Annotated in this window: 59 protein-coding genes (2 of these 59 running past the window's edge); 25 read left to right on the forward strand and 34 right to left on the reverse strand. The window is 40.3% G+C overall.

Annotated elements, in window-relative coordinates; all coding sequences use genetic code 11:
- The 11 genes from BUB71_RS07940 to BUB71_RS07990 form a co-directional block, all read left to right on the forward strand.
- Positions 1-1918 carry the 3' end of a glutamate synthase-related protein gene (locus tag BUB71_RS07940; RefSeq protein WP_073154306.1) on the forward strand. The gene continues 2591 nt to the left of window position 1, outside the view, so the window shows 1918 of its 4509 coding nt (coding positions 2592-4509); its start codon lies off the left edge, out of view; its stop codon occupies positions 1916-1918.
- A gap of 162 nt (positions 1919-2080) precedes the next feature.
- Positions 2081-2449, forward strand: a complete 369-nt coding sequence (locus tag BUB71_RS07945) for a hypothetical protein (protein WP_073154307.1) — start codon at positions 2081-2083, stop codon at positions 2447-2449.
- Between the two features lie 195 nt (positions 2450-2644).
- On the forward strand, positions 2645-3643 hold the full coding sequence (locus tag BUB71_RS07950; RefSeq protein WP_073154308.1) for a beta-ketoacyl-ACP synthase III: 999 nt from the start codon (positions 2645-2647) through the stop codon (positions 3641-3643).
- The gene (locus BUB71_RS07955; RefSeq protein ID WP_073154309.1) at positions 3633-4808 is read left to right on the forward strand and encodes an ATP-grasp domain-containing protein; all 1176 of its coding nucleotides are present in this window, start codon (positions 3633-3635) and stop codon (positions 4806-4808) included. The genes BUB71_RS07950 and BUB71_RS07955 overlap by 11 nt, the downstream gene beginning before the upstream one ends.
- Positions 4805-5797 carry an NAD-dependent epimerase/dehydratase family protein gene (locus BUB71_RS07960; RefSeq protein WP_073154310.1) on the forward strand — a complete coding sequence of 331 codons (993 nt, stop codon included), beginning with the start codon at positions 4805-4807 and terminating at the stop codon, positions 5795-5797. Before BUB71_RS07955 ends, BUB71_RS07960 begins: the two co-directional genes overlap by 4 nt.
- The gene (locus BUB71_RS07965) at positions 5794-6636 is read left to right on the forward strand and encodes an MBL fold metallo-hydrolase (protein WP_084731280.1); all 843 of its coding nucleotides are present in this window, start codon (positions 5794-5796) and stop codon (positions 6634-6636) included. The genes BUB71_RS07960 and BUB71_RS07965 overlap by 4 nt, the downstream gene beginning before the upstream one ends.
- Positions 6637-6652: 16 nt before the next feature.
- Entirely contained in the window at positions 6653-8005 is a 1353-nt protein-coding gene (locus BUB71_RS07970) for a F390 synthetase-related protein (protein WP_073154311.1), read from the forward strand.
- Positions 8006-8015: 10 nt separating this feature from the next.
- On the forward strand, positions 8016-9173 hold the full coding sequence (locus BUB71_RS07975; RefSeq protein ID WP_073154312.1) for a GNAT family N-acetyltransferase: 1158 nt from the start codon (positions 8016-8018) through the stop codon (positions 9171-9173).
- A 149-nt stretch (positions 9174-9322) separates the two neighbouring features.
- Entirely contained in the window at positions 9323-9604 is a 282-nt protein-coding gene (locus tag BUB71_RS07980) for an ArsR/SmtB family transcription factor (protein WP_073154313.1), read from the forward strand.
- Positions 9605-9751: 147 nt separating this feature from the next.
- Complete coding sequence (locus BUB71_RS07985; protein ID WP_073154314.1) at positions 9752-10915, forward strand: MFS transporter; 1164 nt, start codon at positions 9752-9754, stop codon at positions 10913-10915.
- Positions 10916-11284: 369 nt separating this feature from the next.
- Positions 11285-11533: a DNA alkylation repair protein gene (locus BUB71_RS07990; protein ID WP_073154315.1), complete on the forward strand. Its 249-nt coding sequence runs from the start codon at positions 11285-11287 to the stop codon at positions 11531-11533.
- Between the two features lie 34 nt (positions 11534-11567).
- Here BUB71_RS07990 and BUB71_RS07995 read toward each other — a convergent pair whose 3' ends face one another.
- A complete protein-coding gene (locus BUB71_RS07995) occupies positions 11568-12560 on the reverse strand; it encodes a lipoate--protein ligase (RefSeq protein WP_073154316.1) in 993 nt (330 codons plus the stop codon).
- A gap of 332 nt (positions 12561-12892) precedes the next feature.
- On the opposite strand from BUB71_RS07995, the gene BUB71_RS08000 reads away from it, so the two are divergent.
- Both BUB71_RS08000 and BUB71_RS08005 read left to right on the forward strand, forming a co-directional pair.
- Complete coding sequence (locus BUB71_RS08000; protein ID WP_073154317.1) at positions 12893-13702, forward strand: hypothetical protein; 810 nt, start codon at positions 12893-12895, stop codon at positions 13700-13702.
- A gap of 380 nt (positions 13703-14082) precedes the next feature.
- Entirely contained in the window at positions 14083-14895 is an 813-nt protein-coding gene (locus tag BUB71_RS08005; RefSeq protein WP_073154318.1) for a Cof-type HAD-IIB family hydrolase, read from the forward strand.
- A 10-nt stretch (positions 14896-14905) separates the two neighbouring features.
- On the opposite strand, the gene BUB71_RS08010 is transcribed toward BUB71_RS08005, so the two are convergent.
- The 3 genes from BUB71_RS08010 to BUB71_RS08020 form a co-directional block, all read right to left on the reverse strand.
- The gene (locus BUB71_RS08010) at positions 14906-15202 is read right to left on the reverse strand and encodes a hypothetical protein (protein ID WP_073154319.1); all 297 of its coding nucleotides are present in this window, start codon (positions 15200-15202) and stop codon (positions 14906-14908) included.
- A 123-nt stretch (positions 15203-15325) separates the two neighbouring features.
- Positions 15326-15694 (reverse strand): hypothetical protein, encoded by a 369-nt coding sequence (locus BUB71_RS08015; protein WP_073154320.1) that lies wholly within the window; start codon positions 15692-15694, stop codon positions 15326-15328.
- A 71-nt stretch (positions 15695-15765) separates the two neighbouring features.
- Positions 15766-17610, reverse strand: coding sequence for a heavy metal translocating P-type ATPase (locus BUB71_RS08020; RefSeq protein WP_073154321.1), 1845 nt, complete (start codon positions 17608-17610; stop codon positions 15766-15768).
- Positions 17611-17785: 175 nt separating this feature from the next.
- Between BUB71_RS08020 and BUB71_RS08025 the strand changes: the two genes are divergently transcribed.
- Positions 17786-18379: a LysE family translocator gene (locus BUB71_RS08025; protein ID WP_073154322.1), complete on the forward strand. Its 594-nt coding sequence runs from the start codon at positions 17786-17788 to the stop codon at positions 18377-18379.
- Positions 18380-18392: 13 nt separating this feature from the next.
- Here the strand turns inward: BUB71_RS08025 and BUB71_RS08030 are convergent, their stop codons facing one another.
- The 6 genes from BUB71_RS08030 to fabV form a co-directional block, all read right to left on the reverse strand.
- Positions 18393-18875: a M15 family metallopeptidase gene (locus BUB71_RS08030; RefSeq protein ID WP_281248191.1), complete on the reverse strand. Its 483-nt coding sequence runs from the start codon at positions 18873-18875 to the stop codon at positions 18393-18395.
- A 123-nt stretch (positions 18876-18998) separates the two neighbouring features.
- On the reverse strand, positions 18999-21425 hold the full coding sequence (locus BUB71_RS08035) for a hypothetical protein (RefSeq protein WP_073154324.1): 2427 nt from the start codon (positions 21423-21425) through the stop codon (positions 18999-19001).
- Positions 21426-21574: 149 nt separating this feature from the next.
- Positions 21575-22096: a hypothetical protein gene (locus tag BUB71_RS08040; protein ID WP_073154325.1), complete on the reverse strand. Its 522-nt coding sequence runs from the start codon at positions 22094-22096 to the stop codon at positions 21575-21577.
- A 490-nt stretch (positions 22097-22586) separates the two neighbouring features.
- On the reverse strand, positions 22587-26873 hold the full coding sequence (locus BUB71_RS08045; protein WP_073154326.1) for an AAA domain-containing protein: 4287 nt from the start codon (positions 26871-26873) through the stop codon (positions 22587-22589).
- A gap of 208 nt (positions 26874-27081) precedes the next feature.
- Positions 27082-27927, reverse strand: a complete 846-nt coding sequence (locus BUB71_RS08050) for a hypothetical protein (protein WP_073154327.1) — start codon at positions 27925-27927, stop codon at positions 27082-27084.
- Positions 27928-28127: 200 nt separating this feature from the next.
- Positions 28128-29330 (reverse strand): enoyl-ACP reductase FabV, encoded by a 1203-nt coding sequence (gene fabV, locus BUB71_RS08055; protein WP_073154328.1) that lies wholly within the window; start codon positions 29328-29330, stop codon positions 28128-28130.
- Positions 29331-30181: 851 nt separating this feature from the next.
- Between fabV and BUB71_RS08065 the strand changes: the two genes are divergently transcribed.
- Positions 30182-30661 carry a divergent PAP2 family protein gene (locus tag BUB71_RS08065; protein WP_073154330.1) on the forward strand — a complete coding sequence of 160 codons (480 nt, stop codon included), beginning with the start codon at positions 30182-30184 and terminating at the stop codon, positions 30659-30661.
- A 94-nt stretch (positions 30662-30755) separates the two neighbouring features.
- Here the strand turns inward: BUB71_RS08065 and BUB71_RS20340 are convergent, their stop codons facing one another.
- The 3 genes from BUB71_RS20340 to BUB71_RS08080 all read right to left on the reverse strand — a co-directional run bounded on the left by BUB71_RS20340 (position 30756) and on the right by BUB71_RS08080 (position 32655).
- Positions 30756-30905: a zinc ribbon domain-containing protein gene (locus tag BUB71_RS20340; RefSeq protein ID WP_084731288.1), complete on the reverse strand. Its 150-nt coding sequence runs from the start codon at positions 30903-30905 to the stop codon at positions 30756-30758.
- Positions 30906-31085: 180 nt separating this feature from the next.
- Entirely contained in the window at positions 31086-31382 is a 297-nt protein-coding gene (locus BUB71_RS08075; RefSeq protein WP_245815549.1) for a YuiB family protein, read from the reverse strand.
- Positions 31383-31464: 82 nt separating this feature from the next.
- On the reverse strand, positions 31465-32655 hold the full coding sequence (locus BUB71_RS08080) for an NAD(P)/FAD-dependent oxidoreductase (protein WP_073154331.1): 1191 nt from the start codon (positions 32653-32655) through the stop codon (positions 31465-31467).
- Between the two features lie 291 nt (positions 32656-32946).
- On the opposite strand from BUB71_RS08080, the gene BUB71_RS08085 reads away from it, so the two are divergent.
- Both BUB71_RS08085 and BUB71_RS08090 read left to right on the forward strand, forming a co-directional pair.
- Positions 32947-33936: an NAD(P)/FAD-dependent oxidoreductase gene (locus BUB71_RS08085; protein WP_073154332.1), complete on the forward strand. Its 990-nt coding sequence runs from the start codon at positions 32947-32949 to the stop codon at positions 33934-33936.
- 67 nt (positions 33937-34003) lie between these two features.
- On the forward strand, positions 34004-34279 hold the full coding sequence (locus BUB71_RS08090) for a hypothetical protein (protein ID WP_245815550.1): 276 nt from the start codon (positions 34004-34006) through the stop codon (positions 34277-34279).
- 46 nt (positions 34280-34325) lie between these two features.
- Here BUB71_RS08090 and erpA read toward each other — a convergent pair whose 3' ends face one another.
- Together erpA and BUB71_RS18830 are read right to left on the reverse strand one after the other, a co-directional pair.
- Complete coding sequence (erpA, locus tag BUB71_RS08095) at positions 34326-34682, reverse strand: iron-sulfur cluster insertion protein ErpA (protein WP_073154333.1); 357 nt, start codon at positions 34680-34682, stop codon at positions 34326-34328.
- Positions 34683-34761: 79 nt separating this feature from the next.
- Complete coding sequence (locus BUB71_RS18830; RefSeq protein WP_084731290.1) at positions 34762-34923, reverse strand: aspartyl-phosphate phosphatase Spo0E family protein; 162 nt, start codon at positions 34921-34923, stop codon at positions 34762-34764.
- 156 nt (positions 34924-35079) lie between these two features.
- On the opposite strand from BUB71_RS18830, the gene mqnE reads away from it, so the two are divergent.
- Positions 35080-36183 carry an aminofutalosine synthase MqnE gene (gene mqnE / locus BUB71_RS08105; protein ID WP_139279030.1) on the forward strand — a complete coding sequence of 368 codons (1104 nt, stop codon included), beginning with the start codon at positions 35080-35082 and terminating at the stop codon, positions 36181-36183.
- 77 nt (positions 36184-36260) lie between these two features.
- Here mqnE and BUB71_RS08110 read toward each other — a convergent pair whose 3' ends face one another.
- Positions 36261-36500, reverse strand: coding sequence for a YuzB family protein (locus BUB71_RS08110; protein ID WP_073154335.1), 240 nt, complete (start codon positions 36498-36500; stop codon positions 36261-36263).
- Between the two features lie 135 nt (positions 36501-36635).
- Here BUB71_RS08110 and BUB71_RS08115 point away from each other — a divergent pair, with 135 nt between their 5' ends.
- Positions 36636-37112, forward strand: a complete 477-nt coding sequence (locus tag BUB71_RS08115) for a C40 family peptidase (protein WP_084731292.1) — start codon at positions 36636-36638, stop codon at positions 37110-37112.
- A 350-nt stretch (positions 37113-37462) separates the two neighbouring features.
- Here the strand turns inward: BUB71_RS08115 and BUB71_RS08120 are convergent, their stop codons facing one another.
- The 3 genes from BUB71_RS08120 to BUB71_RS08130 all read right to left on the reverse strand — a co-directional run bounded on the left by BUB71_RS08120 (position 37463) and on the right by BUB71_RS08130 (position 39947).
- Positions 37463-37789 (reverse strand): DUF1462 family protein, encoded by a 327-nt coding sequence (locus tag BUB71_RS08120; protein WP_073154336.1) that lies wholly within the window; start codon positions 37787-37789, stop codon positions 37463-37465.
- Positions 37786-38922, reverse strand: coding sequence for a bifunctional cystathionine gamma-lyase/homocysteine desulfhydrase (locus BUB71_RS08125; RefSeq protein ID WP_073154337.1), 1137 nt, complete (start codon positions 38920-38922; stop codon positions 37786-37788). The genes BUB71_RS08120 and BUB71_RS08125 overlap by 4 nt, the downstream gene beginning before the upstream one ends.
- A 92-nt stretch (positions 38923-39014) precedes the next feature.
- A complete protein-coding gene (locus BUB71_RS08130; RefSeq protein ID WP_073154403.1) occupies positions 39015-39947 on the reverse strand; it encodes a PLP-dependent cysteine synthase family protein in 933 nt (310 codons plus the stop codon).
- A 266-nt stretch (positions 39948-40213) separates the two neighbouring features.
- Between BUB71_RS08130 and BUB71_RS08135 the strand changes: the two genes are divergently transcribed.
- Positions 40214-40459, forward strand: coding sequence for a NifU family protein (locus tag BUB71_RS08135; protein ID WP_073154338.1), 246 nt, complete (start codon positions 40214-40216; stop codon positions 40457-40459).
- A gap of 52 nt (positions 40460-40511) precedes the next feature.
- Here BUB71_RS08135 and BUB71_RS08140 read toward each other — a convergent pair whose 3' ends face one another.
- The 5 genes from BUB71_RS08140 to BUB71_RS08160 form a co-directional block, all read right to left on the reverse strand.
- Positions 40512-40730, reverse strand: coding sequence for a hypothetical protein (locus tag BUB71_RS08140; RefSeq protein WP_073154339.1), 219 nt, complete (start codon positions 40728-40730; stop codon positions 40512-40514).
- A gap of 177 nt (positions 40731-40907) precedes the next feature.
- Positions 40908-41843 (reverse strand): cation diffusion facilitator family transporter, encoded by a 936-nt coding sequence (locus BUB71_RS08145; protein WP_139279031.1) that lies wholly within the window; start codon positions 41841-41843, stop codon positions 40908-40910.
- Between the two features lie 224 nt (positions 41844-42067).
- Positions 42068-43141 carry an aminoglycoside phosphotransferase/kinase family protein gene (locus BUB71_RS08150; RefSeq protein ID WP_073154341.1) on the reverse strand — a complete coding sequence of 358 codons (1074 nt, stop codon included), beginning with the start codon at positions 43139-43141 and terminating at the stop codon, positions 42068-42070.
- A 65-nt stretch (positions 43142-43206) separates the two neighbouring features.
- A complete protein-coding gene (locus tag BUB71_RS08155; protein ID WP_073154342.1) occupies positions 43207-43992 on the reverse strand; it encodes a TIGR01457 family HAD-type hydrolase in 786 nt (261 codons plus the stop codon).
- Between the two features lie 22 nt (positions 43993-44014).
- The gene (locus BUB71_RS08160) at positions 44015-44431 is read right to left on the reverse strand and encodes a DUF86 domain-containing protein (RefSeq protein ID WP_084731293.1); all 417 of its coding nucleotides are present in this window, start codon (positions 44429-44431) and stop codon (positions 44015-44017) included.
- A gap of 60 nt (positions 44432-44491) precedes the next feature.
- On the opposite strand from BUB71_RS08160, the gene BUB71_RS08165 reads away from it, so the two are divergent.
- The 3 genes from BUB71_RS08165 to BUB71_RS08175 all read left to right on the forward strand — a co-directional run bounded on the left by BUB71_RS08165 (position 44492) and on the right by BUB71_RS08175 (position 46593).
- Positions 44492-45400: a DUF4349 domain-containing protein gene (locus BUB71_RS08165; protein ID WP_073154343.1), complete on the forward strand. Its 909-nt coding sequence runs from the start codon at positions 44492-44494 to the stop codon at positions 45398-45400.
- Positions 45401-45603: 203 nt separating this feature from the next.
- Positions 45604-46281: a MerR family transcriptional regulator gene (locus BUB71_RS08170; RefSeq protein WP_073154344.1), complete on the forward strand. Its 678-nt coding sequence runs from the start codon at positions 45604-45606 to the stop codon at positions 46279-46281.
- A 48-nt stretch (positions 46282-46329) separates the two neighbouring features.
- On the forward strand, positions 46330-46593 hold the full coding sequence (locus BUB71_RS08175; RefSeq protein ID WP_073154345.1) for a DUF3055 domain-containing protein: 264 nt from the start codon (positions 46330-46332) through the stop codon (positions 46591-46593).
- 320 nt (positions 46594-46913) lie between these two features.
- Here the strand turns inward: BUB71_RS08175 and BUB71_RS08180 are convergent, their stop codons facing one another.
- Both BUB71_RS08180 and lipA read right to left on the reverse strand, forming a co-directional pair.
- Positions 46914-47210: a YutD family protein gene (locus BUB71_RS08180; protein WP_245815551.1), complete on the reverse strand. Its 297-nt coding sequence runs from the start codon at positions 47208-47210 to the stop codon at positions 46914-46916.
- Positions 47211-47228: 18 nt separating this feature from the next.
- On the reverse strand, positions 47229-48116 hold the full coding sequence (gene lipA / locus BUB71_RS08185; RefSeq protein WP_073154346.1) for a lipoyl synthase: 888 nt from the start codon (positions 48114-48116) through the stop codon (positions 47229-47231).
- A 158-nt stretch (positions 48117-48274) separates the two neighbouring features.
- Here lipA and BUB71_RS08190 point away from each other — a divergent pair, with 158 nt between their 5' ends.
- Positions 48275-49246 carry a M23 family metallopeptidase gene (locus BUB71_RS08190; RefSeq protein ID WP_073154347.1) on the forward strand — a complete coding sequence of 324 codons (972 nt, stop codon included), beginning with the start codon at positions 48275-48277 and terminating at the stop codon, positions 49244-49246.
- A 217-nt stretch (positions 49247-49463) separates the two neighbouring features.
- Here the strand turns inward: BUB71_RS08190 and yunB are convergent, their stop codons facing one another.
- Positions 49464-50183 carry a sporulation protein YunB gene (gene yunB, locus BUB71_RS08195; protein ID WP_175552318.1) on the reverse strand — a complete coding sequence of 240 codons (720 nt, stop codon included), beginning with the start codon at positions 50181-50183 and terminating at the stop codon, positions 49464-49466.
- Between the two features lie 148 nt (positions 50184-50331).
- On the opposite strand from yunB, the gene BUB71_RS08200 reads away from it, so the two are divergent.
- Entirely contained in the window at positions 50332-50823 is a 492-nt protein-coding gene (locus BUB71_RS08200; RefSeq protein WP_073154349.1) for a dihydrofolate reductase, read from the forward strand.
- Here BUB71_RS08200 and BUB71_RS08205 read toward each other — a convergent pair.
- The 7 genes from BUB71_RS08205 to BUB71_RS08235 all read right to left on the reverse strand — a co-directional run.
- Positions 50806-51318 carry an isoprenylcysteine carboxyl methyltransferase family protein gene (locus BUB71_RS08205; protein ID WP_073154350.1) on the reverse strand — a complete coding sequence of 171 codons (513 nt, stop codon included), beginning with the start codon at positions 51316-51318 and terminating at the stop codon, positions 50806-50808. The two genes, BUB71_RS08200 and BUB71_RS08205, sit on opposite strands and share 18 nt — an antisense overlap.
- Positions 51319-51364: 46 nt before the next feature.
- Positions 51365-52432 carry a type III polyketide synthase gene (locus BUB71_RS08210; RefSeq protein WP_245815552.1) on the reverse strand — a complete coding sequence of 356 codons (1068 nt, stop codon included), beginning with the start codon at positions 52430-52432 and terminating at the stop codon, positions 51365-51367.
- A gap of 193 nt (positions 52433-52625) precedes the next feature.
- Positions 52626-53213: a GNAT family N-acetyltransferase gene (locus tag BUB71_RS08215; RefSeq protein ID WP_084731297.1), complete on the reverse strand. Its 588-nt coding sequence runs from the start codon at positions 53211-53213 to the stop codon at positions 52626-52628.
- A 17-nt stretch (positions 53214-53230) separates the two neighbouring features.
- On the reverse strand, positions 53231-53518 hold the full coding sequence (locus BUB71_RS08220; RefSeq protein WP_073154352.1) for a hypothetical protein: 288 nt from the start codon (positions 53516-53518) through the stop codon (positions 53231-53233).
- Between the two features lie 99 nt (positions 53519-53617).
- A complete protein-coding gene (locus tag BUB71_RS08225; RefSeq protein ID WP_073154353.1) occupies positions 53618-56260 on the reverse strand; it encodes an ATP-binding protein in 2643 nt (880 codons plus the stop codon).
- 96 nt (positions 56261-56356) lie between these two features.
- Positions 56357-57523: a peptidoglycan DD-metalloendopeptidase family protein gene (locus tag BUB71_RS08230; protein ID WP_073154354.1), complete on the reverse strand. Its 1167-nt coding sequence runs from the start codon at positions 57521-57523 to the stop codon at positions 56357-56359.
- Positions 57507-57671, reverse strand: partial view of a hypothetical protein gene (locus BUB71_RS08235; protein WP_073154355.1) — the 3' end only. 420 nt of this gene lie beyond the right edge of the window; the window shows 165 of its 585 coding nt (coding positions 421-585); its start codon lies off the right edge, out of view; it ends in the stop codon at positions 57507-57509. Before BUB71_RS08235 ends, BUB71_RS08230 begins: the two co-directional genes overlap by 17 nt.

Below are 57671 nucleotides of genomic sequence, written 5' to 3' on the forward strand. Positions count from 1 at the left end.
CTTCCGCGCATATGCGGAGGCTGCTGATCAGCTTAATATGGTGAGTCTGAACGGTGAAGGTGGAGAAATCAAGGATATGCTTGGCAAATATCCACGTACACGCGGTCATCAGATTGCTTCAGGACGATTTGGGGTAAACGTTGAACTGGCCAACTCCGCCAATATTCTTGAAATTAAGATTGGGCAAGGAGCAAAGCCTGGTGAAGGTGGACATCTACCAGGTAAGAAAGTCTCCGAGAAAGTAGCAGCAGCACGGAATGCAACGCCTGGAAGTGACTTGATCTCACCTTCTAATAACCATGACATCTATTCAATTGAAGATTTGGCGCAAATCATCACGGAGTTAAAGACTGCTAATCCGCGGGCGAAGATTATAGTGAAAGTACCCATTGTGCCAAACATCGGCACGATTGCAGTTGGAATCGCGAAAGCAGGGGCACATATTATTACGCTGAGTGGCTTTGACGGCGGTACAGGAGCAGCACGTATTCATGCCTTACAACATGTGGGTTTACCTGCTGAAGTAGGAGTCAAAGCAGCACACCACGCTCTGTTAGAAGCAGGGATTCGTGACCAAGTGGAAATCTGGGCAGATGGTGGTCAGAAAAGCGCACTTGATGCCGTGAAAATGATGTTACTCGGTGCCAATCGAATTGGTTTTGCGACATTGGCGATGATTGCGATTGGTTGTACATCATGTAAAGGCTGTCATCTTGACACTTGTCATGTAGGGATTGCAACACAGATCGAAACGAAGGAACAGGCAGATGCTCATGGACTTCGCCGCTTCGTTCCAAGGCAACCAGAACCAGCCGTCGAATATCTCAAACGATTATTCTCAACCTTTGGAGAAGAGATCAAACGATTGACAGCAAAACTTGGGTTTAACCGTACACAAGATTTGGTTGGTCGTAGTGATCTATTAGAACAAGTGCGCGAATTAGACCGCGTTGATCTCCAAGATTTGCTGGCTCTCTCTCCCTATCCTTGGCATAATGAAGCACGTCAAGTTGTGGAACCAACATCGTCTCAAGAGTTGTTAGTGGCAGTAGGTGCTGAAGAGATCCGGCTTGATCAACAATTTGAAAACCCAACTCCCGAAATCCTTACAGGAATCAATAACACACATCGCGTTATGATTAGTAATATTTCTGGTGCTCGTGTAAAAGATCGTCTTGATGGAAGTTATCGGTCATTACCAGAGATGCAGTTTTCCTTAGTAAATGGCTCGATACCAGGGAACGGTTTTGCTAGCTTCCACTCTGATGGTATTCGTGTAACTGTCCAAGGTGGAGCCCAAGATGGTGTAGGTAAGACTGCATTTGGCGGACAAGTTTCTATCTTGAAATCAATCAGCGGCAATAAAAAGCAATTAAATGGCTCTGTGGGAAAAAGCTTCTGTTATGGGGCACAAAAGGGTCTGTTTATGGTTCAAGGTGACGCAGATTCCCGTGCAGGTATCCGTCTTTCAGGCGCAGATGTCATCATTGGCGGCGAAGTCAAGCAACCAATCAATGATCGGCTTGGGATGATTGCCAGTCGTGCCAATATTAAAGGGTTTGCTTTTGAATATATGACAGATGGTCGTGCCGTGGTACTCGGTGATCCAGGCCCTTGGATTTGCTCTGGTATGACAGGAGGAGTTGTCTATCTCCGCTACCAGCCTGAAATGGGCTTAACACATGAAGCACTGCGTAATCGAATTGCAAAAGCAGCAAAAGTTTCCTTAGAACCACTTAATGAGAAAGGTCACAACGATTTACTTGAGCTGCTGGGTATCTATCAAGAAGAATTGATTGGTGGAGGGCAATACGCTGCTGCACAACGTGTAAAAAACCTCCTGCGAAATGTGTCTCAGCATTTTGTGCAAGTCGTACCTGTCAAACAACAAGCTGATCCAGACATCTCTACAGAATAATTACAAGTTCATTTTGATTCTAATGGCTGCTATAATGGCAGCCTTTTTTATTTTGGTTTTAAAAGACGATAACATGTTTAATGATCTGAACCATAGGCTATTGTATAAAAAGAACCAACTCGAACAGACTAAAGCAAAATACTTCGATAAGGAGTTGGACTTATGTTAACGGTTCGTCGCTTTGTACAGTTATGCTGTATTTTTCTTTTAATACTACCCATCGCCTGTCAACGCTTTGAGTCACCAAAAGAACAAACTGGTTTGGATAAAGATAGTCACTCCTATACCAATGTAGGATATCCTGCCAGTAAGATGATTCAAGCAGTCCAGTCAATCCGTGGTGTAAAGCGTGTGACTACTCATTACGATGGGAAACGAATCACGATGCACGTTTATGTAACTGTGCCCAAAGCTTATTTTAATAGCATGAGACGAGCTGTTAAAGATCGTGTTAATCAAGTTGCGCCACTAAATCCCGTTCATGTAATCATTCAACCATACAAACAACAATCTTCAACAAAAACCAAATGAGCAAATGCAATAAGTACCGGGTGATGGTGCTCGGACAGCCGATATAATTGAAAATGAAAATACTATAAGTTCTGGCTAAACAATATTTCTCTTACGTATGTTGATTTGCAAAAAGCTTGCTTCATTCTATTGACTGCACCAATAAATATCTTCATAATTTAAATACTAACAGAGATAGAAATTGGTGGTATCAACATGAAACGTAAGGTACGAATTTTAGGGACAGGTGCTTATCTGCCAGAACGAGAAGTTTCAGCCCTCGAGATTGATACACGATTGGGAACAAAACCTGGCTGGGTAGAAAAAAAGTCAGGGGTTTTAACACGTCGATTTGTAGGGACTGAAACAGCCGCCTGGATGGGTGCAAAAGCGGCCGAAATGGCATTGGAGCATGCTAAAGTAACCCTAGATGAGATCGATTGTATTGTTTCGGCCAGCGGTACAGTGGAACAAGCTATCCCTTGTACAGCTTCACTTATTTATCATCATCTAGACCCTTCACATATGAAAATTCCGGCTTTCGATTTTAATGCAACTTGTCTGAGCTTTGTTGCCGCTTTTGATCATTTGTCATACCTTATTTCGGCAGGTCGTTATCAAAATATTTTATTGGTATCAAGCGAAATCGCTTCCATCGGGTTAAATTGGAAACAAAAAGAAAGCTCATCCCTTTTTGGTGATGGTGCTGCGGCAGTTGTGATCGGTCCCAGTTCAAAGCAGGACGCTTCACATATTATGTCTTCACGTATGGAAACATACCCCCAAGGTGTTCATACAACTGAAATTCGAGGTGGCGGAACAAAACATCATCCCCGCACTTATAAAGGCGAGGTTAATTGGGAAGATTTTTTATTTGATATGGATGGGGAAGCTGTATTTCGCCTAACTGCTAAATTTTTACCTGATTTCGTAAAACGATTATTTACTGACACTAGTAAAACGCTTCAAGAAGTAGATTTGGTTATCCCTCATCAAGCAAGCGTGATGGCAATGAAATTAATTCAACGTAGACTGAAGCTTACAGAAGGGCAAATGATGATGATCGCTCCTCAATATGGAAATATGATTGCCGCTTCAATCCCATTTGCCCTACATCTAGCGATTCAATCAGGACAGTTGCAACGTGATCAAACCAGTCTACTACTAGGCACCTCAGCAGGTCTTTCCTTTGGAGGCATCCTTTTTGTCTACTAAACGAATTATGCTAACAGGAGGAAGAGCCCCTGCTACTCTCGATTTAGCGCGTTTGCTTGCTACTGTAGGTCATATCGTCATGGTGGCAGAAAGTCAAGCTCCTCATCTTTGTCAATATTCTCGCGCTGTTGCAAAATCTTTTCAGCTCCCTGCTCCACGGTTTGCAACTGAAGCATATATTTCCAAACTAGTACAAATTTTAATCGACGAAGAAATTGACATCTTTATTCCAACTTGTGAAGAGATTTTTTATATTGCACAATTCTTAAATCAATTTCCTACTACATGCAAAGTTTGGTGCGAACCGATCAGCCGATTACAAACACTCCATAATAAACATCAATTCTTTCAGCTAGTCCAATCATTAGGACTAAAGACTCCCTATACCGTGCAGATTCGTTCACGAAAAGAGTTAGAACAAACCATCGAGCATTGGACCCATGGTGATCAAATTGTTCTCAAACCTACCTACTCACGCTTTGGAACGAAAACATATATTCAATCCAGTCAAACATTGATTGACAAAGCGATTCAGCCTTCTCTAAAAAATCCCTGGTTGGTTCAGCAATGGATTGACGGTCAACAATTTTGCACTTATAGTGTTTCATCAAATGGAAAAATATTAGCCCATGCTGATTACTTTACTGAATTTACAGCTGGTGCAGGCGCCACGATTGCTTTTACGCCAGTTATGAATCGCGAAATAGAGGAACAAATTCAATATCTTCTATCATCGCTCAAACTAACAGGGCATTTTGGATTCGATTGGATCGTCTCAAAAGAGGGAAAATGGTATTTGATTGAGTGCAATCCACGTTTAACAAGTGGCATTCATCTCTTTACTGCTCAAGAGAGGATTGATCGTATTTTCTGTGGAGAACAGACGATGCAAATATGCTATCCACAATTATCTACCCAACGATCACTCAAACTCGCCATGTGGAGTTATGGACTAGCGCAAGCGTGTCGCTCTCCCAAGCATTTTCAACATTGGCTCAAAGCAATGTGGCGCAGCAAAGATACACTATTTCGCTTATCCGACCCTGCTCCTTTATGGGGACAAATACGATGTCTTTTTTCCTTATACCGTAAGAGCAGTCAACAAAAGCTCCCCATATTGGATACTTCAACTTATGATATAGAATGGAATGGTGACAACAGATGAAAGCATTAGTAACCGGTGCTACTGGTTTTTTGGGGCAAAAGTTGGTAAACCGCCTCAAACAAAACGGTTACATAATTACCGCGACCGGTCGAAATCATGAGATTGGTAAACAACTAGCTGATCAACAAGTTCAATTTATTGCAGCAAATCTAGATGACCAAACGAAAATGGAATCGCTCTGTCAAAATCAAGAAATGATCTTTCATTGTGGGGCTCGTTCTGCACCATGGGGAGATTATGAAGGGTTTTACCAAAGCAATGTTCTAGGTACGCGCTATCTTCTTCAAGGTGCTTTAAAGCACCATGTAAAACGGTTTATACATGTATCGACTCCTAGCATCTATTTCCAATTTGAAGATCGCTTTCAGATTAAGGAAAATGATCCTCTGCCTACAAAAAAGGTAAATGCCTATGCAGAAACCAAATGGCTTGCCGAACAAGAAGTTGATCAAGTCTGGAAAGAGCATCAGCTCCCAACGATAACCATTCGACCACGAGCTATTTTTGGACCTGGCGATCAGACAATCATCCCTCGCTTGCTTCGTATACATGAGCGAGGCTCCATTCCTCTGATTGAGGGCGGGCAAGTAGAACTAGATATTACTTATGTGGAAAATGTGGTCGATGCGTTACTCCTTTGTGCCAGCGCACCCGAAAGTTGCTTTGGGAAAAAGTACAATATTACAAATGGTGAACCGAAGTTGTTGATCGATTTACTTCAACTTCTCTTTCAACGTCTTGGTGAGCCTTTACGCACAAGGGAAATCCCCTTTTCAACCGCTTACCGTTTTGCTAGACTTTTTGAATGGGCTTATCGCCTTTTTCGACATAATAGTGAACCGCCGATTACCCGCTATACAATTGGAGTGATTGGCAAGAGTCAAACGCTAGACATAGCGGCAGCAAAAGAAGAACTGGGTTATCATCCGAACATTTCAATCGAAGAAGGGATTGATCTATTTATCAGATGGTGGAAAAATAAATTATGATCCAAGTGCGATGGCATCTATTACATGGTGGTTCTTGTGTTCAGTATGAGAAAATGGTTTTCCCTAAGGAGAGAGGATTACGAAAAAAAATCTTCCCTTCTTTATTCTCACTTATTGAACATCCGACATATGGTCCGATATTATTTGATACAGGGTATTCTGCTCACTTCCTACAAGCAACAAAACAATTTCCCAATCGACTCTATTCATTAGTTACACCTGTTTCGTTTTCTGCTGAACAGTCAGCTCTGGTTCAAGTCGAACGACTCGGTTTTCAGGCAAAAGAGATTGGGACGATCATCCTTTCACATTTACATGCAGATCATATAGCAGGATTAAAAGACTTTTCAAATGCGTCTATCTGGGTTCACCGCAGTGCTTGGTCAAGTATCCAGTTGAAAAGTAAATTGGCAGCATTACGAATGGGCTTTTTACCTGATTTGCTTCCTGATACGATTGAAGATCGCTTGCAATTGATCGATGCAACATTCCAGATCCAACTTCCTGCTGAATATGCTCCGTTTAAACAAGGTTATGATTTATTGGGAGATGGCAGCCTAATCGCGGTTGATCTACCAGGTCACGCGCATGGGCAAATTGGACTTTTGATTCAAACATTTGATCATGGTATGGTTTTCTTAATTGCAGATTGTTGTTGGGATCGAGCATCGTATGAAAAAATTCTTTATCCTCATCGTTTGACAAGAATTTTACATGCCAATCATACTGCTTATATCAATAGTTTACATATGGTGAATCAATTTGCAGTTCAACATCCTCAAGCAGAGATTGTCCCTTCTCATTGTCAGTCAACCTGGATGAAAATTAGCGCGAATTGAAAGAGGTCAACTTAGTATGGTCAGGCTTTCTATATTTTTAAAGCAGTATCTTATAACAAAATATCGCCGGCAGTTTCCATCTCGAGAAGCATTAGAACAATGGCAAAAAAAACAGGTACATACTTTTTTACAACAAATCGTTCCTCAATCACCATTTTACGCACAGCTATATGATCAACATTCATTAGCCACTTGGGAAGAGCTACCTATTATCGATAAAGAAGTGATGATGGAACACTTCAATCAGTTGAATACAAAAGGAATCATACGTGAAGAAGCATTTCAATTCGCTTTAGAAGCAGAAAAATCACGTAACTTCACCACAAAACTAAAGCAGGTCACAATAGGACTCTCTTCTGGAACGTCAGGAAATCGCGGATTGTTCTTGGTTAGTGATCAAGAGCAAATCCGCTGGGCTGCAGCTATGATCGCGAAAGTATTGACAGAACCTATATGGAAAAAACAGCAAGTCGCTCTTTTCTTACGGGCAAACAGTAATCTCTATACTAGCCTTCAAAGAGGGCCTATTCAATTTCAATTTTTTGATATGATTCAACCACTGACAGAACATCTCGTTCCACTTTCAGACTATCAACCGACAATTCTGATTGCCCCACCTTCTTATTTGCGATTTTTAGCAGAAGAAATGATACAAGGTCGTCTTTCTATTCAGCCAAAGAAAGTGATCTCAGTGGCTGAAGTTCTAGAACCACTAGATCAAAAAGTGATAGAAGAAGCATTTCAACAGACCATTCATCAAATCTACCAAGCAACAGAAGGCTTTTTGGGTGTCACTTGTGAACATGGTACAATTCATCTTAATGAAGATTTAATTGCAATTCAGAAAGAATATCTAGATGAAGCAAAACAACGCTTCTCGCCGATTATTACTGATTTTTCACGTACTACACAACCGATCCTCCGTTATCGTCTAAATGATATCTTAACTGAGCGGTCAGACTCATGTCCTTGCGGATCGCCCATGCTTGCTGTACAAAAAATCGAAGGTCGCTGTGATGATATATTACCCTTTCCTACCAACAATCGAAATTATCGTATGATCTTTCCCGACTTTATACGTCGAGCGCTGATCACGGCTAGCACTGATATTTTAGAATATCTAGTCATTCAACATAGCCCAACACAACTTGAAATCTCCATACGAACTGATTCGGGCAAAGCAGATGAAACGAGCCGTGCTGTGGTACAAGCGATTCGCCAATTATGCCATGAACAACAATGTCAAATACCTGACATCCTCTTTACACCTTATCGTCGAACACCTTCTATCAACAAATTACGTCGAGTAGAGCGGCGATTTCCTTTACCTGACCCTAATCAAAATACTAGATCATTCGACTTTCACTAGGGAGGACAACGTGTCTTACATACCAAGATTATATACAAAAGATAATTGGGAGCAGTTACATCCATCCTCATCAACTGAAAAGCAGGTAGCTTATCGCTACCTGTCTCCTTTTGTGCTTGGTGATGTTTCTAGCTTTATTTCAAATATCAACACAGAGATACAAGTGATTGAACTTGAAAATCACCTGTTGCCAGTCACGATCAACCAACGTGAATATCAAAATGCTTATTCTTGTTCACCGATCACCCAATATATAACTTGTGCCAAAGAAGAGCTATGGGAATTACGTGATCCATATTTGGAAAAAACTCTTTCTACTCTCCTTTCAACGCTTCGCTATCTATTGAAACTCGGTCAATTAAATCGAGTCGTAATTGTGAATAATTGGTTGCTCTCAACCAATCTCTATCCGCCAATCAGCCAAGAGCAAATCAACTGGATCACATCATATTTAATAAAACAGTTCCCCAAACACGCGATTTTATTTCGATCTATCACAGCTTATCATCCGATAGGTCTCCACGCATCCTTGCTTCAAGCTGGATATCAAGCAGTGCCAAGCCGCCAAGTTTATTATTATGCTCCAAGTCAGTGGAATCACTTAAAAAGTCGTCAACGAAATCTATTGCGACGCGAACTGCGATTTTATACACAGAGTGCTTATCAATGGCGGAAAGACCAAAAGAAATGGACAGAAAAGGAATTACATAGGATCATTGATCTCTATCAACAGCTCTATATAGAAAAATATTCACCCAATCATCCACGATTAACGACCCAGTGGTTACAACATGCAATCCAATCAGGTTGGCTACACGTTGGCGTCTTAGAAAAAGCTGGACAGATTGATGCTGCTTATGGCTACTTTATGCAAAATAAGATGATGACTACACCTCTACTTGGTTACCAAACGAGTATTCCACAAAAAGAGGGACTCTATCGGATTCTCTCTCGTCTTTTAGTCAAGGAAGCAAGTGCAAACAGTTTGCTTCAGCATCAAAGTTCTGGTGCTGCTGCATTTAAACGGGATCGCGGCGCATTTGCAAAGATCGAATACACGATGGCCTATACCAAGCATTTGCCATTTCAGCAACGCAAATCATGGGCTTTTCTGCAATCACTCCTTGAAAAAATTGCCTTACCCATCATTACCAAACGAAAACTCTAATAAACAAGGATATAGTTGATTGACTCATTTTATCTATACAGCGAAGAATAACAGGTTGTAGACAAAAAGCATGTGATTTCCTTTACATATCCAAATGAATATGCTATCATCATTTCTGTATTTATCGAAATGTCAAAGGAGAGTCTGAAATGATGATGGATCATTTTTCTTCAGACCAAGCTGTTAATATTTATAAATCTCTTGGAGAACCGACTCGGTATCTGATTGTCCAATTGCTTCTTCAACACAATCAACTCTCCTGCACTGAAATCAAAGATAAAATTAATCAAGTAGCAAATTCAACACTTTCCCATCATTTAAAGTTGTTGAAAGACTGCCAGGTTTTACAATGTACTCGCCGCGGTAAACTGCGACTATACTCCTGCAATAAAGAAGTATTAACTCTTTATGCGCCTTATCTATTAAAATAGATTTTTTTACGAGCTAAATTTCGATAATTTTAGAAATATAGTTATAAATGGACTCTTCTTTGTCTAATCATTGGACTAAGAGATAAATTTTCTATTTCCATTACTATTTATTTTCTACTAATAAAATATTCTTTGAGGTGTTCATTCATGAATCGATTTACCATCTATTTACTAGCGATTGGAACTTTTTTAACTGGAACAGTAGCTCTTGTTATAGGCGGTATTGTCAACATCATTGCAAAGGATTTGCATATTTCCTTAGCCCTTACAGGACAACTTGTTACGGCATATTCCTTGGCATGTGCAATCGGCGCTCCTTTAGCAGTCAGCTATACTTCCAAATACGATCGAAAAAAAACATTGATCATAGCGTTGAGTTTCTTTATATTGGCTAATTTGATCACGATCTGGAGCCCTAACTTTTATATTCTGCTCTTGGGTCGACTTTTGTTTGGGATAAGTGGGGGCCTTTATACAATCGTGGCGCTTAGTGTGGCTGCAAAATTAACTCCGCCTGAAAAAATGGGACAAGCAATTGGCACGGTGATTATGGGATCGAGTACTTCCTTAGTCTTTGGTGTACCAGCAGGTGTTCTGATCACACAATTTTTCCATTGGAAAGCAATCTTTCTGATATTAGCTATTTTAAGTAGTTTTGTGATGTATGGGATTGTTCGAAAATTACCTTCGATTGAAGGGGAAGCCTCAGTCCCATTTAAACAGCAATTTAAATTGCTAAAAGAAACAAAAATCATCACAGGACTTTTGATTTCATTATTTTGGATTGCAAGCTATGCATTGATTTATACGTACCTGACACCATTTCTGCAAACAACCATTCATTTAAGCGTCTCTGAAATTAGCTGGACCATGATGCTACTAGGAGTCTTTGCAGTCTTGGGGTCAAAGCTAGGCGGATTTGGTACAGATCGATTTGGCACATCACAGATGATCGTTTCCTCATTAATCATTAACATGCTTGCCCTTTTCAGCTTAGAATTTATCACGGCTACACTGGTTAAAACATTGGCAATTGCGATCTTTTGGATGTGTTTTGCTTGGATGACTGCACCTGCCATTCAATCATATCTGATCAAACAATCTGGTCAAAACTCTAGCCTGATTCTCAGCTTAAATAATAGCGTGATGCAACTGGGAACAGCGAGTGGCGCTGCTTTAGGTGGATTAATCTTAGGGGCCTCACATACGGTTACTTTTAATCCGCTCTTTGCTGGCATCCTATTGATCGTTTCATTACTTGCTTCATGGATTTCCATCTCACTACAACCTAAAACAGTCTCTTCAGTCTGAGCACCTCATTAGAATTGTGCAAGCTTGTAGACAAAGCCGCCTGATCTGCCGCTCGTGATCGTGGTTCTCGGCGACGCCCCGAACCAGGCTAGCAAGGATGTGAGGCTGTCGCGGTCTGTCAGCCTTCCCGACCGAGCAAAACTCGTCTCCTCTGGCATACGCCTACTGAGGCTTGAACAGTTTGTCCGAAAGGAAAATGCCTCTTCAACTGCCATTTGCTAAGTTGCGCCCGAAATGGAGCTTTGCCGATCATCTCTCACTCGCCTATTAGGTTTTTCATCAGTTTGAGCATCTCATTAGAGGTGCGCTTTTTTCGTTCCTGATAATTGAGTCAAAAAATGAAATACTACTTTCAAAGGAGCTGATCTGATGAATTCTGTATACTGTTGCCCAGCCTGTAAGACAAATCGTAGTCGCTTTAATCTGATAGAGCAAGTTGTGCATCCGATTCGCAAAGACCCCTCAACAGGTAAGATGATCGAACATGTTCCTCTTTCAGACCCACTCCAATTTCAATATCAAGGGGAACCATATCGAGTTCAATGCGGCATTTGTGGATTAATCGATGACGAACGCACTTTCGTAGCATTTGGAAAACAGGATTCCTTCCAAGATTAAAAGCTAACCAACAATCTTATAAATGATTACAATTTTAGTACACTAGCTTTACAAATTCATCGACACTTAGATTAGGAAAATAGTGTTCAAATGGGATTGTCGATAGTGCTTGTTGTAACGACTCTCGTTGATAGCGAACGCCGATCAGATGCCGTTCTAATTCGCTAATTTCACCCGGACTAAAAAAGTCTCCATAAATTTTACATGATTGAATCATACCTTTTTCGCCAACATTTAATCGAACATCGACCAATCCAAAAGAGAAACGATAACTTTGTTGTAAATTGAATTCTGGAGACTCCCCATAGTTCCAATCCCAGTTTTGGTAACGCTCTTTTGATATTTGATTAATCACTTTCCAATCCTCGGCTGTTAAGTGATATTCTGGAATGGCTTGATCAGTTCCAAAGATCGAATGAAGCAATCGCTGCTGAAATTGATGAATATCAAGTGAAATGGTTAAGTAATCCTTAATATTTGCGACGCGACTTCTAACCGATTTGATTCCTTTAGACTCAATCTTTTCTTGTTTCACTTGCAGCGCTTTCGCTACGTCTTCTAGTTGCACATGAAACATTAATGTACCATGGCTAAACATCCGCCCACGTGATGAAAACTGTGCATTACCTGATATTTTTTTACCATCTACCAGAATATCATTTCGCCCGCTTAACTCGGCTGGTACACCTAGTTGATGTAATGCTTCGATCACAGGTTCGGTAAATTTCCGGAAGTTGGCAAAGCTCTTACCATCATCAGGCGTAATAAAGCTAAAATTCAAATTGCCCAAATCATGATAAACAGCCCCACCACCGGAAAGTCTCCGCACTACATGAATCTGATTTTCATTCACATAGTCCACATGAATTTCCTCAACTGTATTTTGGTGTTTCCCAATAATAATCGAAGGTTGATTTATATAAAACAATAAAAATGTATCATCTGTCTGTAAGTGACGTAAGGCATATTCTTCTATCGCTAAATTGATACGAGGATCGTTAATATTTTGATTATCTATAAATTTCATTTTGTCCTCCTATAAAATTTAATCTTATATAAGGTATTTTAACCTACAGATTGTCAATTTGCTCCATAAAAAAATAAGGAAACAGGTTATTTTGCTTGAACTACTTAGAAAAGCAACGTTGTTCAGTCGAGTCCCTTACTATATAATAAGTCTATCGAGTGCGGAAACACTGAAAAAACTATATGTAAAGGAAGATTGGTCTTCAAAAGCCGCCTTTATGACTTAGTTTGTGGGTTCTAATTTGCTAGCTTGATGCTTGTCGATATGATGAATTGTGTTATGCCCACTACATGTATTGTAAAAAGATGTATGTAAACAAAGGAGGTATTTGTTTGCCGAGATTTGCACCAATCTGCTTTATCCTAACAGGGACACTCTTGGTAAGTCCTGTTTCCGCATTTGCTAATAATGATCAGTCAGAGCAACCTACAGATCAACAAGTTCTTGAACAGCTTGAACAGAAAAATATTTTACTCTATTCCATTCAAAATGATACACAACCTGAGAAAAAAGAAGATCCAAACGATGAATCTACTAAAACACCAAAGGAAAAAACGGAAGAGCCCACTACAAAGCCTGAACAAGAAAAGAAACCAAACGTAGTGAAGAAAGAAAAAAAAGAGACTGACAAAACGCCTCTTCCAAAACCTGTTCAGCAAAAGAAAAAGAAAGTTGTTGCTCAAAACCAAAATTACTTAGATATTAGCTTTCGTTTACGGAAGCACCTTCTGTTTGTAAACGCCTCACTGATCGATATTACAGAGGGAAAAGGGCTCTGGCGGATCGAGCTAAATGGCAAGCGGATCACCAATACAACCACCAAAGAGGTTGAAGCAATCTTCTCTTCTGATGGCTTGAAAGAACATCAAAATCGACTAGAAGTTTTTTTCCAAGGAGAAGCTGATGAGCAAGAATTGACAGCTTCAAAAATGATCACCTTTGATCATCCTGCAGAGAAGAAGGCAACTGCTCAACAATCGACCAGTGATCAAAAGCAGTCAAAATTAGCAATTCCCAAATCTTCTCAGAAACATCCATGTACAACAGAACAAGCTAAAGAGCCAGAACATCTGGTTTCAATCTCGATTCAAAATTGGTTAGAAAAAACCAAAAGCTCGTCACAAAAAAACTGTGACAATTAATCTAAGACCCTATCATTTACGATAGGGTTTCAGCTTGTAGACAAAGTCTCTTGATCGGCTCGTGATCGTGGTTCCCGGCACGCTCCGACCGGGCTTGCGAAGATGTGTGACTGCCCGCTTCCTGACAGCCTTCGCGGCCGGGCAAAACTTGCCTCCTCCGGCATACGCCTGCGGAGACTCGAACAGTTTGCCCGTATAGAAAATGCCGCTTCAGCTGCCATTCCGCTAAGTGGTGCCCTAAATGGAGCTTTGCCGTTCACCTCTCCACTCGCTCATTAGGTTTTTCTTCAGTCTGAGACCCTATCATTTACGATAGGGTTTTTTCTTATTTGTTATGTTGTGTTAGAATGGATTTAATGTTTATTAAAAGAGGGGTCGCGATGATTAAACTATTTGTTACAGACCTAGATCATACACTACTCGATGATGATAAAGATATTCATCCAAGGGATCGAGCAGCAATTGACCGACTGATTGACTCAGGAACCGAATTTGCGATCGCAACAGGACGATCAGAAGCAGAATTTCAATATATTGTGGATCAACTAGATCATCCTTGCCATCGAATTAGTCAAAATGGTGTCTACGTACGAACAGCACAAGGAGATGAATTAGCTTCAGCCATTTTACCACCATTGGTAACCAAGCAAATAATCGAGGAAGCAACTGGATACAACTTTCAGCTCTATATTAACGTGGCTGAGCAAACATATACACCATACCTTTCAGAAGAGGCGAAGGAATACTCTTCTAAGATGCAATTACCTGTTATTGAGGATCGCTTCATTGTTGAACAACTTGATGAATCAGTACTTCCATGCAAATTTTGTTTTATTGGTGAAAAAGAACCTCTCCTCCGTTTTATGCAACAACTGGATCATAAAGATTATCGCCAACATGTTGATCTTTTCTTATCAAGCCCTTATTGTGTGGATGTCGTACCAAAAGGTATCTCAAAAGGCTTTGGTGTTCAACGGTTAATTGACCATTTGGGAATCTCTCTTTCAGAGGTTGCCTGTGTTGGCGATGCATATAATGATGTGCCTATGTTTCAGATCGTCTCAAACAGCTATGCAATGCGTCATGCAGACCCAGGCGTTCAAAAAGAGGCAGTACATGTTGTTGACTCAGTAGCAGAAGCAGTTAAGCAAGTATTACATGAAAACCAAGCTAAAAAACCAACCATTATGTAAATGGTTGGTTTTAACTGATAAGATGATTGATATAAACACCGATTCCAATTAACGGAATTATCAGGCCCCAATACTCCATTCGGATAAACAAGAGACTATGATAAGATGAATCAAGATTTTCATTCAATTTTCGTCCGATCAAAAAATTAAGACCGCCCGCGATAAAGTAAAAGATTAAAATAATGGATTGAGCTAATATGGATGATTCTTGCAATGATAGCAATTGCATAGCAATCAATCCACCCACCAAATAGCAAAGTGCGGTGACGAAAATTACTAAAATCCCCCACCCTCTCCAAATAATCATAAATCCCACCTGCTTATGTAATATTTGATATAATTTCTTTATGATATTAATACAAATAGCCAATTAATGCAAGAAATAACTTAAAGAAGCTCTCCATATACACGGAGAGCTTCTTAGCACTGTTTATGATAAAATCGATTCATCGAGAAATGAAATTTCAAAGCCTGGAGTTAATAAAAGCCGGATCGTTAATTGAGCAGTTTGATACTTACGCTCTAATCCCTCTACTCTTCGCTTTGCTTTTTCTAACTGCTCGATCACTTTTGTTTTTTCTTTGTGTAATGAACTTGTATGATGAAAAAGTTGCCGTTTACGAGTATCTTCATTTTTCCCATCGATTAAATCTGTACTGACTACAAGCTCACTTTCTTTAAGAGAAATCCGGTACTTAATATCAGCTAGGCGAGCACGATATTGAAAATATGCCTCTTCAGCTTTTTCCAGATCGAGTAGGATTGACTGTAATTGACGTGCCAGTTGATAACGGTCCAACTGATCAACTCCTTATGGATCTGAAAATACGATATCAGAATATATATTCCCTTTTAATATTACTTATAAACCTATCTAAGCAGCCTTAAACCATTGAGAATAACCAATAATGTACTACCTTCATGACCAATAACTCCTAAAGGAAGTGTCATTGACTGCATAAAATTAGCAGCAATCAAACATAAAATAACAGCTAAAGCAAACAAAAGATTTTGTTTGACAACCCGGTGTAAACGATGACTCATCGTAATAGCATGTGAAATCTGAGCAAGATTATCATTCATCAAAACAATATCTGCTGTCTCCAAAGTTATATCAGATCCATGTTTCCCCATTGCAATCCCAACTTGTGCCTTTGCTAAGGCAGGTGCGTCATTGATACCGTCCCCAATCATCGCAACTTCACCATGTAATGCTTTTAGCTTCTCAATGCAAGCTACCTTTTGATCAGGAAGCAACTCACTAAATACAAGATCAATACCAGCTTCGGCAGCAATCGCTTCAGCTGTAATATGTTGATCACCTGTTAACATAGCTGTTAAAATTCCACGTTTACGAAGCTCTGAAATCACCATTTTTGCTTCTGGTCGAATTTGATCTTGCAGCGCAAATAATCCATAGATATGCCCTTCTTTACCGATCAGGACTACTGTTTGCCCTTGTTGCTCATATTTTGTAATCGTTTCCTGTATTTCATCAGTTAGGGAAGAAAACATAAGCGGTTTTCCAATTTGCCAATGCTCGCCTGATATTTCGGCTTCAACTCCCCATCCAGCTCTAGCTTTCATTGTCGTGAGTGGCAACAGCGTAACATCTCGGTCAAGTCCGTATTGGACAATTGCTTGTGCGATGGGATGTTCAGAACCTCGTTCAATCGAACTTGCATACTGTATCAGCTGATGTGAGTCATTAGCAAAAGTAACCAGATCAGTTACTACAATTTTACCTTGCGTCAAGGTGCCAGTCTTATCAAAGGCGACGACACGTACGTTTGCCATTTTTTCAACTTGTGTTCCATTTTTGTATAGCAGACCCTTTCTTGCCCCACTTGAAATGGCTGAAAGCAATGCCGGCATAATAGAAGCTACTAATGCGCAAGGTGATGCAACAACTAAAAAAATCATTGCCCGATAAAGGCTATCAGACCAAGTCCAAGATAACAAAGTAGGTGGAATGACAATCAGCAACAACGTGATCATCACTACTGCTTTTGCATAAAACTTTTCAAATCGCTCAATTCGTTGTTGAGAAATTGGTACTTCCAAGCGAACTTCTTCTAACCGTTTCATAATTTTCGCTAATAGTGTCTCTTCCGTTGGTCGTGATACTTCTACGACTAACATACCCGTTCCATTTAATGTTCCGGCATAAACTTCATCGCCAACAGACCGCTCTACTGGTATTGACTCACCTGTAATCATTGCCTGTTCAATTGATGAATCTCCTTGTTTTATTGTACCATCAGCCGGAATTCTCTCCCCAGGTTTAATAACAATGATATCCCCGATCTTCAGTTCTTCACTGGGAATCATTTTTTCAATACCTTGATTTGTATAAATCCTTGCCTGATCTGGCTTAAACTCCATTAATGAAGATAGATCTCGTTCACTCCTGGCCAGTGTATAAGTCTCTAAAGCACCGCTTAAAGAGAAAATGAAGATCAATAAAGCACCTTCCATCCAATATCCGATACTTGCTGCGCCTATGGCCGCAAAAAACATTAAAAAATTAACATCAAGTTCTCTTTCCTGAATGAGTGTAAACCAACCCTCTTTTGCTTTCACATAACCGCCGATTACATATGCAAGAATAAAGAGGGTAATCGCTACATGATGTTGTGATCCATCTATCTTCCATGCAATCAGTGTTAAGAGCCCAGAACTAAGTGCTGCAATCAGCTCACCGTAACGTTTCAAACGACTCCCTCCTTATTGATAATGATTATTATTTTTTATCCATGATTTATTTATAATTATTATAAAGTGGTAACAAGTATTATGTCAATATAAATAAAAAATAAAAACCTACCTGCATTCGTTTGTTTCTGCTTGGTTATACTATGCAAACGATATGCTAGGGGGTTTCAATTCAATGTTGTCACATCTGTTCCAAGGCTTATTGGTTGGTTTCTCAATTGCCGTACCAATAGGTCCAGTGGGGATTTTGTGTATTCGAAGAACATTAGCAGCAGGACAACGTGCTGGTTATCTCACTGGTTTTGGAGCTGCTACCGCACATTTGATTCTCGGTTCGATTACAATCTTGAGCTTAACCATTTTATCGCATTTTGTAACTGAACACAGATTTTGGTTTCACTTATTAGGCGGTCTCTATCTATGTATAATTGGAATACAACTATTTCGGAAAAAGCCTCAACTTCATGAAAGACCTTTAACTGGCGGTTATGTAACAGGACTCATGATTACAGGTACGAATCCAATGACACTGGTTACATTTGTTACTTTACTCACAAGTGTAGGAAACGCGCATATACATTCTGCTATTTATGCTAATAGTCTGTTGATTATAGGCATTTTTCTTAGTTCTCTGCTTTGGTGGATCACACTCTGCCTGTTTGTCCATCAACTTCGACACCGTTTTAATAAAAAGCTTTTTTTATGGCTTCACCGTTTGTCTGGAACCGCTTTTGCGTTATTTGGTCTTTTCTTATTAGGGAGAGTCTAAAAAACAAATCATTTCATTTAAGAGCATGCACCGTTTTTGTTTGAATATATAGTTCCCATATTGTTTGACCAAATGTCATCTCTAAGTGTGGTGTATCTTTAAAGCCTTGCCAATCTCCCCCCCAGTCAAATCCTAATTTTTTCGCTTCCGTCACCACTTCCATCCAATCAGATTTACCGTTTTGATTTCCATCATAAGCTAAATCCCAAATGATTTTCCTTCTTTTGGGATCATATATCGCAAAATCAATGGCCAATCCATAGTTGTGATAAGATTGTCCACCTTTAGCATATGTCACGATGGCACCTGGCTTTGATCGACCAAGCTGATAAAGTTGATTTTGTTTATTGATCGATCGAAATCCTTCTGTAATTCTGATCTCAATACCACGTTGCTTGCTTTTCTTAATCAATTGTTCCATGGACTGCTTCACCGTCGGATGAAGACCTTTTAAATTGTATTTCATTTCATTGAAAGCAACATATAGCCACCCCATTACACCCAATATCACAATAAATATTAATACTATTATAATCATTAATATTTTCCTATTTTTTTGCATGATACCCTCCAAAAAGAAAACCACATAGGCAGTTGAACTGCTTACGTGGTTATCAAATTACTTATCAAATAACAGCCCCCAGGTAATCTTGCCAGGATATCCTGTACCAGGTTCTCCTAGCTCTTTTTGATGCTGATCCTGGAATTTCTTCATTGCACTTTTGATTTTAGAGAAGTCCCCAGAACCTGTTGCCTCTTTTAGGACACCTTTTTTCACTAACTGCTTCTCAACCTTTTTAACAAAGTAGCCATGATTCTGCATCTCATTATACTTGATAAAGTAATGTTCACCAGGGAATCCGCCTTTTGAATTGCTCAAAAGTCTTTTCCAAGTTTCTTCTCCTGGAACACCATCGGCATCTTTGCCTTTCCAACCTTGATCTTGCTGGAACTTTTTCAGTTCATTGGAGATTTCAGATTGGCCTGGTTTAAATGCAGCATTCTCAGAGCCACCTTGATAATAACCTGATTTTTTAAGCAATCGTGCAAGTGCTACGACATGATTACCTTTTGACTCTTGCTCAAATTTCTTAGCACCAGGGAATGTATAGCTAACTTTCTCAGATTTTTCATCTTTCTTTGGCGGTGTTGAGTTATTATCTTGCGATGGATTTTTAGGTTGCTCAATTTTTGGTGGTTGTTCAATTTTTGGTGGTTGTTCTTGCTTATTGTTACTATCACCTTGTGTAGTACTACCTTGGGTGCTACTACCTTGCGTGCTACCCTCTTGAGCATTGCCACCTTGGGTGCTACTACCTTGAGTACTACCCTCTTGGGCATTGCCACCTTGGGTGCTACTACCTTGAGTGCTATCCCCTTGCGTACTTCCTTGTGTACTGTTTCCTTGGGTACTACCGCCTTGAGTGCTATCCCCTTGCGTACTTCCTTGTGTACTGTTTCCTTGGGTACTACTGCCCTGAGTGCTATCCCCTTGCGTACTTCCTTGTGTACTGTTTCCTTGGGTGCTACTGCCCTGAGTGCTATCACCTTGGGTACTTCCTTGTGTACTGTTTCCTTGGGTGCTACCGCCTTGAGTGCTATCCCCTTGCGTACTTCCTTGTGTACTGTTTCCTTGGGTGCTACCACCCTGAGTGCTATCACCTTGGGTGCTTCCTTGTGTACTGTTTCCTTGGGTGCTATCACCCTGAGTGCTATCCCCTTGCGTACTTCCTTGTGTACTGTTTCCTTGGGTGCTATCACCCTGAGTGCTATCCCCTTGCGTACTTCCTTGTGTACTGTTTCCTTGGGTGCTACCACCCTGAGTGCTATCATCTTGGGTGCTTCCTTGTGTACTGTTTCCTTGGGTGCTACTACCCTGAGTGCTATCACCTTGGGTACTGTTTCCTTGAGCAGGTGGTTGCTTTTGTTGTTGTTGGTTTTGTGGTTGATCTTGTCCTGCTTCGATATGAACTTTCACTTTGGGTTTATTGACAACTGGTTTAATTGTTGGAATAGTTTTGGTTACATCAGGGATTGGTGTAACCACTGAAGGTACTTTAACTGTTGACTTTTCTTCTTTTTTAGGAGTTTCTTCAGTTTTTGATGGTTTTTCTTCCACTTTTGGTGTTTCTTCAGTTTTTGACGGCTTTTCTTCTACTTTTGGTGTTTCTTCAGTTTTTGATGGTTTTTCTTCTACTTTTGGTGTTTCTTCAGTTTTTGACGGTTTCTCTTCTTCCTTCTGAGAAGGATTTGGAGTTACAGTCTCATTCTTTGGTGGGGTCGTAACAGTCTCTTCTGTTGGTGTTTGTGGTGTCTCGGTTTGTGGATTTTGTTTATTGGTTGCAACAGTTGTCGAAGTATCTATGCCATTATCGCCATTGTTTTTATTCGGTTTTTGGGCAATAATCGGATGATCATCCCAACCGATTGCACCAAAGAGAGTGCTGGCAACTGTATTTACAACCGATGTACTGGGCTTGTTTGTTGTTGCCCCACCAAGGTCATCGTTGATTGATGGTTTACCTTTTGCTGTTGCAACAGGTAAATCTTCATCGCCTGAAGGCGTATCTGTTGTATTGCCTTCCGGCGCAGGAGTTTGTTGATCTGAGCTTGTAGGTAAGCCTTTACCTTGATTCTTATTTTGTCCATTACTTTGTGCCTGTCCTTGAGCTAAGTCCAAGTCACCAGATTCTACATCAATGTTAAATTGATCACCTTTTTTTACTTTTCCAGCAGAATCAAATGTAATAGACTGGCTTCCTTTTTTGCAATTGACTTTCTTTTGATCAACAATTTTGCCATTTGATTTTAGACTGAGGTTAAGGGAGTGATTCTTGTCACATGAGACGTCAGCATTGATAGGTTTATTACTTGTTGCTTTTGACGTTTTCGTGCTCTTCTTAGACCCTAGCAATAAACTTTCATCAATATGAAAAGTTTCAGCACCTTTACTGATCAAGTCAGGGTCCTTTTCCAAAACAACGTAAACCGCAATGACAAGAGAGACCAAAATGGAGATAATTGCAATTGTCCATTTTCTAGTCAATAACAGCCCCCCCTCTATAAATAAAAGTACTTATGGTTAATCCTTATACTAACATATTTATAGAGATTGGAGTATTTAAATTATTCATATGGAGAATAGTTATCTTTATTTTTTGTTCGAATATATAATTTTAACTATTATCACCTTCCTCACTTTAGTTTGATTTTCTCTATGATCTGTGGAAGATCATCATTCATCATTTTTGTGATTTCTTTACCCTCTGGCTTTACGTTCCCTTGCTTATCATAGTATTTTGATTCAGCTTCTGTGGGAACTGAGTAAGCATATGTTTTCCCTCCCTTTGTTCCGATATAACTCAGCAGACTCTCACCATATTGTTGATCCCATTTCTCTTTGTTCATCGAAAACTGAATAATCGAAAAGAGTTCGCTTGTTTTATCTTTATAACGAAAAACCGTTCTTTTTTCAGCACCTATATAAGAACCTGAATATACTTCATATTTACCTTTCCATTGAATAGGTAAAGTGACTATCACATCATCTAATTCATATGTAATTTGATTCCCTGAAATTTTTCCTTTTGATGCACTCTTTTGCTCAGCAGTAGGTTGATCTACTTGATCCGCCGCCAATTCCTTTTCATTTGAACATCCGAACAATAATAACAATCCAAGAATGATCAACCATCCAATTTGTAGTTGTTTCTTCACTGCCTCTATTCCCCCTTTATACTCTTTCAATGTAATAATAATGCACATTCTAGCGAATTATATAAGGGTAAACAATATAATAGCGTGACAGTTCGCAAAGAAATACTATTTTTAAGACATATTTCATTATCATCACCAGTTATCTCATGGCAGAACAAACACATTTCGCTTCCATTTTATAGGGCAAAAAAAGCTAGGGAAACAAATTGTTCAAAAAAGATTCACATATTTAACCAATTAAGTAATTGAAATACATGCTAAATATTCTTAATATTAGGTATGTAAGGTTATTCACATGCTGGAGGTTATCGTTCTCGTTTTGGAATTTTCTGAGGAATCCTACCTCCATTTTAGCACACCAAGTTGATGAGTATTGATGTCAGCTAACAGCCTCATTATGTTGAGGCATTTGAACAATCATTCTTCCTGACCAATCGTAAAGCCCATATTGAAAACCCTTCACTCCGTTTTGGAATGAAGGGTCTTTTTGTTAAAAATAATTGGTAGTCGTAGCGACAAACTCTTGTGCATATTCATTTCGTGATAGCTTTTCTTCACTTGGCTCGATTCCTAACTCTTTTATACGCTGTTCTAATTGAGTTAAGATTTCAGACTCATTTAGATGAAAATCACCGGCTAAGATATGATAGAAAGACCAGCCCATCTGTTTTAAGATACGTTTTTTAGACCAGTCATTTTGCCATTCTCCTTGATTTACCCATGCTTCATACAAACAATGAATCGCTAACCTTGCTCGACCACCCTCCACAATGAGATCACCGTATGGAGTACCTGTCCGAACCTGATATCCCCGCTGATCAAGCCATTGATAGATTTCTTGAATCATTGAATGGTCAAAATAGGGAATCTCTTCTTTAATCCCTGCATGCACAGCTCTATGATCTTGTACATGCTGTAGTAGCCTAGCTCTCATACAATTTGGATGTAGCGATGAGAGCGATATGGAATGAAAGAGAAAGAGTTGATCACGGGCACGGCTAGCTGCGACATTAAATCGTCGGCGATCTGTCTCTTTGTTTAATACACTACGTGAACCTTCCTCAGTGACCACAAGCGAAAGGAAGATCACGTCTCGTTCATCTCCTTGAAAACGATATGGATCGCCACAGATCAGCTTTCGACGCAGTAGTTCAGCTTCTCCGATTCTCTGACGCAACTGATTTTCTATCCATTTTGCTTGATCACTTCGCATTAACGAGATGACGCCCATTGTTTTATGCTTATAGCGTTCATCATTGCAACAGGCAACGATCTTTTCTACAATTGCCTCAGCTTCTGGTATATTTAACATCTTTGTCCCGCTCGATCTCTTTCCATCTGTAACATGGACCGAAACCAAAGGCTCTTCAAACAACTCATCTTTTGTTGGAACGCGTAGTAATTCAAGCTGGTTATCGTAAAATTGCTGATTACTAAATTGGATAATGTCCGGTACAGAACGAAAATGCTCTTTCAACATAATTTTGCTCGTAAAGACACGGCTTGAAAGATCATAAAGACTTGTCATAATCTCAAACTGAGCCATTTGTGGAACACCTTTTAAATATCGCTCCATCAGTTCATGATTAAGCTGACGATCAAAGCCAATTGCTTCAGGGCTAATTTGTTTATCGTCACCAACTATCACAACTTTTTCTCCCCGCATCAATCCACAAAGAGCAAAAAGGTTACTTTGACTGCTCTCATCCACAATGACAACATCAAAGCGCTGTTCGGTCAGTTCCATTGTCTCAATTACTCGATGCAATGGCATAATCCAGACCGGTATCGCTTCTTGGCAACGCTTCATATCTCGACTTGCTTCACTGCGGTACTTATCAGCGTATTTGCCAGTACCCTTTCCGATCTTTTTGATATTCTGAAACCAACTGATCAAACTTCGCTTTTGTTCAGGAGTAATATGTGACAACATCTCTTGCCAAGCCATCTCTGCCACCAAATGCCGCGTAATTTGTAACTCTTTCGTTTCCAACGCTAGTAACTCTTCTTCCATTTGATCAATAGAAGGTAATGCACGATATTCGTCAACCCAAGTGCGAAGTTGGGCTGCGAGCCAAGCATCTGACCAGTCAGTTGGCCATACTACTCGATCTTTTTCTTTTCGCTCTGTAACGAACTGCTGCACCCACTGTGGACAAATGAGCTTTAGCTTTGATAACAAAACATGAAATGCTTCAAAATCGTTCTGAACTTGCTCACGTTCTTGAATTTGCTGATAAGCAGCTCGCCACTTATCAACATCTTTTTGTAGACATGCTTCCTCCAACTGTCCCCAAACAGGATGAGCCCCTCCGCTCTCTTTACCTGCTGTTAACTTCTCCACTAGCTGTTGATAATATTGATCTACCTGTTTCCATTTTAAATAGGTTTTACAAGCATATAACCCTTTAGAAAATTGCTGAAACCAATCAATATGTGTCCAATCAGCAGAGGGAACGCCTAAATCCTGTACCCACTGATGAAGGGGTAGAACCCATTCTGCATTCCAATTAAGCAGTTGTTCGATTTCATCTAATTGCTCTGTAATCTCTACAAAAAGCCGGTGATTATCAGCCTCTATAAACGGACCATCTACAAATTCCATCATCCGGTTCCAGCGTAGGACAAATCGACTTAACAAGTCTCTCCAGTCAATATAGTCGATCAACAGACGAATATCATCTTCATGGCGAGGAGGGATATCATTAATAAAGCACTCTTTAAAGATATATCCTAACTTACGACCAAACAGATGTTGAAACATCCAACCTGTATTTTTATTTTCTTCCATTCTTTCTAAGACAGTTAATAAGTCTTCACGAATCAACCCATGTTTACGATCAATTGGCAGCTTAATTTCATATTCCATCAGATTTTTCTGAAGGTCATTGATTACGCTTAGTCGCTCCCGACCGTCATCCAAGAATTCCTCCCAATTATGCAAACGATCTCCGCCTGCCACGATATCTTTTAAAATCATGATTTTCCACCGTTGAGAAGAAAAAGTACGTAGCTTGAAAATAGCTTCATTTGTCGTCTTAATCGCACTATCTAAAGAGGAGGAAAGCGGTACATTGATATTCCAATGATGTATCAAACTTTCTTTGCCTTGTTTCTCTTCAGTTGCCTGTTCATATTCTTGAATCATTCGCTCAAAAGCAGTTGGAGTGAGTAAATCTGCTGTTTTAGGACGGTTTTGTTGATAATCTTTCCACACATCAGGATGAAAACGATTCAAACCATCGACCAATTGTTCTTTTTCTTGTTCATTTAATGGCTCTTCTGTCTGAAAAGGTATCACATCAGGAATCCAGTGTTGTTCTTTATGATCTTTTAACCACTTTGTTGCCTCTTGTGGAATCATCGAAGGATTTGTCAAACCAATTGGTTGTTCTTCCAGTTGTGAGCGTGCAACAATCTGCTGTTTGAGTGCTTTTTTCTCTGTCTGAATCTCAGCTAAACGCTTTTGCCATTTATCAATCTTTGTTTCGATTACTTTTGGCTCTTTTGTTTCTAGATTTTCAACAATTTGTCTGATTGAGTCATCAAGTTGACCCAACGACTGACTATCACTTCCGAGTAATGAAACCGAAAGCGCTGCGATCTCTGATGGAATCATTTCTTGTAGGACGCGTAGAGCCTGTTCCTTCTCACTCGTAACCAAAACACGCTTCCCTTGTGCCAATAAATGACTAATCAAGTTGGCAATCGTGTGACTTTTACCTGTACCTGGTGGCCCTTGAACGACGACACCACTTGATTGATTTAACTTTGTGACGATCTCCTTCTGCTGATCATTTGCTGGCAAAGGGAAAAGAAGCGGCTGCTTTAAACTTGATCCTTTTTCTGGTGTTAAGATTTCTTCTGAAACAATCTGCTGAAGTGGTGATGGAATCGACAATCCATTCTCCAATTGTTGAATAATCTTCTCTAGTTCTCTCTGCCAGAGAGAGTGTCCTTTTTTTCTGACGATCAATGCTGGGCTAAATGCCAATATTGGAGATGACTCTAATTCTTTTAAAGCTCGATAAGTTGGACGCAGCACTGACTTTTCACCAAGTAACTGAGCTACTGTTGATAAATGCTTCTTCAACTCAAATTCATTTCTTGGTTGAAAAGAATCCTGCTCCCATTGATCCATCCATTCATAAATTGCTGTTTTCTCTAATTCGTCAATATGTGTTAACCATGCTCCATCTAAGTATGTACCTTTACTTGTCTGATAAAGTGAAAAGATCCCTTGCTCTGGATCAAACATTACTTCAAGTGGTGTAATGAATAAATGTCTTGATATATCTTGTTTCTCTGTCTTCCATTGTACCAATCCATGTGCAAAGGCAATTTCTATCGTTGCACTCTCATCATCCAGTCTTTGATACAGAGCAAAGAGCGAATCATAAAGTTGCTTCGTCTGTTTTGTAGCATTTACTTTTCCAGCCCAAGGCTTCCAATTCATCTCTACCCATTCTTGAAACTCATGATCTTGAGCCTCTTTTCCTTTCATAAGCGTAGGAGACTCATGTGGATCTTGCCAGTTCGTTACCACGTCTTGCAAGGAATCAGGTATACTAAGCGGATGAATCGACTCAGGACGATATACTTTCATCCAAGCATCTTCGACTCGTTCACCCCATTCGATGCCTGCCCATCCTTCTAACTCTTCTTGCCACCAGCAATGTTCATATTCATTAAGGTGAAAATAAGGTTTATCCCATGCTTTACGTACTTCTAGTAGATAACGAAACACTTGGCGAACCTTCACTCTGATCTCATTCATAGCATCCACCTTTTAATCAACAAAGTAATCTGAAGGATAAAGTAATCTTCATCCAATTATAAGCTTGTACACTTCAGCAGCCCTCTAGAAACAGAACGATACAAACAGAATGTTATAGCAAATCTCTACGAGGAACAACTAAATCTCCAAACTCTCTTTTTATTCATTTCCCCGCTTTATTATTGCCAAACAAAAAAACGGAAAATTCTCATAAATTTCCATTTGCTGTCTGCAAATTAGAAATCATAGCAACCACTGATTCAGAAAAGCGAAACCAATAGCATTCACCTAATAAACATATCGTTTCAACTTGAACACCATTACTGATCAAATCTTTTAGCACCGGTAAAAATCGGTGTTCATATTCAATTTTATTTATTTTTGGTGGGGGCTGCTCCGTATATTTTAGGTAATACATGGCCTCGACTTTCCTCCATAACTCTTCCACTATTTTCTTCTTTCTTTCTTCCTCCCATTGACGACGATGCCTCTTTTTTTGCTCCTCTTTCCATTGATTTTTCGCATTTTCTTTACCTAACTCAAAAAGAAATTTTACATTACATGGTAATATCTTCTCTGAGAGTTGTTGAGCGGCTTGAAAAATTGCTTGGTCTGCCTGATAAGATTCAATTGCAGTTTGACAAACCTGCTCCCATTCCTGCTGGGAACATTCAGGAAATGAATCACGAACAAAAGCGTAAAATTGTTGATAGACCCAAGTATAGGTTAATTGTTCAAACTCCTGTCGATATGAATCATACTGAAAGTCTTGATCTTCCTCAAGCCCCGGATAAGTGATCCCATTATATTCAGATAAGAATTGATCCAGCGAATCATAATCTGCAAGGTGAAATTCCTGCTGTGTCTTGACAAGTGATGTTTCCCCATGATCCATTGTCAGTTCACATTTTGTCTGGGTCAAAATGTTATAAGCAAACCATTGTGCAACTAATTGTAGATACAGGTGGAGTTGGTCTAATAAACGAGCTTCAAGGTGTGAAGCGAGTTCTTCCTGAAATGCGATCACCTCTTGTTTTGATAAGGACTTTGTCATCCCTGACACCCCTATTTCTTCAAGCTCTTTATCTTATATTTTCGTACCATATTCCACAAAAAAAGGGCGACTCCTTCTATTCGCCCTTTTCATCTAATATATGACAGACCTCGCCTTGCAATGTATGATTCAGCTTGTATTTGAAGACATGGTGATGAATATTCCGTGTTATTGAAAGGAATGCCGTTGGTTCAATCTGTTTACTCTGGGATGCTTTTGATAGGAACAGCAATGGCTACATCTTGCTCATAATCGACACCCTCAATCGCAAAACCAAACAATCGCAAAAATTGTCTACGATATCCTTCTATGTCAGATAGCTCTTCAATATTTTCAGTGGTCAATTTTTCCCACTTTTGTTCGACTGCCTGTTGAATCTCTGGTTTCATCTCTAAATCATCGATTCGAATTCGATCTTGACTGTCGACAGGAATCTCACCATCCAGTCGATAAAGCCGATCTTGATATAAACGAAACATCTGTTCAATACAATCTTCATGAACACCTTGTTTTTTCATTTCACCATAGAGTAGAGAAATGTATAGCGGAACTACAGGAATTGCAGCGCTTGCTTGCGTGACAACAGCTTTATTCACTGACACTAGAGCACGTCCATTACATTTTTGTTGTAAATAATGGTTCAAAGCACGCCCGCGCTGTTCAAGGTCATCTTTTGCTTTCCCAATCGTACCAGTTCGGTAAATGTCGTGGGTCAGCTCTGGGCCAATGTAGGAGTAGGCAACGGTTTTAGCGCCTTCAGCCAAGACGTCAGCTTCAGCTAACGCATGTAGCCACATTTCCCAATCTTCTCCACCCATTACAGCAATCGTCTGCTCAATTTCCTCTTCTGATGCCGGCTCTATTGATGTCTCTGATACGACACCTGATTGAAAATCTACAGTCTTACTTGTAAATCGTTTGCCAATCGGCTTAATAACCGAGGAAAAAACTTCTCCAGTCTCAGGATGTTTCCGCTTTGGAGCTGCCAAACTATAGACGACTAGGTCTACTGTACCCCAATCTTGTTTAATTTGCTGGATCACTTGCTCTTTTAACTCATTAGAAAAAGCATCACCATTAAAACTTTTAGCATAATATCCATCAGCAGTGGCAGCTTCTTCAAAAGCAGCACTATTGTACCACCCTGCTGTAGCCGGTCGACTCTTGGTAGCAGGTCGTTCAAAAAAAACACCGATTGTTTCTGCGTCAGAAGCATACGTTGCCACAATTCGCGATGCCAATCCATATCCAGTCGAAGAACCAATCACTAAAACTCGCTTTGGCCCTTTGCTTAATTTGATCTGATTTTTCACATATGTAATCTGCTTACGAACATGTTCCGCACAGCCGATTGGATGTGCCGTTGTACAGATAAACCCGCGAACTCTTGGTTTGACTATCATCTTCTCATTCCTTTGATCATAGATTCTCTCCTCGAGTATAACATGATGCCCAATTTACGAGAAGATCGTTATACCAGATCTCTTCCAATTATGAGACCATAAGCTTGTTCACAAGGACAAATAGAATATTTAACTCAGACTAAAGAAAAACCTTTTTAGCGAGTGAAGAGGTGATCGGCAAAGCTCTATTTCGGGCGCAACTTAGCGGAATGGCAGCTGAAGCGGTATTTTCCTTTCGGGCAAACTGTTCGAGTCTCCGCCAGGCGGATACCGGAGGAGGCGAGTTTTGCCCGACCGCGAAGGCTGACAGAAAGCGGACAGCCCCACATCCTTGCTAGCCCGGGTCGGAGCGTCGCCGAGAACCACGAGCCGCCGATCACGTGACTTTGTCTACATGCTGTATTTGACTGAATGATAAATTATACTATAATAGTACTGAATTTTGGAAATGGGTCATCTGGAAGCGAGGAAAGGAATATTTCCCCAGGCGACCATCATTTGGTGCTACCTAAATTTGGAGTTTGGTGAAGCATGTCTAACAACAACCCAGTCGATCCGGAGGAAGAGCGCCAGAGAGCTGAAGAGGCTAACAGGAAGCGTCGGAAGCTCGAGAGGAAATCTCCAAGCGAAACGAGAGGCTGTCGAAAGAGCGCAGGAACCAGAACTAGAAGAGCTAGTAATCCATAACACCAGCCGAAGGGGAAGAGCCCACTTCGGCTGGTTGTTTTATAATCATACATTTACAGTCATGACAATTGCTTGTATGATCTAGGGAACAGGTGGGTTTTCACTGCTAAATCTGTATATAATAAGATTTGCACACAACCGATGAAAGGACGACTAATCTATCGATGCTGGAGTCTCTGTTTTCCAACTTCCCTTTATGGACCTCAGTTATTACGATCTTCTTTGCCCAACTGCTCAAGGTTCCGTGGAACTATTTCACCAATCATACATGGGACTGGCGATGGCTTGCCAATTCAGGAGGTATGCCAAGTGGACACACTTCAGCCGCTACCTCGCTTGCTACTTCGATTGGCTTAACCAGTGGTTGGGAGAGCCCATCCTTCGCCATCGCAACTATTTTTTCGATTGTTGTCATGTACGATGCAACAGGCGTTCGTCGTCATGCAGGTATGCAAGCACAGGTGATTAACCAGCTAGCAGATGATTTTACACGGTTGTTGATTCAATTGCGTCATCAAAAGGAAGCCCAAGACCCTCAGCGCACTCCTTTGAAAGAGATATTAGGTCATCAACCCATTGAAGTGTTTACTGGACTTTGGTTTGGAATTGCAATGGCACTTATCTGTTATTATATCTGGTGGTGAACTACATCGCCATTAAAATGGTGAGCTTCTTGTTTCATCGAACCGACCAACGTCGTATTTCTCCGCGAAGGCACGTTCCATGCCAAGATTAGGTTCAGTCTACTTGTCCATATGCTAGCATTGGATCATATCCAATCGCTTTATGTAGTATGTTTCTTGCGGCGTTTATGTCTCTATCTTCTGTATACCCACAAGAACAACGATGGACTCTTTCTCTTAATTTTTCTTTACGATCCGACCACATTCAGAGTAAGCCTAGGACGTATTGTATGGGTCAACTCGTATCACTTCTTACCAGCATATTCTGCTTTGTAAGTAGTGAATTGTACAAGTTGGCTCCATCCAGCGTCAACCATACTTTACGAAAGTTTATGATTTTTGATCATTCCATAAAAAAACTGCCTGAAGGCAGTTTTCTTGGTTTTTAGAACATCCGATATCCTTTTGTACGCAAGGTTTGAATAGTCCAACCACTACCAAAAGCCCCCAATAGACCAACTAATAAAACAGTTAAATCCACCCAATGGTATTCATGTAACCGAAATAACAAAACCACGATAATCACCGCATAGATCACGCCAGGCAACCAAGTCGTCTTTAAAATCATGTTTAAAATAAAACCGATCCCAAAAAGCAACACAAAAAATAATGGGATGGAGATAATAAATTGTGGCAACGAAAGTGGCATCGCTGCCAATAAAAATGTATTAGCTAAGGTCATGATAATCGCTCCAACTTTTTCGCATTTGCCAAACATTGTAGCTGAAATAGTGAAGCGAAACAATCAACAAACCGTGACAAATCTACAAGCGACCTTTACGTAGTAATAAAGAGACTCCGCCTAATAAGAAAAGCCATCTCAAGTCGGTTGCACGTTTTAACCAACTCGCAGTCCAACCATAATATTTTTTTCCCCAAACGATTCCAATCGCCTCTTTTTTTCCAAGCGATGCTATGGTCCCTTTATTGTCAAATTGGAATGTTTTCAGCTCATTGCCTCGCAATGTTGCGACAAGGCTTCGTCCAAGATATTGCCCTTGTTGTGTAGATATCTGAGCAGTAGGTGGATATGGGCGGTTTATCTCCTCATTAATGACCAAAGAGCTATCTCCAATGACAAAGATATTATCATGTCCTGGTGCACGGAGATATTGATCCACTTTTACACGACCACGCATATTTTCGATTCCTGCTTCCTCAATCAAACGATTTCCACGAACCCCGCCTGTCCATACAACAGTCGATGCTCTGATCTCTTCACCGCCTTTTACGATGACACTCTCACCTGTGCATTTTTCTATTGGTGTGGAAATTTTAAATTCTACACCTTTCGACTCTAGATACTTGACGGCATAATCAACTAATTCCTGATCAAAACCGGGCAACACAGTAGGTGCTGCTTCAATATTCACAATCCGTACTTTTTCTAAGGGAATATCATATTCACGACACAATTCGGGCATCCGATCAACTAATTCTCCAACATATTCAATTCCAGTAAACCCAGCTCCACCAACAACAATCGTAATTAACTCTTCTTTTTTCTCCGTTTGATACCTTGAGAACATATATTCCATATGCTCTCTAATCATCCGTACACTATTGATACTGCGAATAAAGAAAGCATTTTCTAGTAGACCTTCAATTCCAAATGTTTCGGGGGCACTCCCTAATCCAACCACCAGATAATCATAAGCTAATGGGTCGTGCTGATCCAAATGAACTGTTTTCTTCTCAATATCAATTGATGTAACACGATCTTGTATAAAGTTCACCTTGCGTTTGTTAATAATTGAGGATATCGACACTCTGGCATGATCGTGATGCGATGTGCCTGCCGCTGGTTTATGCAACTCCGTTGTAAAGTAATGATATGAATTCTGGTTGACTAACGTAATTTCAGCTTCGTTGTAATTTAACTCCTTGGCTAGACCTTTGGCTGTCATTAGCCCACCATATCCAGCGCCAAGAATCACAATCTTGGGTCGACTCATTTTTATCCCACCTATTTGAATAAATTAAGATGATCATAATAAAGTATGATAAAATTATCACAAAGTAGCAGTTGTATAAACCACCATCGTTGTCTCATAACAATGTTTATGATATGATTTTCACGAACTTTATGCAAGGATTTTATTGCTATTCTTTCCTGTTTTCTCGTTAATATTGCGAAGCGATTTGCCCAAATACTGGAATCCCACTTCATCCGTTGTAAGGATTCATTCATGTAAAATCTGATATTTTTTTATTTCCAACTATCCAAATTTTGCGGAGGTGTCAGCATGGAAAAAGACTTAGTAAAAGATATCACAATTATAGGCGGGGGTCCGACTGGGCTTTTTGCAGCATTTTACGCTGGGATGCGGCATGCAAGTGTACGCGTGATCGAAAGTATGCCTCAGTTAGGCGGTCAGCTTTCAGCACTTTATCCAGAAAAATATATTTATGATGTTGCTGGTTTTCCAAAAATAAAAGCTCAAGATTTGATTCAACAATTAACCAAACAGACTGAAATGTTCGCGCCAGAATTTTGCTTAGATGAGAAGGTATTAGACGTTCGCAAAATAGAGGAGCGCTTGTTTGAAATTGAAACAGACAAATATACATATCAATCTCGTTCTGTGATCATTACCGCAGGCGTAGGCGCATTTGAGCCACGCAAACTAAACTTGCCTGGTGTAGAACGTTTTGAACAAAGCAACTTACATTATTTTGTCAATCAGATGGAAGACTTTCGCGATCAGCATGTTTTGATTGCCGGAGGTGGGGACTCTGCCGTTGATTGGGCACTTATGTTAGAGCCGATAGCAAAGAGCGTAACAATTGTACATCGCCGCGATAAATTTCGTGCTCATGAACACAGTGTAGAGCAAATGCTTGCTTCGAGCGTTCGTATACTGACACCTAAAGAGATTCAATCAATCGAAGGAGATACAAAGATTTCATCTGTAACTCTGATCGATAAAAAGAGCAATCAAACAGAGCTACTTACTCCTGATGCGATGATTGTGAGCTATGGATTTATTTCGTCATTAGGGCCAATTAAAAACTGGGGCCTAACGCTCGAGAAAGGGAGTATCATCGTTAATTCCCGAATGGAGACAAATATCCCTGGCATATATGCAGCGGGAGATATTGCCACATACCCTGGAAAAGTGAAATTAATTGCTGTTGGTTTTGGTGAAGCACCTACAGCAGTAAATAATGCAAAACAATATATTGACCCAGAAGCTAGATTGCAACCTGGACATAGTTCAAATCTTAACTTATGAGCCATGCATATGCTGATGACTTTTCATCCAATACTAAACAAAATTTCTGTTGAGTAGGTGTCATCAGTTGGAAGAAATTACTTGGTTCTGCCCTGTTTGTAATGGGTTTAGCACAATTGATCAAGATTGTTCGAACTGTGGTTCCCCCTTGATCGATCAAGGGCGATTGTTTGACTTTTTTGATCCATATGCTCCGTATCGCCCCATTGATGCCTTAAAAATGAGCGATGGTATCTCTTTTGACTATGCTGGTCATCAGTGTCCACATACGATGTTGTGCCCTATCTGTCAACAAAAAGAAACTTTTCTCATCAAGGAGCAGAATGATAAAAAATCAACATAAATAGCCCTCTGGACATCAGAGGGCTTCGTTTATTAAACAGTAATCTTTAACAATTTTCTGGCGCACCTTCATCCGTTTGCGTACGGAATGAAGAGCCACATCCACAAGAAGAAACAGCGTTTGGATTATCGATACTAAATCCGCCACCCATCATCGATTCTTTATAATCAATTGTGGTTCCTTGTAAATAGGTTTGGCTCTCTAAATCAACGAGCACTTTGATCCCGTGCTGATCAAACTCAGCATCTGTCTCCTCTTTCTCAGAATCAAAACCCATTCCATATGAAAAACCACTACAGCCACCAGGTTGGACACCAATTCGCAAATATAGTTTTTCTGATTCTTCTTCTTCAGCAAGCATCTCTCTTACCTTATGTGCTGCTTGTTCAGTTAAGGTAATCATTATGACCCCTCCTCTTATTCCTATTATTAGTATACAAAAAATGAACCTTGAAGCAAATCAATCCATTTTTCATTCACTGCTATTCATTTATATGCTGAATTCTATGCCAGCGATTATGCAATTGATCAAGATAAACGCTCAAGCGATAAACTTGAGGATGCGAAAAACCTACAGACATTGCATATTGTACCATTTGTCTACGCAACACTTCTATTTTCTCCTCTAGTTTCCGCGATTGCAACGGAAACCCCCCTTTTACTCCTCTTTTCCCTATATTTACACTATTTGCTTTTTTGTGGATTTATCCTCTTTTTGATTAACCAAAAGTTTGTTATGCAATTCACAAACTTGTTATGTTAGAATGAAATCGTTAGCCACTCTATTAGGAGGAATTTCCATGATTGATCCACAACTAAAGCCGATTGCCGCTAAAATTGAGCGAAACGAACGGCTGACCCTCGAGGATGGTCTAACCCTCTATCGATCAGAGGATTTACTCACGATCGCCAGTTGGGCCAATCAAGCAAATTTAAAACAGAACGGAAAAAATGTCTATTTTATTCAAAATATGGCTCTCTATCCAACAAATGTATGCGAAGCTAAATGTTCTTTCTGCGGATTTCGACGTGATCCAGACAGTGAAGGAGCCTATACAAAAACCCCTGAAGAACTCATTGCTTACATTGATGAACGAATAACTGAGCGTACACAGGAATTTCACATTGTAGGTGGTCATAACCATACAGTTCCTTATGCCTATTATATACAAACAATAGCAGCTTTAAAAAAACGCTACCCCCATGTTGTAATCAAAGCATATACTGCGGCTGAAATCCAATTTTTTGCTAAAATAGCAAATCGTTCAATCGAAGATGTTTTAGCGGATTTAATTGAAGCAGGGTTAGATACACTTCCAGGTGGTGGAGCCGAGATTTTATCTGAACGCTATCGGGAAAAAATGAGCCCTGATAAAGCCTCAACCGACGAATGGCTGGCTGTTCATCGCGCAGCACATAAAATGGGGCTGAAAACCCATGCAACCATGCTCTATGGATCAATCGAAACATTAGAAGAGCGATTGATTCACATGATTCGTCTTCGGGAGCTACAAGATGAGACCAATGGTTTTATGGTTTTTATTCCACTTGCCATCCAGCCTCGGAATGTGAATGCCTCCATTCGTAGAAGAACATCTGCAATGGATGATTTACGTACAATTGCCATCAGCCGGCTGATGTTGGATAATTTCCAACATATTAAAGCTTATTGGATCAATATTGGGACTCAATTAACACAACTTGCACTCCAATTTGGAGCCTCTGATATTCATGGCACAATTGTAGAGGAACAAATCAGTCATTCTGCGGGGGCACTGACCCAGACCGCCCTTACTCGTGAAGATTTAGTTTGGTTAATCGAGGGTGCAAATCGAATTCCCATCGAACGGGATACTTTCTACAATCCGATAAAAATTTATAAAAAAGAGACAACAGCCACTTGATAAATGAAATCAAGTGGCTGTTTTATAAAGATACTTTCATATATCCATTCAAATGCGTAGCATTTTGATGAACTCATTTAAAATCGAACTTCCATCTCTTCGATTGCTCGGTATATATTTTTACGCAACTCATCCACATCTTTACCTGTAACGACATCTCCATTAACCAACGCATATGGAAATTCTGCACAGATGCCACAATTCCCCAGACAACCATATTCAATTACATCTAGATCGATGTTTTGTTCCAATTCTTTCATTAAGGCCAATACATCATCCGTTAAATTATTTACGCAAAACTCAATTAATGGCCTCATGCTTCCTCACCTGCCTCAACAGTCAACTATAACATACTGTTAATATATAACAAAATAATCAATTTTTCTTGTTATTCTCCGTTTTTTCAGTAGAATAGAGTATGTGATTCTTTTTAAATATAAAGGAGCGATTCGGTGAGGTTTGTCAAAAACATCTGGATGAGTGCATTGATCTTAACTTTATTGGTTGTTTTCACAATTCCTTCAGGAGAAGTCGATGCAAAAACCAAATGGGAAGTCAAAGCAGACAAAGTAATTTCGGAGGCCAAGAAGCATTTGAATAAGAAGTATAAATCTGGAGCCAACGGCCCTAATACTTTCGACTGTTCTGGCTACACACAGTATGTTTGGAAGCGATCCATTAGCTACAAGTTGCACCGTAATAGTGGAAAACAATCAACTCAAGGTAAAACAATCTCAATTAAAAAGATCCGAAAAGGAGACTTGCTTTTTTTTAACACAAATAATAAAGGCATTTCTCATGTAGCCATTTATCTTGGAAACGGCAAAATGATTCAGTCAGCCAGTTCTAAAAATGTGTCTATCGCTTCACTCAATAATTCATATTGGAAACCTCGCCTCGTCAAGGCACGTAGACTGATCAATCTTTAATCGGTACATACTATTTACCGCTACAGATTGGAAGAACCCACATCATTGTGGGTTCTTTAGCTTGTTGACAAAGTATAAGTGGCTATATAAAAGTCAAGGTTTATGCACTGCGTGTTATTGGAAAGGATGGAGCCTCCAGTTCAGGCTACGAAGGTGTATGCACAACGCCGCGACTAGACAAATGCGGAATTAGGAGCATTTGTCCGGCCATTGCAAACCATCTCCTCCTTTTAACAGGTTTATTTTCATTTGACTTTAACCAGAATATAGGTTTTTCTTCAGTCTAAGAACCCACATCATTGTGGTAGATAAATCCATACAGTGAGACCTTCTTCCAATCAGATGAAATGCTAGTAGCTCTTCTTCTCCACTACTCCCAAAGCCACTAAACGCTGTACAATCTCTTTTAACCTTGGGTTTCCTTCTGCGATCACCTGACTGTCCAGCATCACAACGGGATACCAATACTCTTCCTCTAAAATGCACTTTGCCAATTGTCGCTCATGCTGCGTACGAGGATGATTTACATCAACCCATTGAACATTTACTTGCTTCGTTCCAAATCTTCTTTTTAGTGCGGCATCTAACCAAGTCGCTGTTTCCGCTGAAGAAGGCGATTGGACACAACTGGAACAGTTTTCTTGGTCACCATCGCCCATTACATAAAGCGTAATCATGCACGTAATGCCTGCTGTAGGTCTTCAATGAGATCCTCTATATCTTCTACACCAACTGAGATTCTAACTAACCCTTCTGCAATGCCCAGTTCAGCTCGACGTTCTGGAGGAATTGAGGCATGGGTCATTCTTGGGGGAGTAGAAATTAAACTTTCTACAGCTCCAAGGCTCTCTGCAAGTGTGAAATACTTAGTCTTCTCTAGGACACGATCAACATCCTCAACTGATGCAAGCTCAAATGAAATAATGCCACCAAAGCCACGAGCTTGTTTTGCAGCTAACTGATGACCTGGATGATTGGGTAAACCAGGATAGTATACTCGACCTACACTCGCCTCACCTGTCAGCCACTCAGCTAGTTGTCTAGCATTTAATTCATGTTGACGCATTCTCAAACCTAATGTTTTTATACCTCTTATTAATAACCAAGAATCTTGCGGCCCTAGGATTCCGCCGACCGCATTTTGAATATAATGAAGCTGTTCTCCAAGTTGCTCATTCTTAGCAACAAGCAATCCAGCTACCACATCACTATGACCTCCTAGATACTTGGTCGCACTATGCAGGACGATATCAGCGCCTAAGTCTAGTGGATTTTGGAAATAGGGCGTTAAAAATGTATTATCGACAATCAAGAGTAAATCATGTTGATGAGACCAATCAGCAATACTTTGAATATCTGATACTTTTAACAAAGGATTACTTGGTGTTTCCATATAGACTGCTTTTGTATTGGGACGAAATGCTTCTTTTACCTGTTCTAGCTTACTTGTATCAACGAATGTCACTTCTAATCCTGTACGCTGAAGAACTTGTGTGACAATCCGATACGTTCCGCCATATACATCATCGCCAACAATCACATGGTCTCCTTTTTCAAACAAAGAAAAAGCTGTATGAATTGCTGCCATACCGGAAGCAAATGCTAAACCTCTTTTTCCATTTTCTAGTTCTGCAATCAGTTTTTCTAATGCTTCGCGTGTTGGATTACCCGTACGCGAATACTCATAACCGTTAAACACCCCTACCCGTTCTTGACGATATGTCGATACTTGATAAATGGGAACAGATACTGCTCCAGTATGTTGATCACCAAACACGCCACCGTGGATCAATTTTGTATCGATTTTCATATCTTCATCCTCCTAATCCAAATATTTATAGAGTCATTGTTGCGGTCTCAAAATTCATTCATTATATTCACATGGCTAGAAGTGCAATACATTTAATCATAAATACTTTGACTCAAGTAACGTTCACTACTATCTGGAAAGATGACGGCGATTCGTGTCAGTTTTTTGTGGAGAGTAGAGTCTTGTCTTGCTTCAATATCTACAGCATGATATGCAGAACCTGATGAACTCCCTACCAGTAAGCCTTCATGCTTCGCTAACTTTTTCACCCATGTAAAAGCATCTTGATCAGTGACTGTGTAAACTTGATCAACTAGTGACCAATCAAAGAACTTAGGGATTTGCTCCATTCCGATCCCTTCTGTTCGATGAGCACCCACTTCGCCTCCATTTAAGATCGAACCCTCCGGTTCTACAATCACAGTTCGAATTTGTGGGTTTTTCTCTTTCAAATAGCGAGCAACCCCCATAAAGGTTCCTGCTGATCCTGCCCCAGCGACAAAGATATCGATCTTCCCCTCAAGTTGCTCCCATATCTCTGGTCCAGTGACCTGATAATGAACCTCTGGATTGGCTGGATTCTGAAATTGTTGCGGACAATAAGAGTCAGGCATCTCCTTTGCTAACTCCATGGCCTTTGCAATCGCGCCTTTGATGCCATCCTGACTGGGCGTGTTCACTACTTCTGCTCCCAGAGCTTTCATCAATTTTTGTTTTTCGATTGAAAATTTTTCAGGAACAACAAAAATCACTCTATAGCCAGTTCCAATGGCAGCTAATGCTAAGCCAATTCCTGTATTACCAGCAGTTGGTTCAATAATCGTGCCACCAAGTTTTAACTGACCACTTTCTTCACCTGCACGAATCAAAGCAGCTCCAAGTCGATCTTTAATGCTACCTCCCGGATTCATAAATTCTAGTTTTGCATATACTTGAACTGAAGCCGGGAGATTCATTTGATTTAATTGGATAACAGGTGTGTTTCCAATTAAATCTTTTACACCTTGATAAACTTGTCCACTCATCCCCACACTTTCTACTCCTCTCTGATAAGGCTATTTTATTATAAAATCGATAGAAATACATATATTAATCATAAGCAATCCTTGGTACTCGATTGAGTCGCTGTAACTTGCCCTCCAAAAAGTCCCAAAGTAACAGGATGCACGTACCATCTTGAAGAAAGCACTTTGATCGCCCGGTTGATTTTTGTCAACAAAAGGAATACAATGAGAACAGATATCAATTTATAGTGATTCTTAACTAACTAGGGGGTGTCAGTCTGTATGGAATGAACTTTCATACAGACATCGATATGGAATCAAAAGTTCAAGAAATACTTGATAAACTTCGTCCATTTATTCAACGTGATGGTGGCGACGTTGAGTTGGTTGATGTGGAAGACGGCATCGTTTCTGTCCGATTGCTTGGTGCTTGCGGTAGCTGCCCCAGTTCTACAATCACATTAAAAGCAGGTATTGAACGGGCACTGATGGAAGAAATTCCTGAAGTTCGCGAAGTGGTGCAAGTACTCTAAAGATACGGAGAAGCCCCCAAGCTTAGCAGGGGGCTTTTTATGTATAAAATCATTAATTATGACGACCAAACATTTGATTGACAAAGTGATCAATTTCCGATTTAAAATGCTCAAATGTTTCCTGCTCACACATTTGAGCATCCATTTTTCCTAATATCATTTCTAAATCGGCCGATTCTTGGCGCAATTCAAGTATTAATCGATCGATATGTGCTTTTCGTTCGTTAAGTGTTTTACGGATTTGCTCTAGCTCATGTTCAGAAAAGTGCATGCTTTATGAAAACCTACCTTTCCTTTATAAAATCTCGCAAGAACATTCTAACACTTCGGGCTTCTTCTCACAACGGTTTGTTAAAAATTTTCTTTCTTTTTGTAAAAAGCAGACAGCCCCGAGTCTCTCCCAGGGCTGCCTACGTGATGTTGTCTTGTGAAAAGGGACTTGATGAGGCTACATCTTGAGAGCCCGAGAGATCAGATCGAGTTCGAGAGAGAATCCTTTCTCCTTGGTGAGTCGATTGAAGAACTGATCGATTTTCTTGCTTTCCGTGTTGAACTCACCGAACGGAAGGAACACCTCACAGCGAACGTAGATGTTGTGATCACCCCGTTGCATGATCTTCAGGCCTTTCACTTGACCCTGGAGCCCATCAACGACAAGCTCCAAGCCTTGGAGCGCCTGTGCATAGTCGATCGACTGCGGACACTTGTCCAGCAGGATCGTCCACGAAGGACGGATTAGCTCCTGCCCGCTGTGGTAGAAGATCATACCCGCGATCAGGATCGAGATCGCCGGGTCAACCAGCGACCACGACTGTCCAGTCGCCTGCCCGATGGCGATGATGGCAGCCCCGGCGAAGCTACAGAGGTCACCCAGCATGTCAAAGATCATATCCAGGAAGACCGCCTTCACGATCAGTTCATGATGCTCTTCTTCGTCCTCACCGTGGTGATTCAAGTAGAAGGCGAAGAAGCCGTTGACGAGCAGGCCGCAGATCGAGGCGACCATTACCCAGCCACCTTCGATCGACTGCGGTTCCCTCCAGCGCTCTACCGCTTCTACGACCATCCAGAGAGCGATGCCCCACAGCGTCAGCCCGTTAAGGGCGGCGCAGAGTGCCTTGAGTTTATCGAACCCATCGTTGTACCTGTTGGTTCGTCCCTTGTTGGCTCGAATCATGACGACGATGTTGGCGGCGATGAGCGCTGCGTCGGCGTACATGTGCAGCGCGATACCACGGAGCGCGAGACTGTGCGCGATGGTGGCGACGAAAAGTTCAAAGCTGGCGAGGATGAGCATCGCCAGTGCGGCGATCTTCATCAGCTTCAGCTTACTCCACGAGTTGATCTTGAGATCGATCTTTTTGACCCACGGCTTGATCTTCATGTCACGCTCTTTCTGTTCGATTCCTACTACTCGGTCTGCGATCTCATCCGTACGATATAAAGCTCCTCCTCTCAAACTTTAGCCCATGAAAATCTCTCTCAGCTCATCCGGAGTGAGAGTAGCTTCGAATAAACGAACCTCCTATTATAGAAAAAGAGGAATTTTGCGGTGATTTCTTATTTATCATACAAGGCTTTCGATTCAAATGCAAATGATTATCAATTTCATTTTTTATGATTCAGTTGTTGAAAAGGTGGAACTTCCACTCGAAACACTTGATTAACCAATTTCGGGAACTGTGTTAAAAGTTTCTCTTTTCTTTCTTCCTGTATCATCGCTTTTTGCAAAGCAGTTCCACCAGCTGCGATTGGTAACGTCTGGTCACGATATACATGTTGCAATACATCAAATAAATGACCTGGGAATATCATCTGGGCGTAAATCATTGCATATTCGCTCGATTCAAGTTTGGCGATTTGTTGATATGCATGAAGGAGTCTCAGTGTAAAACGAATATTCCCTGTTCTACCGTATGCATAAAGCAACCATTTGGCAAGATCATATGTCCGACAATCCAGCACCATCTGTGTTCCGTCTACAAAATGAAGATTACCTCTTGTATCAATCAATAAATGATGACGATGAAGATTCCCATGACAAACCTTACCATATTGGTACATTTTGATACAGAGCTGATCTCCGTCCATTTGGTTATAATACCTGATTAGTCCACCCATTCTGTTTGTACTTGTGACTACAAAATGATTCCAAGCTTGATATCTGTCGCTGGTGGTAATCGACCAATCTGTTGCTTGAAGATAAAGCTCAAGTTGACGAAATGCATTACGCCATTTTGCCCCCCATTTTCCCACTTGTCGATATCTATGATATGAACGACTCAGTTCAATCTGTTGGCTACTCAGGTGAAATTCAGCTATTCTTTGCGTGACCCATTCCCATTCTGAAACGGTACGCAATCGAATGGGCATCGCTTTTGCCCAAGGTAATAGGGTATATGTCCGCTCTGCAGAGCGAAATGTAACTTGACCTGATTTCGTCTCTATGGGGGTTAGCATGGATAGATTTGGTTGCAGCTGTTTCCCGACTTCTGCCCAGAGACGAATCCGATTCTGCTCGCCATCTGCAACTTCTTTTAATGCATATAAACCTCTATTTGTAGCAAGTTGAATCACTCCACGGTACTTTTTAGCTTGCTTCACTTCAAGCTGATAATGTTCATCAAGATATCCAGTAATCTGCATATCTCCTGTCCATTGAATCAACTCCTCTACTGTCATCGACTCTCCCCCCATTCTCTCTTTCACTTTATGAAGAGAAAGTCGTAGAAATGCAAATGAGAAGTCTAAAGTATGCCGTTTTTAAATAATTGAACTCCATCCTGAATAGAGTTTGTCTGATAAGTTGGCTGAAGAGAACTTTCCTTTGCCATCCGTTCATTTGTCACACCAGACAATACAAGCCACGTATCCATTGACATTGTTTGACTTACCATGATATCTGTTTCAAGATTATCCCCCACCATTACCACATCTTCTGCTTCTAAACCAGTATATTCAAGCGCATATTGCATAATGGTTTGCTCAGGCTTTCCAATATAAAAAGCATTTATCCGCGTAGCAGTCTCAATTGCTTTGACTAGCGCCCCACTTCCTGGTAAAAATCGATCATCAACCGGATAAGCACGATCTCGACTCGTACCAATAAGGGTTGCACCGTTTGCAACCGCATAACAAGCTGTACTTAGCTTTTCATAATTGAAACCACGATCACGACCCACAACCACTACATCTGGATTTTGCTCCTTTAGCACACATCCAGCCTTTTTGACGCCTTCGATTAATCCATCTTCCCCAATCACATATACTGACGCACCTCTCCAATGCTCTGTCAAATAACGAGTAATCGCCATAGAGGTTGTATAAATATTTTCTAACTGCACTGGAAAATGAAAATCCCGTAACATAGAAATTAATTGCTGCGGTTTCCTACTGGAATTATTCGTTAAATATAGAAAAGGGAGATGATTTGCTTGCAGCATATGTAAAAATTCTCTTGCCCCATCAATTGCCTCTTCACCACGAATGATCGTTCCATCAATATCAAAGAAATACCCCTTATATTGGCTCATTTTCTGCTACTCCTTATGCATGTTATGCTTCCCTTGAAATGTAGTCTCTCACCTGTTGATCAAAGCGTTTTAATGTATCCACTTGCTCTAAATAAGGAAGACAATCTGTATACTCAACCTTCGTATAGGAACGAACCAATCGATCACGTATTTTCACCCAATCACGTAACACTGTAGCAACATCCGCAGTGAGGACTTGTTCATCTTCTAAGATATCAACAATATCCAAGTAACCGCCAGGATCTCTCATGATAAAACCATCAATCATGACTGTACCTACATCGATCATACACTCAACGGCTAAATGGATCGCTCTAGAAATCGCAAAAAAGCTTTCTTCAGTCTCTATTAACTTTTCTTTTACTGCACAGACTGCATAACATCGTTGTAAAAAGTGTAGTTGTTCTTCAATTTTTTCCATATTTAAATCATAATGCAATGAAATCACTCCATTTTAAAAGTTACTGCAACCTTTTTCTTGTCAAATGCGTCTATTAAAATGCATCAAAGAAAAGGGGGGCTTCCCATCTCTTATTATAAGCGATTATTCATCTATCTGTTTGCCGCATCTCTATTACTGTTAACTGCTTGTTCCTCAGACGAAGAAAAAAGTGCAATACCTATGTCTTATCCTTCACAAGGCGGCGGAATGGAGATGGCTACTTCAAAATCACTTCAACAGACACCCAAACCAAATAAAAAAGTAGACCTCTCTAAAGCGACACCTCAAGATCGAAAGATTACTTATACAGCATCGCTGAAAATGAAAGTCCAAGACTATCGTAGCACAAAAGCAAAAATGGAATCATTGGTAACAAAAGCACAAGGGTACTTGGTAAATAGCAATGAACATAAATCCGAAGATCAATTTGAAGGAAATCTAACCTTTCGCGTTCCTCAAAATGAATTTAAGTCAGTACTAAATGAACTTCAGTCTCTTGGTAAAGAATCGCCGGAAATAGACATTAATGGTCAAGATATTACAGAGGAAATGGTTGATCTAGAAGCAAGATTAAAAGCAAAAAAAGCAACAGAAACACGGTTACTCGCACTACTAAATCAAGCAAACGATTCAAGAGCAACCTTAGAAATCTCGCAACAACTTGATGAAGTGCAAGGTTCAATTGAGGAATTACAAGGTAGAATTAACTATCTTAATCATCGAGTCGATTACTCTGAATTGAATATCCAATTGACACAACCATTTAGTAGCTCAAAAGATCCTGATCAATCACCATTATTCCAAAGAGTGATTACTGCCTTTTTTGATTCAATTGACACACTTATATTTGCGGGTAAAAACATCCTTGTCTTTCTTGCAAGGTTGCTCCCAGTAATTGTCATTCTCTTGGTAGTTGGCTATTGTGTCTTTTGGTTTGCTCGATGGAGAAAAAAACGCAAAGTCTAAAATACGATAACATTTTTTCGCCCATTATCTGGATGGGCGAAAATTTATTTATGTTTATCTCGTTAAAAAATTAACAACAACTATGCAAATGAATATCAGATTATTGTTATATTTCATTTGAAATTATTGGAAAATTTGTTATGATGTATATATAATTGTCTTCCGTTACTTTTTTAATAGATAATCATTGAGGAGGAGAAAAAATGTCAACAGAACAAGTTGTTCTCTACTCAACAGGAGATGCTGCAAAGCAGTTACAAGTTAGCACTCGAACGATTCGCACATGGATTGATCAATTTTTCGAATATATCCGCCCCGAATACAATGAGCGTGGTCACTATATCATCGATCCAGATTGTTTAGAACGACTACGTGAGGTACAACGCCGATTACAAGAACCCAAGAAAAAAATAAAGCAAGTTCGAGAGGAACTCTATCATGAAAAATTCGAACAAATCTCAGATATTGCCCAGTCAACGGAAGAGAGAATGGCTGCTTCAACGAAAATTTCCTATATTGAGACGGAAAAAACTTTACACCATGTTATTTCTGTTATCGAAGGTGTAGGCAACATGATGGAAGACTTAGCTGAACGGATGGATCATCTAGAGGATCACCTCTATGCAATTTATGAATCAGTAGAAAAAATCGATCAGAATCTACATTCTCTGGCATATGATACAATCCCTGCAACTGAGATGCGGCAACAATTAGAGGAGATTCGAAAAAAGAATGACCAGATTAAGTTAGAGCTTCGCAATGTGAATTTTACACAGCGCCTAGCAGTTCATCAAGAAAAAGGGCAGATGAGTAGTCAGAAAAATGAAACAAATTTTGTTCCGCGACGCCAAAAAAAAAGACGGTTTTTTAACCTCTTCTAACACGATATAATAGGGAAAGTTTATCTGAGTATAAAGGAGTCTGGCAAGGTGGAATTTGACTTTCTCTATGATGAGACAGAAAACCCCAAGATTCGTTATGTTTCATTTGCAGGCGATACCCAGCGTTTTGATCTCGCAGTCATCTATACTGAAAAATACTATGGTAAGCCCCTTGTTTTAGATTTACAAAAAAACCGATTTGCGATCATTGGTCATGATGATCTAGAAGAGCCTGGCTATCTTGAGCATGCTTATCAGCTTTCTACTGAGGAAGCAGAAGAACTCAAATCATTTCTCTATACTGTGATTTAACGGACCAGCTCCTATGTTGAGCTGGTCTCAGATTGTAGACAAAGTAATCAACTTCTCTTTTTCTAGAGTCATGGTTACGCATTTCGCCTCCAGTTCAGGCTACGAAGGTGTATTCAAGGCGCCACGACTGCTCGCTCAGGGCGGTATCAACTCGGCTATGCCTCAGACAGTACTACCGCCTATCCTTCGCTACACAGTCGCGGCTTTGTAGCGCCTGAAAGTCGGCTACATTGCGAACCATTTCCTCATGGGAATCATACATCTATTTTGTCTAATTCGCTTTCTCAACTTAGGGTTTTTCGTCAGTCTGGGACCAGCTCCTATGTTGAGCTGGTCTCTTTTCTTTCTCGCTCTAATATGAAGTATGCACAATCAAAGTTACAGAACTCATTGAGGTATTCCTCAATATGACTCGCTTTTGTATTAGGGGTGGCACGAGCATGGTCATCATAAAAAAATCCTTTTAATCTAAGTTGATTATAACCCCAATCACCCACGATCAGATCGTATTTATCCAATATATCACTATATCTTCGTTTAAAATCATCAAATTTCCATGCACTTCGATAATCCCGAATCAAGCGAAATCGCTTGCCATTTAACTCAATTGGCTCCATCTCTACTCTCTTCCTTTTTTAAGCCTGTGTCAGCTTCTCAATCTGTTTTTCAGCCGACTTCACCTGTTCATGAGCATGATAAGAACTGCGTACCAATGGACCTGATTCTACATGTGAAAAACCAAGCTCTAAACCGATCTCTTTCCATTTAGCAAAATCATCAGGGTGCCAGTAACGGTCGATGCGTAGATGTTTTTTTGTAGGTTGTAAATATTGCCCAATCGTTACAATATCAACTTGATGCTGGCGTAAATCTTGCATCGCTTCGACGACTTCATCAAATGTTTCGCCCACACCTACCATAATACTTGACTTAGTTGGAATTTGAGGTTGCATTTCTTTTGCACGTTGTAGCAATTCTAAAGATCGATGATATTTTGCTTTTGAACGAACACGATCAGACAATCGAGATACAGTTTCAATATTATGATTTAAAATATCTGGTTTCGCGTCCATCACAGTTTGCAGAGCGGATCGGTCACCCATAAAATCCGGAATTAAAACTTCAACGCTTGTAAAGGGGTTTCTCGCACGAACCGCACGAATGGTTGCAGCGAAGATGCCTGCTCCTCCATCGTTTAAGTCATCCCGTGCCACTGAAGTAATCACTGCATGTCGAACGCCCATCTGTTCAACAGCTTCAGCAACTCTTTCTGGCTCTGCCTCATCAAGTTCTGTTGGCAATCCGGTCTTAACAGCACAAAAACGGCAAGCACGCGTGCAAATATCTCCTAAAATCATAAAAGTAGCTGTACGATTCGCCCAGCATTCAAAAATATTGGGGCATCGTGCTTCTTCACAAACAGTATGAAGTGTCTTGCTTCTCATCATCTGCTTCAATTCTTGATAGTTGTCATTAACATGTAGCTTTATCTTTAACCATTCTGGTTTGCGTTCCACAGGCACTTCCCCCTATTTATATTTACCAATTCATATCTTATTTTACCACACTACAAACTGAGTTCGAGTATCTAAGCCTCTTGCGAAGTAAAAATATACCAAATATGTTTTTTGATCTCCAGTGGAAGAATACTTTTAGATCCTTTAAAAAAGAGGCGTCGTTCATGTGGAAAAAATGCATTGTACTCATTTTAATACTTTCCATTCAATCAATCACAATCAATACGAGTTTCGGAGCAGAATTAGAAAGTGAACAGCTATTGCGTAAGATCGCGTTAAAAACAAAGACACCTTGGTCCTATCTTGCTGCTGTATACCGCTTTGAACAAAATCGGTTCAAGCGAGCCAAGCAAAAAAATCAATCCCCCACGCTCCATATCTCAAATGAACAATGGGCAGGCTTATGGAATCCCAATTTACAGGATAGCAATCCAGACACTATTCGATATTTCCAAGGGATTGGACGTGATGGAGATGGCGATCAAAAAGCTGGAAGGAACAATTTTTTAGATCAACTATACTCTGTGGCTCGTTTTCTTGGCAGTCAGGGTACAAGTGATGATCATATTCGGCATCAACTGTGGCTATTTTATCAACATCCTGTGACCGTTGATGTGATTACCCATATGGCAAAGGTTTTTCAAAAGTTTGGCTCAACAAAACTGACAACCAACCGCTTCCCACTTTCCTTGCAATCACACTATAGCTATCGTGATAACTGGGGGGCATCGCGTGGTTTTGGTGGCAGAAGAAGTCATGAAGGGAACGATATTTTTGCCGATTATGGTACGCCTGTCCTCAGCACATGCTATGGATACGTAGAGTTGATCGGTTGGAATCGTTTTGGCGGTTGGCGAATTGGAATTCGGGATACAGAAAACCGCTACCACTATTTCGCTCATTTAGGGAAATTCAGCTCTAAAATCACAAAGGGAACCATTGTAAAACCTGGCGATCAATTAGGTGTCGTCGGATCATCTGGATATGGCCCTCCTGGAACATCAGGTAAGTTCCCACCACATCTTCATTATGGAATCTATCGTTTTACTGGTAAAACAACTTATGCATTTGATCCTTTTCCCCTATTAAAAAAATGGGAACTGAAAGAAAAAAAGAAGCTGAGTCATTTAGACTGAAGAAAATCCCTAATAACGAGTAGAGAGATGATCGACAAAGCTCCATTTCGGGCGCAACTAGCGGTATGACAGTTGAAGCAGCATTTTCACTTAGCCAGATGCCGAAGGAGGCGAGTTTTGCCCGTTAGCGAAGGATGACAGAACACAACAGGCAAGTCTAGGAAGGAGCATCCCCGTGAACCATGATTACAAGCCAATCAATTTGAAGGGATTGATCTTATTCATGCTGTGATTTATTTGGAATCATAGGCTGCGCAGGTGGGGGAATTTGCTTCGTTTTCCCTTGCTCCATGTAATAATAATACTCAGGGACTTCACCCATCATAAACATTTCACCTAAGGGATATTCTAGGTCAATCGGTGCAGTCTGTTCAGAAAATGGAACAACAAGTCCCACTTCAGTATGAATTTTTAAAGTAAGTGCTACCATAACTGTATTAATCCCAGCTGACTCTATTCGAGGTTGTAGAGAAATCTTACTTGCACCTTTGGGCCAAATTTGCACAGGTATTTTAGGACCGTACTTCGCAAAGAAGCTACTTTGTAAGAGCTGTCCTAAACGCAACTCAATTGTATGATCGGCCATTTCTTTTAATTTTTTATGAATCGTTTGGCTTACCTTGCTATATAGCTGAGCTTGCTGTCCAGGATTGATTTCAATCAAAGAAACCCTACCTTGGCGATCTTTATCTACTTTCATTAAATGCTTTACATCATGTTGCTTTGCGATTTCTAACACACCAAATGAAACGGATTGTTGAGCGGTCCTTTTAATTTCTGTTAGAGCGATTGTTCGTAAAACGGGTTGAATGGTTTGTTCCAGCCAATAAATCATCATAAATCCAAGAAATATAAATAGGAAAATAAAGAGTAGCCACTTCCCACGTTGCATAAATTGAACAGATGTATGAAAGCGTAAACGTCGCCTCCTAAGCATGGACATCACTCCCTATCTCAGACTATGCAGATAGATGTCTCAAATGCTTCCGGATTCCAAAATATGTATACTCAAATCGTGTTCAATTTGTTAGAATAAGGGACAGTGTGGGTTTAAATTATCCCGTTCTCCACAAGGGAGTGTCTATATGATAAGTTTTATCGTTGCCTATGATAAAAACCGTGTAATTGGTAAGGGAAACAAATTACCATGGCATTTACCGAGTGACCTTACTTTTTTTAAAAAAGTAACAACAGGTCATACCATTGTGATGGGTCGGCATACTTATGAATCGATTGGACATGCATTGCCTAATCGACGAAATATTGTTTTTTCACGGAATGCGGATTTTCACCCTGATGATGCTGAAGTAATGAATGAGAAAGAAGAGATCTTACAAATAGCCGAACAAGAAGAAGTATTCATCATTGGAGGAGCGCAGCTTTTTCATTTATTTTTACCTGATGTTGTAAATTTATATATCACAAAGATTGATGCTGAATTTGAAGGAGATACATTTTTTCCAGATTGGGACTTGCCATCTTTTGATCTAATTTGCCAATTAAAAGGTGAAGTTGATAAAGAAAATCCTTATCCGCATACATTTTATATCTACCAAAAATCACTTCCGCATGGATAAGGCACGCTCCTCGACAGGCAGTCGGACAAGAAGTAACAGCGCAAGATTAAGGATGGTTATCAATACGGATGTGATATATGCACCAAAAACAAGCGGCAAACAAAACAATTCAACCCCCACCGCAACATAGTTTGGATGACGGATCCACCGATACGGACCCCTTTTAATCTTTGCATGTTCCGAAATGACCCAAACCCTTGTACTCCAATATGGCCCTAGGGAATGGATTGCATACCAGCGTAATAACTGAGCAAATAGAAAGAAAATAAATGGAACCAGCCACCACTTTGGTGGAATCGCACGAAAAAAATAACTTTCTAATCCAATCCCAACAAAAAAAAGAATATGTAATCCAACCAAATATGGATAATGACTTTGCCCCACTTCAAAGCCACCTTGTCGTTGAATCCAGTCATCATTACGAGCAGCTAAGCGTAATTCCAAAATGCGCTGGATCACGACGGCAATCCAAAGAGTAAAGAGCCAACTATTCATTGGTTATTCCTCCTCCATTGAACACTCCCTATACCACTCATTTCGCTTAAATCCAACGAATTAAGCTTAGCTCCGCACTAAAGCCAGGACCCAAAGCAGACATCAACCCATAGCTTCCAATCGCATGCTGATGCTTTAATTCTTCGGCAAGTACAAAAAGAACCGTCACCGAAGACATATTTCCATACTTTCTTAAAATTTCATAAGAGCCAGCTAAAGCTTTTTTATCAATTTGCAAAGCATCTTTATATGCCTGCAATACCTTTGTACCACCAGGATGGGTGATAAAATGCTGAATTCCTTCTAACTCTAGACCTTGTTCATGAAGAAATGATGTAATGATCCATTTGATCTTTTGTTGTACAACCGAAGGAATTTGTTTTGAAAAGATGACTTGTAATCCTTCATCACCTACATCCCACCCCATTAAATCTAATGAATCAGGTAGTAGATGACTCATTGAACCTACAATTTCCGCTGTGGTGTTTCCCTCATGAGATGATTCCTTTTTTCCTCTGATCAGTACTGCTGCCGCTCCATCTGCAAATAAAGAAGTCGCAACTAGATTACTTTTACTTTGATCTTCATGCCGAAAAGTTAAGCTACAGCATTCAACTGTTACAAGTAGTACATTTGCTTTGGGAAATGCTTTTGACCATTCAGCGGCTCTTGCCAAACCAACAACACCACCTGCACAGCCCAAACCCCAAATCGGCGTTCGTTTTAACTTTGGATTCATCTGTAACCGATTTGCTAGATGCGCATCAATACTAGGAGTTGATAGCCCTGTTGTTGATACAAAGATCATATGATCAATCTGATTTGGCATCATTCCCAATGGTTTAAGACAACGGAGGATCGCTTCCTCTCCGAGTTGACAAGCCGCTTTTATATAAGCATCATTTTTTTCTTTCCATGTATGTTTTTCTTGAAACCAAGCAATAGGTCGACTGAGATGACGAGTGTCAATCCCAGTATGCTCGAAAATCGTTAATAATCGGTCTAATTGCTCAATTGAATCTGAAAAGAAGCGATGAGCAAATTTCTTCGCCTCTAATTGTTTGACTAGATACGGCGGAACTGCCGTTCCAACAGAGAGAATTCTAGGCATCATATGCACCTCATTTATGCGACAGAACTCAAGTGAGAAGTATACTGAACTGATGACGATTGACAACTATGGTATGCAAAAATGAACGTTGTCATATGTAAACGAAAAAACAAAGTAGATACCTATCGAACTGGTTTGTTTTAAATTGTTAACCTAGCTCCCTGTTAGCTTTCCCGCATTTGGTTATTTCATTCCATTATGGATTCCATGTATCGACTACAACATTTTGATAAATCGATTTCCATTCAGACCGCAACAACTCAAAGATAAGTAGATTTTCGAGCTGACCTTCTACCTTTTCTGCTTCACGTAACATACCTACTAATTGAAAGCCCAATCGCCGAGGAATAGCCTGACTTTTCAAATTACTCAACGCACAGCGGATTTCTACTCGATTCATATCATGTTCTTCAAATAGAAAACGAATCATGTGTAAGACAGAGCGAGTCACGATCCCTCTGCCTTGTAAAGATTCAGACAGCCAATATCCAACTTCAGCGCTTTTAGTTGTCCAATCTATGGAATGCGCTCCAATGACTCCGCTCAGCTCTCCCCGATACCAAATACCAAAATGAAATTCTTCCTCCTTCGCAGCTTTCTTATGAGTATATAAAATAAACTTCCAACAATCTTCTACACAAAGCGTCTCTGCCACCCATAGCAACCACCGACGTAAATGCTTACGGTTGACCTGAATACATCGAAACAATGTTAAGGCATGGTGAACATCGAGCAGCCGCAATGTGATTTCGTCATCTACTCGATATGTAAGCAACTGACCCATCAGCTCCCAATATTCTTTTAAATTTTTAAAAATCTACCGATCACATAACGAATCGCAAATATTGCAAGAGCGATAAACACATTTGCAAAAAAATAAGACTGTTCTCCACCGATCAAATAACCGATTACAGCCCATCCAATCGCTCTTATTATAATGCCATACAAATATGTGAAAGTAATTAACCCTATTAAAAATATAACAGCAAAAGCAATTGACTCTTCCATCATGCCGACAATGCCAGCTATTATAATCGATTCCAAAATCGGCCAAGCGATTCTCCCCAAATTACGCATGCCTTTTAACATCTCAAGTTGACTCCTTTCTCCCTTCGTGCATTTTATCAAACAAAGTATGATGGAGGACTTCTAAAGCTCCAGAAGTCGACTCCATCATCCGTTATTTCGTCATGCTGAAGACTCTTCTATATCGCCTTCTATTGCCAATTCTGTTGTCTTATCCATATATTCTGCAATCTCGTGATCGAGTTCCTCGATTTCTCTTGCTTTTGGATCGTTTCGCATCAACTGCATACCCCATTCAAGTCCCCATTGATGCGCTTCTTCAACTTCGACTGTCCGATGATCTGCGATTTCACCCTCAGGTGTACATACATATGGTGGATGATTAGAAATGACAAAAGTAGTCGCATCACTGCGTTGATTTCTTTTGGAACGAATATAGACAGCAACCGTTCTTTCTGGCAATTGTTCAAGGAAATCTGTCTTTAAGAAATTCCGTGTTAAATCTTGAACCTCATCGGCCCCTTCTGTCTGTGCACAACTTAATACCATTCCTACATTTGCTTTAATCGCTTGGAGTAGCTCTCGATCTTCAAATTGATCAATATCGCGTGTGACAAGACCTAACCCCATATCATGCCGGCGATCCTCCAAGAAGATTTCACGTAATAAGGGTACCTGTACCAAATGTGCTTCCTCAATCATTAACAAGTGGAATTTAGAGCCAAATGCACGTTTCTTGGCGACTAAGTGATATTGGCTGAGCAAATGTCCGACTGTTACTTTTAGTTCATGCTCTTCCATACCAAATAGATCAATCATCACCAAATGTCCTTCATCCATATATCGACGAATTTCTAAGCCCATTTCCAACTGAAGAAACATACGTCGCATTGTAGGGTCCTGTAATAATGGATCAATTCGATTTAACAATAAGCCCATTTCTTTTAATTCTGATGGTGTTACATTTGCCCAAAAGCGCTTTACATAAGGATCTTTTACTTCAGCTAACACCTCTTTGCGGAATCTTGGATTATTGACCATATCATCAATTCCCAAAATGGTGTGTTCCTTATTATCCTCTAATAGACCGTGGACAATCATGGTTAATAGCCGTTTTCCGCGTACAACTGACTCACTCTGTCCAGATTTATATAAAATCACCTCTGCGACTTGTTCAGCGACTTGGTTTACTGTATAACCTTTTGTCTTGGTAAGGAGATTCAGTCCCAACATATGAGTGGTATCATCTGACAAATTATAGTGGTGAATCTTATCTAATGGCAATTCAACACCTTTTTCTACTAATGTTCGTAAACGATTCTCCACAATCGCGATAATTTCTCTCGCTGGGTCTAACAAGGTAAATCCAGGCGCTGTATCTGGATCTTTCACCCAGTCGTCAATCATAGACTGAATGATTTCCACTGCACAACTCGATTTCCCCATACCATTTGCCCCTGTTAAAATAAAATGCTTTGACAATTGATCGTAGGGCACACGAACTTCTCGTTGTTCTAATGGATGCTTCATCTGCCCAATCATGACACCACTATCCCATTCATGAGATTCCAAAGATCGCTGGTTTTTCTTTAAATGGGTGATATATCCTCGTGAATCCTTTGCGTCATCAGAAGGCTCTTGATAAATCCAATGATCAGCTGGAGGCAAATGAAATAGATTAGCTAACTCCTCTCCTGTCCAGATCATCAACGTAAATGGAATGGGGTAAGGAATTGGATTGTGATCTGCTATAGGATTCCACCAATCATGCTTCCAAAAATAGACTGCTCCATCATAATTCATCGTTGTCTCAATCGCATTTGCCGTTGAACGGACAATATTCGCTGCATCCTCATGATTTGACCAAAGAGATAAGCGAACCTGGAATGTGAGTTCACGACCTGTCACCCGGCGAATCAAACTGATTTTACGCGCTTTTTGTTCAGGGTCTAAATCAGCCATTTTCTTATCTTTTAGATCATCTAATGCATCCTCAGATCTTTCTTCCAAGGCTTTCCAAGTTGTCGGAGCAAACTGAAGATCAACAATTGTACCTGGTCGCAGACAATTCAGGATATTACCAAGCTGACTTTCTTTTTTCTGTTCCAAAGAAGCGAGAGGTAAGCCTTTTCTCCGACCACGTGCAAAGCGGAAATGCCCGCCTGATCCACCTGCTTCAGGTTCAGGGAATTGGTCTGCACGTAAGTCATGTATTTCTGCTGTCGGGTATACACTGCGAATCGTGTCGTAGACACTATTTCGCTTATCTTTCGGGTAAGATAGGTAAATCCCGATCTCACGGCTATGCTTTGTCATGGCAAAGCGAATGCGAAACCAAGGTGTTCCCCAATTGATCCGTTGCTGAAGATGTCGAATCATCCCTCCAAAAGTTCGTGTAAGCGTCATCACCTTGTCTACTTCAAGCTTTGTTTGATCAGAAGGGAGAATTCGTAAATACCTGACATCTGCGGTTGCCTGTTGACGATAGTACCGATAGCGAAAATACTGTACAATGACATACAAAAACGGTGCAGCCACTAAAATCACAATCAACAGCGGCACAAGACTCCATAAGCTCTCAAAGAAACTACCAATTGAATCAAAAAACTGTGTAATCCCCCCTAAAGCTCCAGTAGAACCTCCTGAACTAGTAGTAGGTGTTCCTTCCAACTTTTCTCGAACAAATGGGTAAAGTTTTGCTAAGACAACTAACACACCGACGGGAACGATAAAAAACCACAACACCATCCGGGGAATGGAGGAAAGGTCTTCATCTTTTCCACCCGGTACCTTTAACCAACTCATATCGTTCCTCCTTTACAAATCATCTTTCAATACTGTTAAAATTCGCCATTTATTCGGCTATTTCCTTTTGAACCGCCAAAAGGCGGGGAAGACTTACTATTTTTTCTCCCCAGGTTTACATTGATTAGAAATCCAACAAAGTGGGTTAGTAAATTGACCATTTACCATGACCTCAAAGTGTAAGTGAGGGCCAGTACTATAACCATCACTTCCTACAGCACCAATCTTCTGACCTTTGGTAACAGCGTCACCTGCTTTTACAAAGAGTCCATTGGCATACATATGTGCATATCGTGTAACAATGCCACCGCCATGATCAATGGTGATTAAATGTCCATACCCGGATGAAGTACCTGCTGAAACCACTTTTCCATTATCTGCAGCAAAAATGGGGGTTCCTGCGGGCGCTGCCATATCTAAACCTGTATGCATTTTCCATACATGCTTAATCGGGTGAAACCGCATGCCATAGGATGAGGTGTTGATCGAACCTTTCGTTGGCATGGCAAACTTCCCTGTTGAAGGCAGTGCAGTACCATTATTTCCTGTAGTAGGTCCACCAGTTGGCACTGTATTAGCATATTGATGAGCCCGTTGCATGACTAAATTGACATAGTCTTGAGAATGATTATATAGCCAGATCGCTTTTTCCCAGCTACCACCCTGCTTATAGTTGGCTGCTAAATATTTTGCTGTCGCATGTAATGCGTCCTTTGGGTTATTACGATCTGCTACTCCATCTCCATCTGCATCAACCCCATAACCCCCATATTTGGCAATCATCTTTGGATCATTAATAATATTATTCAAACTATCTGGTAAGTCTCCACTTTTCGTGCCTCCTGGATAACTCCAACCAAGCCATGTCTTATCCATAAATTGTGTATGACCTTGCGCACCTACCATTTTGCCTGTTTTAGGATCAACACTTTTTCCGGTATCGGCACCAAAGCTTGATTCAACACTATGAATCGCCGCAATAATATTCCAAGGGACACCATATTTTTTTCCTGCTTCAACATATATCGGGTAATATTGTTCTGCTGCTTGTGGAAATCCTGAAGATTTTTCGATCGCATCTTGGTTTACTCCCGTTGTTTGTTCCTGTTCGGGAATATCAAAACCATCTTCTCCTCCACCTAATAATGTTGTAATTCCTGTGACAAGAAACATCATCCCAATAAACGGGGAACATAATAGTAAGATAATTGCAAAGGCACATCCAACCGTTTTATTTGATTTTGCACTATTCGAAGTCGCCATGGATGTTCATCTCCTTCACCTTCCACTCCCCGCTATCCGATTGATCTAAGATCAATTCATAGTTTTCGCCCATGGCCATTGTTTGGTTTTGTGAATTATAGCTTGTATATTCCACTTCAACCATACAAGAGACAGTGAGTTCCAGCTG

The organism is Seinonella peptonophila, from assembly GCF_900129355.1.
Classification (GTDB): domain Bacteria; phylum Bacillota; class Bacilli; order Thermoactinomycetales; family Thermoactinomycetaceae; genus Seinonella; species Seinonella peptonophila.

What these genes read in the sequence shown, in the direction of transcription:
- BUB71_RS08025 (WP_073154322.1), top strand. Translation starts at nt 17,786, where the DNA reads ATGTTGTCACATCTGTTCCAAGGCTTATTGGTTGGTTTCTCAATTGCC.
- BUB71_RS08205 (WP_073154350.1), bottom strand. Translation starts at nt 51,318, where the DNA reads ATGAATAGTTGGCTCTTTACTCTTTGGATTGCCGTCGTGATCCAGCGC.
- BUB71_RS08180 (WP_245815551.1), bottom strand. Translation starts at nt 47,210, where the DNA reads ATGGAGCCAATTGAGTTAAATGGCAAGCGATTTCGCTTGATTCGGGAT.
- BUB71_RS08170 (WP_073154344.1), top strand. Translation starts at nt 45,604, where the DNA reads ATGTCAACAGAACAAGTTGTTCTCTACTCAACAGGAGATGCTGCAAAG.
- yunB (WP_175552318.1), bottom strand. Translation starts at nt 50,183, where the DNA reads ATGCTTAGGAGGCGACGTTTACGCTTTCATACATCTGTTCAATTTATG.
- BUB71_RS07960 (WP_073154310.1), top strand. Translation starts at nt 4,805, where the DNA reads ATGAAAGCATTAGTAACCGGTGCTACTGGTTTTTTGGGGCAAAAGTTG.
- BUB71_RS08075 (WP_245815549.1), bottom strand. Translation starts at nt 31,382, where the DNA reads ATGACCTTAGCTAATACATTTTTATTGGCAGCGATGCCACTTTCGTTG.
- BUB71_RS07970 (WP_073154311.1), top strand. Translation starts at nt 6,653, where the DNA reads ATGGTCAGGCTTTCTATATTTTTAAAGCAGTATCTTATAACAAAATAT.
- BUB71_RS07965 (WP_084731280.1), top strand. Translation starts at nt 5,794, where the DNA reads ATGATCCAAGTGCGATGGCATCTATTACATGGTGGTTCTTGTGTTCAG.
- BUB71_RS20340 (WP_084731288.1), bottom strand. Translation starts at nt 30,905, where the DNA reads ATGTGGTCGGATCGTAAAGAAAAATTAAGAGAAAGAGTCCATCGTTGT.
- fabV (WP_073154328.1), bottom strand. Translation starts at nt 29,330, where the DNA reads ATGATAGTCAAACCAAGAGTTCGCGGGTTTATCTGTACAACGGCACAT.
- BUB71_RS08085 (WP_073154332.1), top strand. Translation starts at nt 32,947, where the DNA reads ATGGAAAAAGACTTAGTAAAAGATATCACAATTATAGGCGGGGGTCCG.
- BUB71_RS08030 (WP_281248191.1), bottom strand. Translation starts at nt 18,875, where the DNA reads ATGGGGTGGCTATATGTTGCTTTCAATGAAATGAAATACAATTTAAAA.
- BUB71_RS08120 (WP_073154336.1), bottom strand. Translation starts at nt 37,789, where the DNA reads ATGATTACGCTTTATGTAATGGGCGATGGTGACCAAGAAAACTGTTCC.
- BUB71_RS07945 (WP_073154307.1), top strand. Translation starts at nt 2,081, where the DNA reads ATGTTAACGGTTCGTCGCTTTGTACAGTTATGCTGTATTTTTCTTTTA.
- BUB71_RS08145 (WP_139279031.1), bottom strand. Translation starts at nt 41,843, where the DNA reads ATGAAGATCAAGCCGTGGGTCAAAAAGATCGATCTCAAGATCAACTCG.
- BUB71_RS08010 (WP_073154319.1), bottom strand. Translation starts at nt 15,202, where the DNA reads ATGATTATTTGGAGAGGGTGGGGGATTTTAGTAATTTTCGTCACCGCA.
- BUB71_RS07980 (WP_073154313.1), top strand. Translation starts at nt 9,323, where the DNA reads ATGATGATGGATCATTTTTCTTCAGACCAAGCTGTTAATATTTATAAA.
- erpA (WP_073154333.1), bottom strand. Translation starts at nt 34,682, where the DNA reads ATGATTACCTTAACTGAACAAGCAGCACATAAGGTAAGAGAGATGCTT.
- BUB71_RS08190 (WP_073154347.1), top strand. Translation starts at nt 48,275, where the DNA reads ATGTGGAAAAAATGCATTGTACTCATTTTAATACTTTCCATTCAATCA.
- BUB71_RS08225 (WP_073154353.1), bottom strand. Translation starts at nt 56,260, where the DNA reads ATGAGTTGGTTAAAGGTACCGGGTGGAAAAGATGAAGACCTTTCCTCC.
- BUB71_RS08230 (WP_073154354.1), bottom strand. Translation starts at nt 57,523, where the DNA reads ATGGCGACTTCGAATAGTGCAAAATCAAATAAAACGGTTGGATGTGCC.
- BUB71_RS08045 (WP_073154326.1), bottom strand. Translation starts at nt 26,873, where the DNA reads ATGAATGAGATCAGAGTGAAGGTTCGCCAAGTGTTTCGTTATCTACTA.
- BUB71_RS08215 (WP_084731297.1), bottom strand. Translation starts at nt 53,213, where the DNA reads ATGGGTCAGTTGCTTACATATCGAGTAGATGACGAAATCACATTGCGG.
- BUB71_RS08150 (WP_073154341.1), bottom strand. Translation starts at nt 43,141, where the DNA reads ATGACAGTAGAGGAGTTGATTCAATGGACAGGAGATATGCAGATTACT.
- BUB71_RS08065 (WP_073154330.1), top strand. Translation starts at nt 30,182, where the DNA reads ATGCTGGAGTCTCTGTTTTCCAACTTCCCTTTATGGACCTCAGTTATT.
- BUB71_RS08220 (WP_073154352.1), bottom strand. Translation starts at nt 53,518, where the DNA reads ATGTTAAAAGGCATGCGTAATTTGGGGAGAATCGCTTGGCCGATTTTG.
- BUB71_RS08165 (WP_073154343.1), top strand. Translation starts at nt 44,492, where the DNA reads ATGCATCAAAGAAAAGGGGGGCTTCCCATCTCTTATTATAAGCGATTA.
- BUB71_RS08080 (WP_073154331.1), bottom strand. Translation starts at nt 32,655, where the DNA reads ATGAGTCGACCCAAGATTGTGATTCTTGGCGCTGGATATGGTGGGCTA.
- BUB71_RS08050 (WP_073154327.1), bottom strand. Translation starts at nt 27,927, where the DNA reads ATGACAAAGTCCTTATCAAAACAAGAGGTGATCGCATTTCAGGAAGAA.
- BUB71_RS08135 (WP_073154338.1), top strand. Translation starts at nt 40,214, where the DNA reads ATGAACTTTCATACAGACATCGATATGGAATCAAAAGTTCAAGAAATA.
- BUB71_RS07985 (WP_073154314.1), top strand. Translation starts at nt 9,752, where the DNA reads ATGAATCGATTTACCATCTATTTACTAGCGATTGGAACTTTTTTAACT.
- BUB71_RS08110 (WP_073154335.1), bottom strand. Translation starts at nt 36,500, where the DNA reads ATGAGGCCATTAATTGAGTTTTGCGTAAATAATTTAACGGATGATGTA.
- BUB71_RS08140 (WP_073154339.1), bottom strand. Translation starts at nt 40,730, where the DNA reads ATGCACTTTTCTGAACATGAGCTAGAGCAAATCCGTAAAACACTTAAC.
- BUB71_RS08155 (WP_073154342.1), bottom strand. Translation starts at nt 43,992, where the DNA reads ATGAGCCAATATAAGGGGTATTTCTTTGATATTGATGGAACGATCATT.
- BUB71_RS08210 (WP_245815552.1), bottom strand. Translation starts at nt 52,432, where the DNA reads ATGATGCCTAGAATTCTCTCTGTTGGAACGGCAGTTCCGCCGTATCTA.
- BUB71_RS08005 (WP_073154318.1), top strand. Translation starts at nt 14,083, where the DNA reads ATGATTAAACTATTTGTTACAGACCTAGATCATACACTACTCGATGAT.
- BUB71_RS08200 (WP_073154349.1), top strand. Translation starts at nt 50,332, where the DNA reads ATGATAAGTTTTATCGTTGCCTATGATAAAAACCGTGTAATTGGTAAG.
- mqnE (WP_139279030.1), top strand. Translation starts at nt 35,080, where the DNA reads ATGATTGATCCACAACTAAAGCCGATTGCCGCTAAAATTGAGCGAAAC.
- BUB71_RS07950 (WP_073154308.1), top strand. Translation starts at nt 2,645, where the DNA reads ATGAAACGTAAGGTACGAATTTTAGGGACAGGTGCTTATCTGCCAGAA.
- BUB71_RS07995 (WP_073154316.1), bottom strand. Translation starts at nt 12,560, where the DNA reads ATGAAATTTATAGATAATCAAAATATTAACGATCCTCGTATCAATTTA.
- BUB71_RS08125 (WP_073154337.1), bottom strand. Translation starts at nt 38,922, where the DNA reads ATGAAAATCGATACAAAATTGATCCACGGTGGCGTGTTTGGTGATCAA.
- BUB71_RS08130 (WP_073154403.1), bottom strand. Translation starts at nt 39,947, where the DNA reads ATGAGTGGACAAGTTTATCAAGGTGTAAAAGATTTAATTGGAAACACA.
- BUB71_RS07990 (WP_073154315.1), top strand. Translation starts at nt 11,285, where the DNA reads ATGAATTCTGTATACTGTTGCCCAGCCTGTAAGACAAATCGTAGTCGC.